Genomic DNA, 56,356 nt, shown 5'->3' with positions numbered 1-56,356 from the left:
CAGCCAGCATTGCGATCAACCGTACTTATAAGCCGATGTTGGACGCGATGGGTATTACCTATCCGCAGTATCTGGTGCTGACCGTGTTGGGTGAGGAAGACGGCATGACGATCGGGGCGATCGCCGACCGACTGTGCCTGGAGTCGAGCACCGTAACCCCGCCCGTAAAGCGTCTGGAGCAGGCGGGCCTTGTTGAGCGCCGGCGCAGCAAGCTCGACGAACGTCAGGTCCACGCCTGGCTGACCGATGCCGGCCGAGCACTGCTTGTCGAGAGCAATTGCCTGGGCGAGACACTGATGCAGCGCTCTCGCATGACACTGGAGCAATTCCAGGGACTGAACCAGCAGATCAACACTTTGCGAAGCGCACTGGACGACAGTCTCGATGATCGGAAGGCTGCCCGTCCGCACGTCGGCTGAATCTGCCCGGCGGTCCTGCCGCGCGCCGCGGCGTACCGGTTAAAGGACATCGACAGGCCGGGATTCTCGCGCAGCGTCTTGCCTTGGTATTCTTCGCGAAAGCGGTCTCGCCGCCGCAGCTCCGGCAAGACCAGTTCGACGAAGTCATTCAGGCTCGCGGGCAATCGGCAACCCATTCGGCATGAGGCTGTCACCCATGTCTTGGGGACAAACTGTTTCATATGTCTCGGGAATGGTCAGCGCGAAATCACCCTGTCGACCGCGGCCACCCCATCGTCGCCATCCCTTGCCCGACCCGAATTAGGGCGACGCTACCGTCATGAAGTCCCTTTTCAGCCGTCTTGTCATGGTTGTGTTGCTATACAGCATTTACTATCGGCTACATAAAAGAAGCGACACACATGGCGTAGAATATTCGCATTCCAGAGGCAGACAGTCTTGCTCGCAGGCTGGCCGAGATCGACGGCGTCAGCATGACGGATGCCGTCATTGGCGCGTTTAGGGAAATTCTGCGCGCCCGCACCCAGCGCGAGACGCCGACCGAGACGGCCCGCCGCATCCTCGAAAAGCGCGGCCTGTCCTTTGCCGGCAACCGCAAGCCCGTCCCGCCCGACGCCTATCATGATCTTGACCACGATCTAATGGGCCGAGAACGCGGATGTTCGTTGATGCCCGCGCTATCGTTTCGATGATGTCTGGAGAAGACAGCGCGGCGGCTTATGAAGCAGCCCTGTCCGGCGCCGACAAGCCGATCACCTCGACGCTTGCCGCCTGGGAAGCGATCATCGTACTTTCCCCTCCGGACCAGCTCAATTGCAGCTACAGTGATGCAGAGGGCGCCGTGGTCGGATTGCTGCAAGTCCGCAACATCGCGTTGCGCGATCCGCCTATTCCTCGTCGCGTGCTCGGCTACGCCGTCGCCGTCGCTGAGAAGCATGGCATCGGCAAGCGCTATCTCAGCAATTTCGATTGCTTCCACTACGCCTACGCCAAGGCGATGCGCCAACCCTTGCTGACGCTCGATCAACTGCTGCGGGATACCGACATCGAGGTTCTGCCGTGACCTCCGCTCTGCCGCGCAGTCGGATCAGAAGTGAGGCGCCGTCGAACTCCCGCTGATCGAGGTTCATCGGGTCTCGGTTCGCCTTGCTATCCTGCAGTTTCTCAAATGACAGATGGACGCCCAGGCCGAGCTTGCTGAGCTTAAACAGTGTAAGGACCTGTCATCGATGATGATGTGGAGCGCTGTATCGGCGTTCCGAGTGACTGCTGAAGCTCTAATCGCAGCGGCATGAAAGTTCAGTTGCCGGTGAGCGGCAAGGTGCCCCCGTTGACATCTTAGTCACGTCGTCAGCCATCACGCATAGACATTGTCGACTGGCTATCGCCCGATGTCATAACGACGTTTGAACTTTTTCCACTCTTCGATGCAGAGACAAAATTTCGGCTATACAGCTAACATGTTAGTCTGTATACACTGACAACATATCTGGGAGGAATGGAACTTGCCGCAGAAATTTGGCCTATCGGTCGCGCTCACGACGCCCTTCGACAGCAACGGCGATATCGCCATTGGTCCGATGATCAAGCAGGCCAAACTGAGCCTTGCCTGCGGATGTTCGAGCGTTACGCTATTCGGCACCACCGGCGAGGGATCCTCGATCGGCACGCAGGAGCGCGAGCAAGTGCTCGATCGCTTCCTGGATTTGGGGATTGCAGCAAACCGCATCATCGTGGGCATCATGGCGGATTCTGTCGAAGACGCCGCCGCCCAAGCCGGATTGGCGCTTTCCAAGGGCGTGCGCAATGTCCTGCTGGCACCGCCCTTCTACTTCAAGAACGTCAGCGACGAGGGCCTGTTTCGCTGGTTTTCGGCTGTGCTTATGCGCTTGGCGGAAAAGGCGCGCGACATCATCGTCTACAATATTCCCTCCGTCACAATGGTGCCGCTCTCTGTGGCGCTGATCGGCAGGCTACGCATTGCGTTCCCCGGCATCGTCACCGGGGTCAAAGATTCTTCCGGCGATTGGCCCTTCACGGAGGCATTGTTGAAGGCCCATAGCGATCTCATCATCCTGATCGGCGATGAACGCCATTTGGCCAAGGGCGTTCGATTGGGCGGCCAGGGCGCGATCTCCGGGATGGCGAATTTCGTACCCCATGAAGTCCGGCTCATGGCTGAAGAAGGAAAGGATGATCCGCGCGTCGAGGATTTTGTCCTGGAATTGTTGAAGTTTCCCGTGACGGCGGCGGTTAAGGTCATGGTGGCGGAACTCTCCGAAGATGAAATCTGGCTTGCAGTTCGCCCGCCGCTGGTTTCGATATCCGGCGAAGGACGAAATCATCTTGCCGGCGCATTCAATGCGCTTTTCAGAACCAAGGCAGCTTAGGCGAACCGGACAGGGAGAGAGGCGAATGGACGGCGTGAACGGGCAGCCGACGTTGCGGGAAAAGGCCTATGCAAGCTTTACCCACCATCTGCTTGCTCGCGATGTACGGCCCGGAGAATTCGTCTCGCAGCGCAGGCTTGTAGAGCTGACTGGCTTGCCGCTCGGCGCCATCCGCGAGCTGATCCCGCGGCTGGAGGCCGAGGGCCTGATCAAGACCGTGCCGCAGCGCGGTCTGCAGATTGCCCATATCGATCTCAATTTGATCCGCGAAGCGTTTCAGCTCCGCATCTTTTTCGAGAAGGAAGCCGTCGCGCTCTTCACACATTCGGCTTCGGACGAAACGATTGCCGGGCTCTTGAAACAACACCGCGATATCGCCGACGCTATCGGGGCCGGCGATACGTCGCCGGAACTTGAAGTCCATGCACAATCGGTCGATTGGGGCATGCACGATGCCTTCATCGACGCGCTCGGCAATACCATTATTTCGAACGCCTACCGCGTCAATTCGATCAAGATGCGGCTGATCAGCCAGGATAGATTCCGGATCAACGGACATGTCGGGCCAGTAATGAACGAGCACCTGCAGGTGCTTGAGGCAATCCAAAGACGTTCCGCGGAAGATGCTGTCGCATCTCTGGTTTCGCACATCAACGGGGCAAGAGACCGCGCATTGAAAATTTGAATGAAGCAGGCCGCAAATGAGGAGATTTTCGGCCAAAGGAGGAGGAACAACATGTCATCGTCATTCATCAATCCAACACGCCGCCATTTCATGGCGGGCACTTCAGCCTTGGGGGCGGCAGGCCTGCTCGGCGTACGCACGGCTTCGGCGGCGGTCGACTGGAAGCGTTTTTCAGGGACGACGCTAGAAGTCAACCTGATCAAGAGCCCGCGTAGCGAAACGATCCTCAAGAACCTTGCAGAATTCGAGGCGCTGACCGGCATCAAGGTGAATGCCGAAGCGACGCCGGAACAGCAGCAGCGCCAGAAGACAACGATCGAGCTCAGCTCGGGAAAACCGAGCTTCGATGTGGTGCATCTGAGCTATCACGTCCAGAAGCGTCAGTTCGAAAAGGGCGGCTGGCTTGCCGACATTAGCGGCTTCCTGAAAGATCCTTCCCTGACTGACCCATCGCTGACGGAGAGCGATTTTGCGGAAGCGGGATTGACGTTCGCCAAGGATTCAAACGGCGTTCTGCGCTCCCTGCCCTTCTCAGTCGATTACTGGATCGTCTACTGGAACAAGACGCTCTTCGAAAAGAAGGGGCTGTCCTACCCGGCCGACTTCGACGACATGGCACAGGCCGCGGAGGCCCTGACCGATCCGTCGGCCAAGACCTACGGGTTCGTCGCTCGCGGCCTGAAGAATGCAAATACGCCGGTATGGACGACGCTGATGCTCGGGCACGGCACGACGCCGCTTGGGCCTGACGGGAAATTGCGCACGACGTCCGACGAAGCGATTGCGGCGGCCAAACTCTACCAGCGGCTGATGACCAAGTCAGCACCTCCCGGCGTTTCTGGTTTCAACTGGGCCGAATCCCAGTCGGCCTTCCTTCAAGGCAAGATCGGCATGTGGCTCGATGGTGTTGGCTTTGCTCCGCCCATTGAAAACCCCGAAAAATCCCGCGTCGTCGGCCAGGTCGGCTATGGCATCATGCCGAAAGGCCCAAAAGCGCAAGCCGCGGCAACCACCGGCGACGGTATCGGCGTCGTGGCCGCCAGCACCAAGAAGGAAGCGGCATACCTCTTCTGCCAATGGGTCATATCGCACGAAATGGGTGCTCGGCTGTTGCAGGCGGGCGCAGGCGTGCCGTTCCGCCAATCCATCCTTGAAGATCAGAAGGTTCGGGCGGGCGTTACCATGCCGAGCGCGTGGCTTGATGCCGTGGTAGGCTCAGGCAAGGTGTCGCAGCTGGCGTTGCCTGTCATCATCCCGGTCACCGAGTTCCGCGACATTTATGGCGTCGGTCTCACCAATATGATCGGTGGCGCGGACCCTGCAAGCGAACTGAAGAACGCAACCGCGCAGTTTGAGCCAGTGCTTGCACGAAGCGAGGGGTAATGGCGTCCGTGAGCATCGAGAATACCACGGTAACCGCCGCCAAGAAGAGGAGCAGGCCCAGAGGGCTTGCTCCCAACTATTGGCCCTTCGTCATCCCGGCCCTGGTGGTGATCGCCGCGGTCATCGTTTTTCCGTGGGTCTTTACCCTATGGATGAGCGTGAACAGCTGGACGCTCGGACAATCCCAGAGTTTCGCAGGCCTTGCGAACTATGCCCGGCTGGCCACGGACGTGCGGTTCTGGGAAGCGCTATGGCATACGGTGCTCTATACGGGGCTATCGGTCATCGCGCCGGTTTTTCTGGGGATGCTCGCCGCCCTGATATTCGATGCGCAGTTCCCATTGCGTGGTTTGCTCCGCGGTATTTTTGTCATGCCAATGATGGCAACGCCCGTGGCGATCGCGCTCGTCTGGACCATGATGTTTCATCCGCAGCTCGGAGTGCTGAACTATCTCCTATCCTTCGTCGGCATCGGCCCGCAGGAGTGGATCTACAATCAGTTCAGTGTGATCCCGTCGCTCGTCCTGGTCGAGACCTGGCAATGGACGCCGCTTGTCATGCTGATCGTGCTCGGCGGGCTGGCCGCCGTCCCGCGCGAACCTTATGAAAGCGCCGAGATCGACGGTGCCAATGCCTGGCAAAAGTTCCGTTATCTCACCCTACCGATGATCGCACCGTTCCTGATGATCGCGGTCATCATTCGCAGCATCGATGCAGTCAAGAGCTTCGATATCATCTATGCGATGACGCAGGGCGGACCGGGAACGGCCTCAGAGACGATCAACATCTATCTCTATAACACCGCCTTTTCCTACTACGACATCGGCTACGGCTCGGCCATGGCAGTCATCTTTTTCGTCCTCATCGTCGCGCTCTCCTTCGTCCTCCTGATGGCGAGACAGCGCGCGAACTGGTCGGACATGGAGACACGATGATGAAACGCAAGACGCTCGACAAGATCGGTCTTTTCTTCGTGGCGCTGGTGATGATTTCGCCGGTGGTCCTGTTCTTCCTGTGGATGATCTCGCTCTCGCTGAAATACGAGATCGACAACGGCGCCTACCCGCCGATCTTTATTCCCGAGCGTTTCGCCTGGTCGAACTACGTCAAGGTTTTCGAAGAAAACAACTTTTTCCTCTATTTCTGGAATTCCATTCTGGTGACCGGAACCGCGACATTGCTTGCCCTGTTGATCGGCGTTCCGGCAGGCTATGGCATCGCGCGGCTGAAGGCGGAAAAGTCGGCCGTCGTCATCATGATCGCCCGCATGACACCCGGCCTCTCCTTCCTCATTCCTCTGTTCCTGCTCTTCCAATGGCTGAATCTTTTGGGAACCCTCTGGCCGCAGATCATCATCCATCTCGTCGTGACGGTCCCGATCGTCGTCTGGATCATGATCGGCTATTTCGAGACGACGCCGATGGAACTGGAGGAAGCAGCAAGCATTGACGGCGCGACGCCCTGGCAGGTCTTCCGGCTGGTGGCGCTGCCAATCGCCAAGCCGGGGATCGTCGTCGCCTTCATCCTCTCGGTCATCTTCTCGTGGAACAATTTCGTCTTCGGCATCGTGCTTGCCAGCCGCGAGACGCGTACCTTGCCGGTTGCCGTCTACAACATGTTATCCTTCGAGCAGGTGAGCTGGGGGCCGCTGGCGGCCGCCGCGCTGATCGTGACACTGCCGGTGCTCGTGCTCACAATATTTGCCCAGAAGCAGATCGTTGCCGGCCTGACCGCCGGCGCCGTCAAAGGCGGCTGAATTCCCTTTCGAACAGGATCCAACCATGGCACCCGTGAACATACAAAACATCCAGAAGCGCTTCGGCCAGGTAAAGGTCATCCATGATATCAGCGTCGATATCGCCGATGGCGAATTCGTGGTCCTCGTCGGCCCGTCGGGCTGCGGCAAATCCACGTTGCTGCGCATGATCGCCGGCCTGGAGGAGGTTAGCGATGGCGAGATCCGTATCGGCGCACGCGAGGTCAGCAACCTGCCGGCACGTGATCGCGATATCGCCATGGTGTTTCAGAACTATGCCCTCTACCCGCATATGACCGTTGCCCAAAACCTGGGCTTTGCGCTGAAGCTGAAGAAAGCTAGCCCCTCGGAAATCTCAGCCAAAGTGGAGAAGGCGGCCGGCATTCTCGGTCTCGAAACGCTGCTCGAGCGCTTTCCGCGCCAGCTCTCCGGCGGACAGCGCCAGCGCGTGGCGATGGGCCGTGCGCTGGTGCGCGATCCGCAGGTCTTCCTCTTCGACGAGCCGCTCTCCAACCTTGATGCCAAGCTTCGCGTGCAAATGCGCGCCGAGATCAAATCCATGCATCAGCGCGTCGGCACGACGACGATCTATGTGACGCATGACCAGGTCGAGGCAATGACGATGGCCGACAAGATCGTCGTCCTTCACGGCGGCCTGATCGAGCAAATCGGCGCGCCGCTCGACCTTTATGATCACCCGGCCAATCTCTTCGTTGCCGGCTTCATCGGCTCGCCGGCGATGAATTTCATCGACGGGAAGATCGAAGAAGGCGCATTCCGCAGCGACCAGGGCCTTATCCTGCCTCTTCCAGAAGGGCTGCCGATCTCGCAATATGGTGGCCAGCCGCTGGTCTACGGTATCAGGCCCGAACATATTCGCGTGGCGACCGGCGGCATTTCGGGACGGGTCGAGATTGTCGAGGGCACCGGATCGGAGATTTATGCCAAGCTCGATTGTGGCGGCCAGGAAATATCCTGCCTCTTTCGCGAACGGCTAGACATCCGCTTCGACGATACGGTCGGCATTGCCATCGACGCGGCCAACGTGCATCTGTTCGACAAGACAAATGGCAAGCGGCTTTGATGGTATCTCCAGCATTCGATCCGCCGGCAGGCGCACCAAGACACATCCTCTGCGTCGGGGCGGCCGTTCTCGACACGCTGTTTCGCGTCCATCGGCTGCCGTCGGGCCAGGGAAAGGTGCTGCCCTACGAGATGTTGCAGATCGCCGAGGGGATGGCGTCAAGTGCTGCCTACGCGATCGTGCGCCTTGGCGGCAAGGCAAGCCTGTGGGGCTCTGTGGGCTGCGACGCGACCGGGGAGCGGATTGTTCACGATCTTAGTGCCGACGGGATCATCACCGATGGCATGCTGCGCGTTCAGGGAGCGCGCTCGGCGCTTTCGACGATCCTGGTCGATGACGACGGCGAACGGCTGATCGTACCGTTTTACGATCCCAAACTGCATGAAACGGTGAAAACAGTCACACCGGAAGATATCGCGACTGTTGACGCCGTCCTGGTAGACGTTCGTTGGCCAGCGCTTGCGCTGAAGGTCCTGCACGCAGCAAAAGATGCCGGCAAGCCCGCCATTCTCGACGCCGATGTCGCTCCCGACGGCGTTATCGAGCGACTGGCACCGGCGGCAAGCCATATTGTGTTTTCCGAGCCGGCAGCACAGCGGCTCACCGGTGCCAACGATGTCGCGGAGATGGTCCGGCGTCTGAACCAGAGGTTCAACCATTCGTTCATAAGCGTGACCGCCGGCGGCGCCGGTAGCTACTGGTTTGACGACGACAGCGGCAAGGTCGAGCATTGGCCTGCACTAGCCATCGAGGCCGTCGACACGCTTGCCGCAGGCGATATTTTCCATGGCGCATTCGCTCTTGCCATCGCGGAGGGCAAGACGCCCAAACATGCCATCTACCTTTCCTCCATTGCCGCCGCTCTCAAATGCGAAGTGTTCGGCGGCCGCTCAGGCGCGCCGACACGATCGCAAGTCATCGCTCGAGCAGTAAGGTGGTGCGATCCATCGCCACCCCCAGTGTTGCTTGGCATTTAAACCGGGTCTTCCTCATATGTGGAACGGTCCGGTTAGCAAGGGATCAATTACGCAACTCCCCGTCAGACGGTGCAGTCGAATGTCCGGCCTATTTGGCGCGGTCTGTGACCGCTGGCCATGATTGGCTTGAATAGCCCAAAAGCCTACTCCGAGCCCAGGGGCTCTAGTTAGTTCACGCGCGATGCGCCTGGGCTTTATGTCGGTTTGCTGGCCTCGATGAAACGGCGGAGCGCTGTGGCCGCGTTCAACATATGGGCTCGCATACGCCGAGATGCCATCTCGCCGTCACCCTCCGCCATCGCCTGCATGATGGCATCGTGCTCATCCCTGGATCGGCGCATGCGTTCGCCTTGGCGAAGTTGCGTGCGTCTGAAGGCGTTGAGCCTGCTGCGCACTGCAATGGCTTGTTCCGCAAGGAAGCCGTTGTGGGTGGCGCGATAGATCCTATCATGGAATTCGAGGTTGAATGCGTCGTACGCGTCATAATCGCCCAGCTCGACGATCGCCTCCGACGAGTCATGCATCTCGATCAGGTGGCTGCGCTCGATCGGCGTCATGCGGTAGGTGGCGAGCCTCACGCAGATGGCCTCGATCTCGGCGACCGTCTCGAACATCTCCATGATGCGTTCGGGAGTCATGCGGGCAACAATGACGCCGCGCCGCGCGCGGACCTCGACAAGGCCGCTGACCGCCAATTGACGCAGCGCTTCACGAACCGGGGTGCGAGAGGCGCCGAAGCGGTCGGCAAGATGTTGTTCGTCCAGAGCCGCGCCGGCTTTTAGAAGCCCCTCTGTTATCTCGTCGGTGAGCGCATTGCGAATACGATCGGACAACAGCCCTCGATCACCAGCGTCATCATCACTTTCCAATTCATACGTCATCCCGCAATCTCCTGAAGTCTTTCCGGCGCATGAAGCGACGGTCCCGTGTATGCATATCCGGATGTAGATCTACCAGACGCATACAAAACAGTTATCACGAACCTGTTACGTATTCAATTATTGACTGCTTTGCATTTCGAGAATACACATTGCGCATATCAGCAACGCCTTGCACACACGAGGTCGGCAAAGAGCCAAGCTGGAATAGGCGGAAGGAAGCTTCGCAATGTGGTGCAGCGCTGAACAGCGTTCGCATCGGCCATACCCTGCCTCGGCAATATCTTGTGTACCAACAAATTCCTGCCGGCTCTGGGTTCCCGTCCTCAGCGAGGCGGACTTGTATCCATCCCGTAACTGCCCCATGCAGAAGGAAACCAAATCATGATGATGAACAGACGCACGTTCTCAGCCGCCCTTGTTGCCGGTGCCGCCGCCTCCCTTTTCTCGACCCGCGGCATGGCAGCCAAGCCCACCTCGTTGAAGGCCCGCAACGTCGTCCTCGCGCATGGGCTGTTTGCCGACGGATCGTGCTGGTCCGAAGTGATCGCCCGGTTGCAAAAGGCAGGACTCAATGCCACGGCCGTTCAAAACCCTCTGACGACCCTGCCTGAAGCAGTGGCCTCGGTGCAGCGGGTGCTTGCACGGCAGGACGGCCCAACGGTTCTCGTCGGGCATTCCTTTTCTGGGATGATCGTCACTGAGGCCGGTGTGCATCCGAATGTCTCGGCGCTGGTTTATGTCGCAGCACGCGCGCCGGATGCGGGTGAGGACTATACGGCATTGGCAAAGACGTTTCCAACGCCGCCTGCATCTGCCGGCATCGTTTTCGACGGTGATGAAGGTCGCCTCAGCGAGGCCGCGTTTCTATCCGATTTTGCAGGCGACCTGCCCGAAGCAAAGGCAAAGGTGCTCTTTGCCGTCCAGCAGCCGTTCAACAAGGCTCTGCTCACTGGCAAGACCACCCAGGCGGCCTGGCGTTCAAAGCCAAGCTGGTATGCCGTTTCGACGGAAGACCGCACAATCAATCCAGACCTTGAGCGTTTCATGGCAAAACGCATGCGTGCCAAGACCATCGAAGTGAAGTCTAGCCATCTCTCGCTGATCTCCCATCCCGACGAGATCGCCCAATTAATCCTCGAGGCGGCAGGGCAGCCAACGGAGTGAATTCAGCGCAGTAAGAACGGGAATGCTGGCGGCCAGTAGTGGCTGGGAGATTCCCCCCAGTCGAATGGCATAGACCAACGACTGTTTGGCCTTAGCTTCTCCCCCCGTGCCAACGCGAAAACGCTGACACGGACGGCGAGGTCGTTCGCCCGCTATTCCATCTGAATGCAAATGTTTAGGGCAGCTAAACTAATCGGCGGATTTTATTTCGATTGAAATCAACGCCCTGTTCCAAGACCTCAGTCGTCCTGGTAACCCGGCAGCGACCACCGACATCAAGACACCGGATTGGCCGGAGCCAAGCCGCAAGCTTAGCGAGGATGACATGATAGGCCGCGCCTAAATCTTGGGCAAAGTGCATGCACATTATGCGACATTGAATTTGCCCTCCAAAAGGAGTTAGCAAAATCAATGGTTTAGAAATTGGCACGTGGCTTGCTCTTACAACAGTAGAGTTGGTGGCTAGGGTTCCGGCGCTTCTATAAGCGTGCTGGTCCGAGAGCTGCCACCGGTCGGGGAGACATCCCACCGGGTGCACGGCGGGAGAAAAGCCCGGGAGACCTCGTTAGCCAAGGGATTGGCAGCGCGATGGTCTATGCCAATCCCTTTTTTGAAGAAAAGCAAAAAGGGGAATTTCTATGCAGACTTTTTCGAAGATCTTTTCGATCACCGCACTGGCAGCCTCGCTGGCATTTGGAGCGAGCTCCACGGCGAGCGCTGCACCGAAGACGGATTTCAAGGTTGCGTGGTCGATCTATGTCGGCTGGATGCCTTGGGGCTATGCTGCAGACCATGGCATCGTCAAGAAATGGGCAGACAAGTACGGCATCAAAATCGACGTCACGCAGTTCAACGACTATGTGGAATCGATGAATCAGTACACGGCCGGTGCGTTCGACGCAGTAACGCTGACCAACATGGATGGGCTGTCCATTCCAGCCGCCGGCGGCGTCGATACGACTGCTGTGATCGTCGGCGATTTCTCCAATGGCAACGATGCCGTCATCCTCAAGGACAAGGCCAGTCTGGCCGACGTCAAGGGCCAGAACGTCAATCTTGTTCAATATTCCGTTTCGCACTATCTGCTTGCGCGTGCTCTCGAAAGCATCAACCTATCTGAACGCGACGTCAAAGTGGTCAACACCTCGGACGCCGATATGGTGGCCGCCTACAAGACAGCCGAGGTGAGCGCGGTCGTGACATGGAACCCGCTTGTCTCGACGATACTTGAAGAGCCAAGCGCCAAGAAGGTGTTCGACAGTTCGCAGGTTCCCGGCGAAATCATCGATCTGATGGCTGGCAATTCCGCCGTCTTGAAGGACAACCCGAATTTCGGCAAGGCACTTGCGGGTATCTGGTACGAGACCGCAGCGCTGATGACAGCCGACAGCAATGAAGGCAAGGCAGCTCGAGAAGCGATGGGCTCGGCCTCCGGCACCGACCTCAAAGGCTTCGAATCGCAGATGGCCGCCACGAAGCTTTTCGCCAAGCCGGCTGACGCCGTTTCCTTCACCGCATCTCCAAGCCTGCCGAAGACGATGAACCTCGTGCGCAATTTCCTTTTTGAAAAGGGTCTGCTCGGCAACGGCGCTGCATCGGCGGATGTGATCGGCATCGAGATGCCGGACGGCAAAATCCTTGGCGACGCAAACAACGTCAAGCTGCGCTTTACCGAGACATACATGAAGGCTGCAGCCGACGGCGCGCTCTGAGCGATCCACGACGACGGCGCTCATGGGCGCCGTCTGCCTGTCCATTCATCAGCGGAGCCATGTCCATGCGTTGGATCAACACCAGGCCCGGCCGAGGTGCCCAGCTCGCCTTGACGCTTATGCCCTTCGTATTGCTGATTGTCGCCTATTCGGCGGGATCGGTCGTGCGCCTGTCGCAAAACACCAATGACAAGCTGCTGCCCGGACTTGCAGGATTTACCGATGCCATCAACCGGATGGCCTTCCTGCCGGACACGCGCACGGGCGAATATCTCTTGTGGTCCGATACCCTTGCGAGCCTGATACGCCTTTTTGCTGGTCTTGGAATTTCGACCGTGACGGCACTGTTGATCGGTATGGCGATCGGGATGCTGCCGTACCTGCGCGCCCTGCTTGCGCCCTTCGTTGCCGTCATATCGATGGTGCCGCCGCTCGCACTACTACCAATCCTTTTCATCGTCATGGGGCTCGGTGAGACCTCGAAAATCGCACTAATCGTCATCGGCGTGGCGCCGACGATGATCCGCGATCTTGCGCTCAAGGCGCTCGAGTTGCCCCGCGAGCAGATCGTCAAGGCGGAAACGTTGGGCGGTTCATCCTGGCAGATCGCCCTTCGCGTGGTTCTGCCGCAGATTCTACCCCGGCTTATCACCTGCGTCAGATTGCAGCTTGGTCCCGCGTGGCTCTTCCTGATCGCGGCTGAGGCGATCTCCTCTGACTCCGGGCTCGGATACCGGATATTTCTCGTCCGCCGCTACCTTTCGATGGATATCATCTTTCCTTACGTCGTCTGGATCACTTTGCTCGCGGTCGTGACCAACTACGCCCTTGATCGCATCCGCATTGCCGTCTTCCCCTGGTCCGAACTGGAGAAACAGGCATGAGTGAACTCGTGATCGAGAACGTCTGGAAGGAATATGGCGACCAGATCGTGCTCGAGAACATCTCATTGACGGTCGCCTCCCGCGCCTTCGTCGCCCTGGTTGGTCCGTCCGGCTGCGGCAAGACGACATTCCTGCGAATGCTGCTCGGACAGGAACATCAAACGCGAGGCAAGATATTGTTGGACGGCGAACCGCTCCCACAGGAGCCAGGCCGTGATCGCGGTGTCGTGTTCCAGCGCTATTCGGTGTTTCCGCATCTGACGGTGCTCGCAAATGTCCTGCTCGGCAAGGAATTCATCGCCTCGCGCTTGAAGGCGAAGCTCTTCGGCGCGACGCGGCAGCGTGCCGTCGAAGAGGCGCGCAGTCTGATCGCGGAAGTCGGCCTTTCCGGCGCCGAGGGCAAGTATCCCGCCCAGCTTTCCGGCGGCATGCAGCAACGTTTGGCATTGGCGCAGGCGCTGATCATGAAGCCGAAGGTGCTGCTTCTGGACGAGCCTTTCGGCGCCCTCGACCCCGGTATCCGTGCCGAAATCCACACCCTGATGAGACGATTGTGGAACGAAACGCAGATGACTGTCGTCATGGTCACCCACGACATACGCGAAGCCTTCACGCTCGCCACGCGCGTGGTCGCATTCGAGAGGCCGCGCGACCGCCCGGAGGAAAAGCTGCGCTACGGCGCGACGATCACCAAGGATATCTCCATCTGGCCACCGCGCAGCGCAGGCACGCCCTCACCCTTCAGCCCTGACCGGGACGGCCCGGTCACTTCTCTAGGCCCCCGCCGGGACGGCCCGGCTTTCAGTCCGACAGAGGTAAAATAGCCATGCATATCAGTCGTTCGCCTGAGGAAATCGCCGCCAACAGGTCGCGTTATGAAGAACATCAAAAGAAGGGATTGGAGTTCGCGCCCAAGGCACTTCCATCGCCAAGCGCGCTTCCTGCCTCCGTCATCGCCGCCGCCGCGATCGTCCATCAGGAGACAATCCCGGGCGGATGGTATTGGTCGACGGTATTAAGGCGCGGAGAGGCCATTCGCGTCGATCAGCAGGAAGGTACGTCGACTGTCGCGCTGGTCGCCTGGAACGCGGCCGACGCCAGCGAGAGGTTGAACCTTGTCGATACAGCAAAGGTCCAGTGGACAACCGCGCTCGGCAAAGGGCGCGTCATCTTCTCGGATATGGGGCGGGTCATGTTTTCAATGATCGAGGATAGCTCCGGTACCCACGACTGCTTGATGGGAGGATCAAACGCAGCGTCGAATGCTGCCAAATATCCAGGCATCAAGACCCGCAACACGCGTGACAACCTCGTGTTGCTGGCGAGCAAGCTCGGTCTCGATCGTCGAGACATTCCGGGCGTTCTCAACCTTTTCGCGCCCGTCCGTCTCGACGGCGACGGTTCCTTTCATTGGCGCAGCAAAAAGTCCAACAGCGGCGACTACGTCGAAATGCGCGCCGAGATGGATATGATTGTCGGGCTGTCCAATTGCCCTCATCCGCTCGACCCCAATCCCGTCTATGCGCCAAGCCCGGTCTCAGTCACCCGCTTCCGTGCGCCAGGGCCTGCGCCGGACGATCTGCCGCGCACAGCAACGGCCGAGGCGGTACGCGGCTTCGAGAACAACGCAATGATGTTGGCTTGAGAGGACTGGACCGATGACGAATTTCATACAGACCGCCGTATCGCGCACGATCGAAAACGCCGTGAAGGATCACTCCATTCCGGCAGAAGCTCCATGGTCCGGTCTCGTGCGCAAGGGCCAGACGATCCGCATAGAGGACAGTTACGGCCGACAGGCGATCGACACTCTGTTTTATCGCGCCGATAATTTCGCAGAGCGCTACTCCAATCAGGACACGATGCGCATGCAGAGTGGCGCATATGTGGGTATCGGCACCCGGATCATGTCGAACGAGGGCAACGTCATGCTGACGATGACGGGCGACAGTTGTGGCCGTCATGACACCTCGGCTGGCGCCTGCTCATGCGAAAGCAACACGGTGCGCTTCGGCCAGGCCACGAAATACCTCCACGCCTGCCGCGACAATTTTCTTGTCGAAGTGACGACACACGGGATGAGCAAACGCGACATTGTTCCCAACATCAACTTTTTCATGAATGTGCCGATCAAGCCGAACGGCGAAATGACGATCGTCGACGGCATTTCCTTGCCGGGCGACTACGTCGAACTCGTTGCCGAGATGGATGTGCTCTGCGTCATCTCCAACTGCCCACAAATCAACAATCCATGCAACGGGTTCGATCCGACGCCGATTCGCGTCCTCATCTGGGATGCCGAGGTCTGAGGCATGTTTAAGAAGATCCTGATCGCCAATCGAGGCGAAATCGCCGTCCGGATCATCCGGACACTAAAGACCATGGGCATCGCATCTGTCGCCGTCTACTCCGACGCCGACCGGTTCGCCATGCCAGCGCTTCTTGCTAACGAAGCAATCCGTCTTGGCCCCTCCTCCGCCACGGAAAGTTATCTGAACGTCGACGCGGTCATCGCCGCCTGCAAGGCAACGGGAGCAGAGGCCGTACATCCCGGCTACGGCTTCCTGTCGGAGAATATCGACTTTGCCAAACGCTTGGCCGCCGAGGGTATCGCCTTTATAGGGCCTCGACCGGAACATCTGTCGGCATTCGGACTGAAGCACACCGCAAGAGAACTGGCAACGGCCAGCGGCGTTCCCCTGCTTGCCGGCAGCGGCTTGCTCGAGAGTGTCGACGAGGCTTGCGCCACGGCCGAACACATTGGCTATCCTGTCATGCTGAAGAGCACGGCAGGCGGCGGCGGCATCGGCATGCAGCTATGCGCCAATCCAGATGCACTTGTCGCATCCTTCGAAAGCGTACAACGCACCGCGCGCGCCAGCTTCGGCGATGCTCGCGTCTATATCGAACGGTTCGTGGCCGACGCCCGACATGTCGAGGTCCAGATTTTCGGCGACGGCAAGGGAAAGGCCGTGGCACTGGGCGAACGGGACTGCTCGTTGCAACGGCGCAACCAGAAGGTCGTCGAGGAAACGCCCGCACCCGGATTGTCGGAAAAGACAAGATCGAGGCTCCACAAGGCAGCAGTCGATCTGGTGTCTTCGATTTCCTATGCATCGGCGGGCACCGTCGAGTTCATCTATGATCCCGATCGCGAGGAATTCTATTTCCTTGAGGTCAACACAAGGCTTCAGGTCGAGCATCCGGTCACCGAGGCGGTCTTCGGCATCGATCTCGTCGAATGGATGATCCGGCAGGCGGCAGGTGAGGATGTGCTTTCGAGAGCGCAAACGCTGCAGCCTCATGGGGCAGCCATCGAAGTCCGCATCTATGCCGAGATGCCACACGCCGATTTCCGGCCAAGCGCGGGATTGCTGACGGAAGTCGCCTTTCCTGACAATGTCCGGGTCGACGGCTGGATCGAGACCGGTTCCGAGGTGACCCCCTTCTATGATCCCATGCTTGCCAAGCTGATCGTTCAGGCGGCCGACAGAACCGCTGCCATAGAGAAACTGAAGGCAGCGCTATCGCAAACTTCTATCGCCGGAATCGAGACCAACCTCGATTATCTGAGACAGATCGCGGCTTCCGAGCTTCTGACAAGCGGCAAGGTCGCAACAACAGCGTTGCGCGACTTCATTTTCGTGCCGGACGTCGTGGAGGTCCTGTCGCCGGGCGCGCAGTCCAGCATCCAGGAGCTGCCGGGCCGTCTCGGCCTTTGGCATGTCGGTGTGCCGCCAAGCGGGCCGATGGACGAGCGCTCCTTCCGTCATGCCAACCGGTTGGTCGGCAATGACGACAATACGGCTGCGCTCGAGCTTACGGTTTCCGGGCCGACGCTGCGCTTTTGCAGGGAGACGACGTTCGCGCTCACCGGCGCCGAGATGCCTATGACCTGCGGTGGCGAAAGACTATCGCATGGCCAGCGGCTCACTGTGCCTGCCGGTGCAGTGCTCTCGGTCGGCGCGATCGAGGGACCCGGGCAGCGAAGCTATCTCGCGGTTGAAGGCGGGTTCGCCGCCCCTGTCGTACTTGGCTCGCGTGCAACCTTCGGTCTTGGCCAATTCGGGGGAAATGCGACGGGACCTCTGAAGACAGGACATGTGCTGCATCTGGCACGGCACCTGCCCTGCAATCCGCCAAGGCTTGCAAACGAACCCGCCGCTCTCACCGGGCAATGGCAGGTCGGCGTCGTCTATGGGCCGCACGGAGCGCCGGATTTCTTCCAGCAGGAAGATATCGACGCGCTGTTTTCGACGGACTATGAGGTGCACTACAACAGCGCGCGAACGGGCGTCCGTCTTATCGGTCCCGCACCGAAATGGGCTCGCAGCGACGGCGGCGAAGCGGGGCTCCATCCTTCCAACCTGCACGACAATGCCTATGCGGTCGGAGCGATCGACTTTACCGGCGACATGCCGATCATCCTCGGCCCGGACGGTCCAAGCCTCGGCGGATTCGTCTGCCCGGCGGTCATTGCCCGCGACGAGCAATGGAAGATGGGCCAGTTCAAACCGGGAGACAAAATTCGGTTTCATCCTCTGGCCCGGCCCGACGATCCTCTTGCAGGCCCCGCGGTTCACATGCGAACCTCCGGTCGAGGCTCGGCCATTGTCGGGATGCGGGAGGATGGGCCGGTCACCGTCGTCTATCGCCGTCAGGGTGATGACAACCTCCTTGTCGAATACGGGCCCATGGCGCTCGACATCGCCTTGCGCCTGCGCGTGCATCTGCTGATGCAGGCCGTCATCGAGGCACGCCTTCCCGGGGTGATCGACCTGACACCGGGGATCCGCTCGCTGCAGATCCACTATGACGGCACGACGCTGACACGAAAGCGCCTGCTGGGCCTTCTAGCGGAACTCGAGACGAGCCTTCCTCCAGCGCAGGCGGTGACGGTGCCGAGCCGCATCGTGCACCTGCCGTTGTCATGGAGCGATCCCGAAGCCGAGCTTGCCATGCGGAAATATCAGGAGCTGGTGAGGCCGGACGCCCCGTGGTGCCCGTCCAATATCGAGTTCATTCGCCGCATCAACGGACTTGCCGACGAACAGGCAGTCAAGGACATTGTCTTTGACGCCAGTTATCTGGTCCTCGGGCTTGGCGATGTCTACCTCGGCGCACCGGTTGCAACACCCGTCGATCCACGGCACCGGCTCGTCACGACCAAGTACAATCCGGCCAGGACCTGGACGCCCGAGAACGCGGTCGGCATAGGCGGCGCCTATATGTGTATCTACGGCATGGAAGGACCGGGGGGCTATCAGCTTTTCGGCCGCACCATCCAGGTCTGGAACACGTGGCGCCAGACGCCTGCCTTTTCCAAGGGAAAGCCATGGCTGCTCAACTTCTTCGACCAAATACGCTTCTTCCCGGTCGGCCATGACGAACTGGCCGAGGCGCGCGCGGCCTTCCCGCATGGCGGCTATCCCCTGCGGATAGAGGAAACCGAATTCTCCTACGCAGCCTATGAGAAAGAACTCAAAGCCAACGCCCAGTCGATCGACCTCTTCAAGACCAGGCAGCAGACCGCCTTCGACCTCGAGCGGCAACGGTGGAAGGAGGGCGGGCTGGACAGCTTCGTCAGCGACGAAGGCGGCGGTGAGCGTCCCGACGGCGACATCCCGTCGGGCTGCTTCAGCGTCGCCAGTCATGTTCCGGGCAATATCTGGAAACTGCAGGTCGAGCCGGGGGCATTCGTCGCCGCTGGCGATACACTCGCCATCATCGAATCCATGAAGATGGAAATCAATGTGATCTCTCATGCAGCCGGGCGCGTGCGCGAGCTGCGGGCCGGCCCGGGACGAAACGTCAAGGCCGGCGATATCATCGTCATTGTGGAGGAATGCTGAAATGCTGCCGACGATACTCGATCTGACAAGCCTGCGTGCCGCCTACCGGCAGGGCATGACCCCGCTGGACCTCGTCGAAGCGGTGATTGAGCGCCGCGCGGCATCGAAGGACCCGGCGATCTTCATCACCTCGACACCGGACGAGCAGCTTCGCGCTGCGGCCGGCGACCTGATGGCGCGCGCTCCGACGGCAAACAGTCTTCCCCTTTGGGGCGTACCGTTTGCGGTGAAAGACAATATTGACGTCGCCGGCTTGCCGACAACGGCCGCCTGCCCGGCCTTCGCCTACAAGCCGACCGCCGACGCAACTGTTGTCGCTCGCCTCAAGGCAGCGGGCGCGATCGTCATTGGCAAGACCAACCTCGATCAATTCGCAACCGGATTGAATGGCACGCGTTCTCCACACGGCGCACCGCGTTCCGTCTTCGACGCAAGCTATATCTCAGGCGGGTCGAGCTCGGGTTCATCGGTCGCCGTGGCGTCCGGCCTTGCCACCTTTGCACTCGGGACAGACACAGCGGGGTCTGGACGCGTTCCTGCTGCCCTTAACAATCTCGTCGGGATCAAGCCGACCCCGGGGCTGCTTTCCAATAGCGGCGTCGTTCCTGCCTGCAGGAGCGTCGACTGCGTCACGATCTTCGCCGGCACGGTCGGAGACGGCGTCGCCATCCGCAAGGTCGCCGAGGGTTTCGATCCAACCGATCCATTCTCGCGCGCGCCTGAGTGGGCTTCATTGCCCGTGAACGGACTTCGCGTCGGGATCCTTGAGGGCGTCGAGCGCGAATTCTTCGGCGATGGGGAAGTCGAACGGCTCTACGACCTGGCAATCGAACGGGCGAGAGCGCTTGGCGTGACGATCGTGCCGTTCGACTACGCACCCTTCCGCGAGGCCGCCGCCCTCCTCTATGAAGGGCCATGGGTGGCAGAGCGCCTGGCCGCTGTCGAGGACTTCCTCGCGACCAATGCCGACGACTTCGATCCCACAGTTCGAAAGATCATCGAAGGTGCCAAGGGGAAAACAGCTGTGGATGCGTTCAATGGCCGCTATAGGCTTGAAGAATTGCGCCGCAGGACGCAGGCCGAGTGGAAAGAGGTCGACGTCCTGTTGCTGCCGACTGCGCCGACCACCTATACGGTCGCAGACATGATTGCTGACCCGATCATATTGAACGGGCGCTTGGGCCGCTACACGAACTTCGTAAATCTGCTCGACTGCGCGGCGATCGCCATCCCGGCAGGCTTCGGAAACAACGGCCTTCCCGCCGGTGTCACGCTCGTGGCGCCCGCTTTTACCGATGACGCGCTTGCTCCACTTGCCGATGCGCTTCATCGCGCGGCCGCCTCTGGCATGGGTGTTGACCGCCACGCCTCGATTTCCGAGGCGAGCCGCGTAGGCCCCGTCGAGGATGGTTTTGTTCCGATCGTCGTTGTCGGCGCACATCTGACCGGGATGCCGCTCAACCATCAGCTCACTGGACCGGGCGGGCGCCTCTTGAAGTCGTGCCGGACGGCGGGAGACTATCGACTATTCGCGCTTCCCGGCACCGTGCCGCCGAAACCCGGTCTCATCCGCGAACCTGGCTTCGACGGCCCCGGCCTCGAGGTTGAAGTCTGGATGATGCCGCCTGACGCATTTGGCCATTTCGTCCAAAATATTCCAGGGCCGCTTGGCGTCGGCAAGGTTTTGCTCGACGACGGCTCAACAGTATCCGGCTTTCTTTGCGAGATGTATGCAGTCGAGTTCGCACGAGACATCACTCACCTCGGTGGATGGCGGGCCTATGCAAATACGCTTGCGTGACATTCAACGAAGCCGAAGGAACTTCCGATGTTTGCAGGCAAGATCGCGAGGCTGCTTGTCGACGGGATCAAAGCTCGGGCGAGGCAATTGGTCAAAGTCAAAGCACGTCCCCGTCCCGACAACCAGACCTTCGGATCGGAGCGATTTCGACAAAGTCGCGAAGAAACGGTTGAGTTAAGGTCTTCGCTGCGGCCCAAATCACGAAGATGGAAGACAGACGGACTGTTCGGAGCGATTAGCCAAGAGCGGCTGCGTGAACGCTATGGCCTTTCGGCCAATCTTGCCTAAGTTTTGCGGGGCTCGATTGAACGTGCGCCCTATCACGTCGGGCTCGAGGCGAACTTGTCCCAGCCTTCCTTGACGGTTTCCATCGCGACGTTGGTGGACGTGCTTGCAACGTAAGGCAGCGTCGAAATCCGTTCTCCCAGGACAAGGCGGTACCGTCCGATATCGCCCGTTCTGACCTTCAGCAGGTAGTCGAAGCGCCCTGCTATCATGTGGCATTCCTCGACTTCCCTAATCTTCTTGACAGCGTCGTTGAAGCTTCTGAGGGCGTCCTCCCGAGTGTTGGAGAGCTTCACCTCGACGAAGGCGATGTGATCGAGCTGCATCTTCGATGGATTGAGAACCGCCTTGAACCCTTCGATGTACCCGTCGTTGACGAGTCTCTTGAAGCGAAGCTGGCACGGCGTCTTCGACAGACCCACACGGGCCGCCAGATCGGTTATCGACAACCGACCGTCTTGCGCCAGGGCGTCGAGAATCTTCCTGTCGAATTGGTCAAGTTCACTAAAAACACCGACTTCTGTAGCCATTATGGCCTCCTCTTTGCCTAATTAAAAGTTCATATTACCTATTTTCAGTTAAAATCAAGTGAGATCGACATGAGCTGATATGATAGAAGGATGGCACCAACAAATAGGCGATGCCTGCAAGGCCATAGGCATGTGAGTTTCGGCAGCGAATAGCACCGCCAAATTGAGCTTCGCGATGAAATATGAGACAAGCTACCTGGGATCCGACACGCACTTGTCGGCAAGATATCGACCCATTGCTCTTGCTGCAGTCAAAGCCGCCGTCAGCGTAGTGTCAGTGAATAAACAGGGTGAACGCAAGAAAGAACTGCGAGATCACTTTCTCCTTCCGGAAGACCTGCCGGACATATGAGCGCCGGCAGCCTTCGACCACATCACCGTCACCAATAGGTTCTGAAATGCTCAAAGTCGTCGCCGATGTTGCCAACTCCGATAGCAATTCCCCGCAGCTGTTTGGACAATTCGCGCCGCCGATCCGCGAGCAGAGCGAGTTGCGAAAGGCGATCACGGCGGCCTATCGCCGCCCGGAGACCGAGTGCCTGCCCTACTTGGTAGAGGCTGCGCGAGTACCTGCGGACCTCAAGGGACAGGCGCGCACGACGGCCCGCACGTTGATCGAAGCGCTGCGTGCGAAGCACAAGGGTACTGGTGTCGAGGGGCTGGTTCACGAATATTCGCTTTCCAGTCAGGAGGGCGTGGCGCTGATGTGTCTGGCCGAGGCGCTTCTGCGCATTCCCGACACGGCGACGCGCGATGCCTTGATCCGTGACAAAATCTCGGAGGGAGACTGGAAGTCCCATGTGGGGGGCGGCCGTTCGCTGTTCGTCAATGCCGCGACCTGGGGATTGGTCGTGACCGGGAGGCTGACATCGACCGTCAATGACCGCAGCCTTGCATCCGCCTTAACTCGGCTTATCGCCCGCTGTGGTGAACCGGTCATCCGGCGCGGCGTCGATATGGCGATGCGTATGATGGGCGAACAGTTCGTCACTGGCGAGACGATCGAGGAAGCATTGAAGCGGGCACGTCCCCTGGAAGCGCGAGGCTTCCGTTACTCCTACGACATGCTGGGCGAGGCGGCGACAACCGCTGCCGATGCTCGCCGCTACTTTCGCGACTACGAGAATGCCATTCACGCGATCGGCAGGGCTTCCGGCGATCGCGGCATCTATGAAGGCCCCGGCATCTCGATCAAGCTTTCGGCCCTCGACCCGCGCTATGTCCGCGCCCAGTCGAAGCGCGTGATGGACGAATTGCTCCCGCGGGTTCGCGAACTTGCGCTGCTTGCGCGCAAGTATGATATCGGCCTCAACATCGATGCTGAAGAGGCCGATCGGCTCGAACTGTCTCTGGACCTTCTGGAAGAGCTCAGCATGGACCAGGAGCTAAGCGGCTGGAACGGCCTTGGCTTCGTGGTTCAGGCCTACGGCAAGCGCTGCCCGTTCGTCCTCGACTACATTATCGATCTCGCACGCCGGTCCGGACGGCGCATAATGGTGCGGCTCGTGAAGGGCGCCTATTGGGACGCCGAAATCAAGCGCGCTCAGCTCGACGGACTTTCCGACTTCCCGGTCTACACGCGAAAGATACACACCGATGTCGCCTATATCGCATGCGCCCGAAAGCTTCTTGACGCGACCGATGTCATCTTTCCGCAGTTCGCAACGCACAATGCCCAGACGCTGGCAACCATCTACCATCTGGCCGGCCCGGACTTCCAAGTAGGCAAGTATGAATTCCAATGTCTCCACGGCATGGGCGAACCACTTTATGATGAAGTTGTCGGCAAGCAAAAGCTCGACCGCCCGTGTCGCATCTACGCGCCGGTCGGCACGCACGAAACGCTCCTCGCCTACCTCGTTCGGCGTCTCCTTGAGAACGGCGCCAATTCGTCCTTCGTCAACCGGATCTCGGATGCGAACGTCTCGGTCGACGAATTGATCGCAGATCCGGTCGATCTGGTCGAAGCGAACCTGCCAATCGGCAAACCGCACGATCTCATTGCTCTACCTTGCAATCTCTACGGAAGCGAACGGCAGAACTCCTCCGGTATCGATCTTTCGAACGAAACCGAACTTGCCGCACTTGCGGCTAGCCTTGTCGCTACGACGCAAGAGCGCTGGCACGCCTTGCCGCTGATTGCGGACGGTTCCATCGACGGGGAGACGCGGCCGATCCTCAATCCTGCCGACCATAGCGACATCGTTGGTCAGGTTACTGAAGTCGGGATCGATGCGGCCCCGAAGATCGCCCACCTGGCGGCCGAAGGTGCCCGGCAATGGGCGGCCGTTGCGCCGGCCGATCGCTCAGCCTGCCTTGATCGGGCGGCAGACATCATGCAGTCCCGTATCCAGACGCTGATGGGCATCATCATGCGCGAGGCCGGCAAATCGGCCGCGAACGCGATCGGTGAAGTGCGCGAGGCAGTCGACTTTCTCCGTTACTACGCCGAGCAGGCCCGCCGAACGCTCGGGCCCTCGCATGCGCCCCTCGGTCCGATCGTCTGCATCAGCCCGTGGAACTTCCCACTCGCCATCTTCACCGGCCAGGTCGCGGCTGCACTTGTCGCCGGCAACTCGGTCATGGCAAAGCCCGCCGGCGTCACGCCGTTAATCGCTTTCGAGAGCGTCAAGATCCTGCACGAAGCTGGCGTTCCGAGAGGCGCGCTTCAGTTCGTGCCGGGTAGCGGCCGTGTTGGTGCCGCGTTAATCGACGCGCCGGAAACTGCTGGCGTCATGTTCACTGGTTCCACCGGGGTCGCCAGGCTCATACAGGCACAGCTCGTGCAGCGGCTGTCCCGGTCCGGAAAACCGATCCCGCTCATTGCAGAAACCGGCGGCCAGAATGGCATGATCGTCGACTCTTCGGCACTTGCCGAGCAGGTCGTCGCAGACGTCATCGCATCGGCCTTCGACAGCGCCGGTCAGCGCTGCTCGGCGCTGCGCGTGTTGTGCCTCCAGGAAGACATCGCCGATCGGACACTGAACATGCTGAAGGGTGCGCTTCAGGAATTGACGATCGGGCGCACCGATAGGCTGAGTATCGACGTCGGACCCGTCATCACGGATCAAGCCCAGGGCGAAATTATCGAGCACATCGAGCGCATGCGCGGCCTCGGCTGCAACGTCGACGAATTGCCGCTTCCAGCAACGGCGCGGCTCGGGACCTTTGTTCCGCCAACGATTATCGAGCTGAAGAAGCTGTCGGATCTGACGAAAGAAATCTTCGGGCCGGTTCTGCACGTGATCCGTTACCGCCGCCAGGACCTGGACAGGCTGATCGATGACATTAACGGCTCCGGATACGGCCTGACCTTCGGCCTGCATACACGGCTAGACGAGACGATCGCGCACGTCACCGCCCGAGTGAAGGCCGGTAATCTTTACGTCAACCGGAACATCATCGGTGCTGTCGTCGGCGTCCAGCCGTTCGGTGGGCGAGGACTTTCCGGAACCGGTCCGAAGGCCGGCGGACCGCTTTATATCGGCCGGTTGGTTCAAAAGGCACCCGTTCCTCCACAGCACAGTTCGATCCACATCGACCCCGCCCTATCGGATTTTGCCGTGTGGCTGTCTGCAAAGGGGTGCAACGACGATGCCGAGGCCGCGCGCGAACTCGGAAGCCTGTCTGCAGTGGGGCTAGAGAAAGAACTGGTCGGGCCGGTCGGCGAACGCAATCTTTACGGTCTGCATCCGCGCGGACGCGTACTTCTCGTTCCTGCGACAGAGCGTGGTCTATATCGCCAGATCGCCGCCGCCCTGGCTACCGGAAACCACCCTGTCATCGATGAAGGCTCGGCACTGCGTCCGTCGATGAAGGATCTTCCGGCGAGTGTGGTTGCGCGTCTCGCCTGGACGTCGGACTGGAATACTGACGGCCCATTCGCCGCGGCCCTGATCGAAGGCGACCCGGATCGGGTTATCAAGGTCAATCAATTGATTGCCAAGTTGGACGGACCGCTTGTCCTTGTACAGTCGGCAACGACTGACGAGATAGAAGCTGACGTGGAAGCATACTGCCTGAACTGGCTTCTGGAGGAGGTCTCGACCTCTATCAACACCGCAGCCGCAGGCGGAAATGCCAGCTTGATGACGATCGGATGACATCTGCGCGATAGAACTCGAGACGCAGCCTGCGTAGCGCACCTGTGGGCAGACAACAGTCTAAGTGGCTCGTCGGCGGCGAACCACTGGTTGGAAGGAATTTCGACCTTAGTTATCGGCGTTGGTTATCCATTGGCCAGGTATCGGAGAGGCGGTACCCAGCCTGGAAGGGGTCGGCGGGATCGACCATCAGTTGCTTTGTTCCAATGATCCAGGCACGGCCAGAGATTATGGGACTTATTCCCGACGTGCCGTTGATGTCCATTTCCTGATCGATGCTGCAATGGAACTCGGTGTCCAGCAGCGATGTGCCTACAAACCTGTCGCCGACTTTCATCTGTCCTTTCGCATGGAGAACAGCCATGCGCGCTGAGCAGCCAGTACCGCAAGGCGAACGATCAACCTTGCCCGGCCGGATCGCGACGGCATTCTTGCCGTGCAGAACACCGTCCTTCACGACCACCGGATCTGTCATCTGGCAGAAGGAAATGTGACCCCAGTCGTTCGCCGGATGCTTGAATCCAAGCTGTTCATTGGCAGCATCCGTGATCTTCACGCCCATGCGCGCAATGTCACGCGCTTGGTCTGGAGCCAGGCTGAGGCCGAGCGAGGCGGCATCGACCATGACGAAGCTGTCGCCACCATAGGCGGTGTCGACGATTACCGTGCCAATGCCCTCAACTTCGATGTTGACGTCGAGCTTGTCGGCAAAAGACGGAACATTGCGGACGCGGATACGTTCGGCTTTGCCGTTGCGGCATTCAGCTTCGACTTCGATCAGACCGCCCGGTGCCTCCAGGACCATGCAAGTGATCGGTTCCTGCATCGGGATGATCCCGGTGTCGAGCAGAACCGTCGCCACGCACATCGAGTTCGATCCCGACATCGGCGGAGTATCGGCCGGCTCCATGATAATCCAGCCCATTTGGGCCTTCGGGTTCTTCGGCGGAACCAGCAGATTGACGTGCCGGAAGACACCACCGCGTGGTTCGTTGAGCACGAAGTTGCGAAGGGTCTCGTCCTCGGCGATCCAACGAGACTGCTCCCAAACGGTTGCCCCTGGAGGAGGAGCGACGCCGCCGACAATGACGTCGCCCACTTCGCCCTCGGCATGGCAGCTGACGACGTGGATGATCCTGGATGAACGCAATATCTACACTCCTTTATTGCCTATGGGGCTAGACGCGATTGCGGTGTTCAAATGGACTTCAAGAAGGCCGCTGTTTCCGGCTTCTCGGCGTTTTCGAATATTTGCTCCGGTGAGCCGATCTCATGAATACGGCCTTCGCGAAAGAAAGCAACGCGATCCGACACATCCCGTGCGAAACGCATTTCGTGCGTGACGACGATCATTGTCATGCCTTCTTTCGACAGCATGCGCATCGTATAGATCACTTCGCCGACGAGCTGCGGATCGAGAGCCGGGGTAACCTCGCCGAACAGCCGACAGGAGTAGATGATCGCGAGCGTCGGCAGATACTTGCCGGCTGTCGCGATCGAAATGTCGCGCCAGCGGCGCAACTACTCGTTTCCCACATCACTAGGGCCTGCGTGTCCCTCATGAGCAATCTCCCAAAAGTAACAGGTCGAAAATAGTTAGGACGCCTTTGGCCGTTGAAATGGGCCACACAGGTGCTTGGACGCGTTGAAGGGATTGGAATGAACAACGGCGAGTGGTATCGCTCAGCGCGGCGTGATTACTTGCTCACGCTGCGCTGGTTTTCTACCCAAAAAAGTCAAAAGACTGTCTCGCCCCCATCCACAACGAGGATCTGGCCGGTCATATAGGACGATCGATCTGAAACCAGGAAGAGGATTGGTTCGGCGATTTCCGAGACATTTGCCCAACGCCCCAGTGGAACCTTGCCGGCAACATAGGACTCGATTGCATCGCGACCGCCCATCTGAGCGATGAAGGGTCCGTTGAACGGGGTATCGACCCAGCCCGGGCATAGAGCGTTAACACGAATGCCAAATTTCGCGTAGTCGCCGGCCATCTGCCGGGTCATAGCGATTACGGCATGCTTTGTCGTTGTATAGGCAATCATTTCACGATCATAAAGCACCCCCGATGATGACGAGGTATTGACGATCACCCCCCTGCCCGCTTGTTTCATGAACGGCACTGCGAAACGCGCGGCCAGGAAATGCGCTCGGACATTGAGGTTCCAGGACCTGTCGAAGCCGCCGATCGCAACATGCTCAAGATCTCCGGCAACCTGGGCACCGGCATGATTGTGTAGTATGTCGATGCGTCCGAGACGATGACCAACGCCGCAGATGCCGTCCTCAAGTGCCTTGTCGTCGGTCACATCCAACGCAAGGCTTTCAACACTGCCGCCGGCTTCGCCGATGAGGCGCACGGTTTCCGCCGCATTGGTAGGATCGATGTCGAGCACGACGACATGTGCACCCTCCTTCGCCATGATCTGTGCCCCGGCCCGGCCGATGCCCGATCCAGCCCCGGTGACTATGGCAACGCGATGTTCAAGGATCATTGGTGTTTCCCGTTTTAGCTTGTTTTTGTCTTGTCGCGCATCAGGAAGCGCGCGATGAGGATCATCGTTATCGATGCGATCAAGACCATCGTAGCGATCGCGTTGATCTCAGGCGTGACGCCGCGGCGGATGGAGGCGAAGACGTAGATCGGCAGCGTCGTGTCCGAACCCGCAACGAAAAAGGCAATGATGAAGTCATCGAAGGAGAACGTGAAGGCTAGCAGAAAGCCCGCCAGGATCGAGGGCAGGATCTGCGGCAGCACAATTTGCCAAAATGTAGTGAGCGGTGCCGCATAGAGGTCGCTCGATGCCTCGATGATATCCCGCCCGAGAGTGGCTATGCGGGCTTTGACAATCATTGTCACCAGCGCCATGGTGAAAAGCCCATGCGCAGCGATGATCGATCCGAAACCGAGGCTGAACTTAGGCGCTTGATCGCCCAGCCAGATCGACGCGATGATGGGATTAATGAAGCCGAACACTGCAACCATCGCTACAAGCGTGGCGATGCCGATCACGACCCCGGGTACGACAATAGCAGCGGCAAACAAGCCATCAAAGATTGCACGGGTCTTCGGTCCCAGCCTCTCCATGCCGATGGCCGCCATTGTTCCAAAGACAGCCGCAAGTCCGGCACTGGTAAAAGCAATGATCAGACTGTTTTCGAGAGCTTCGATCAGAAACGTGTTCGACAAGGCCTTGCCGTACCACTGGGTTGAGAAACCGACCAGTTCGCTGGCGTTGCGCCCGGAATTGAACGAGAACAGAACGACCAGTGCGATCGGCGTGTAGAGAAACAAATAGACAGCTGCGACTATGCCACGCATCAGACGAGATCCACTTGACGGGTGCCGGCAAAACGCCAGGCGATCCGCATCGCAACCAAAAGCACCAGCACGACCACCACCACGAGGCTGACGGCAATCGCCGAGCCGAACGGCCAGTTGCGCGACTGCAGGAAAAGATCGACCAGCGCATTACCGATAAAGAACACCTTACCGCCGCCCAGCAGCTGCGGGATCAGATATTCGCCGAGCAAGAGGATGGTGACGAGCGCGATCCCCGTCATCACGCCGGGTAGCGACAGCGGCAGCGTGATGCCAAAAAAGGTTGCGAACGGTTTTGCGCCAAGATCTGCCGAAGCTTCGAGAAGCCGCCGGTCGAGCTTCTCCAAACTGACATAGATCGGCATGATCATCAGCGGCAGATAGCCATAAACGACGCCCAGTAGCACCGCACCAGGCGTATTAAGGAGCCGCACGTTTTCGATGCCGGCAAGCTCGAGGAGATGTGGAATGCCGCGGGCGCCGAGAATGTACATCCATGCATAGGTTCGAACCAGAAGGCTGGTCCAAAAGGGTACAACGATGAGCGACACCAGCAGCAATCGATATTTCGCACTCGCCTTGACGGCGAGATAGTAGGCGACTGGATAGGCAACCAGTAAACAGGTCAGGGCGCCAATCGGCGCGAGCACCATAGTGTTCTTGAAGGCCGCCGCCCGAGAGCCGAGATTGGCAAACTGCGCAAACGTGAAGGCGGCTTGATAACCACCCTCAGGCGCCCGCTCCCCGAAAGCGAAGACGATGATCGCGATGAAGGGCAACACCAAAAACACGAACAGCCATGCACTCGCGGGCGCAATCAATGCGGCGGTGACAAGACGTTTCCTGACGTTGATCGAAAGCGGCATGTTGGTCCAATGAGTTGGAAAATCAATCTTGTTGGCAACGGATGGCCGCCTCTCGCCCTGAGGAAGAGCCAGACCCGAGGATCGCAGGAGAGACGTTTACCCCAACCTGACCTCGAACCTGCTCTTCCTGCGCACGCGCCTTAGGCCGATTTGAACCTGGCCATCAGCTCGGCTCGGCCAGGATCTGTCAGCGTAACCGCAGCTCCGAACTCAAGCGGTGTCAGCGAAGCTTCATCGGGATAGACAGTCTTGTTCGACGTGACATCCTTCGGCAGCAGTGAGATGACGCGGCTGTCCGTCGTCGGCGCACCGTTGGCAATATGCTCCTTAACGGCGTTCGCCGGGTCCATGAGATAGTTGAGCAGCGCGTAGCCAGCGGCCTTGTTTGGCGCCTCCTTCGGTATCGCATAGTAGTCCGTCCAAATCTCGCCGCCGTCCTTCCCGAGGACATAGGCGATCTCCGGGACATCGCGATTGAGCTGGGCGCCGTCGTTGGTCCAGCACATTGTCATCCAGGCATCGGTCGCGCGCATTGCGGGCTGATAGTCGCTGTTGATTGCGAACAGATGTGGCTTGACCTTGATAAGCAGCTCTTCTGCCTTGGCAAGCTCATCGGCCTTGATGGAATTGAAGTCATAACCAAGCGAAACAAGCGCACTTCCGATTGTCGTCAGCTGGTAGTCATGCACCATGCCTCGGCCATCCGCTTCAGTCTGAATGACATCAAAAAAGTCTTTCCAGCTCGAAAGCTTCGTTTTCACTTTGGAGGTATTGACCGAAAACCCTGTCGTTCCCCAGTTCTTCGGCACGGCGTAGGTCTTGCCGTCGATCTGGCCCTCCTTGGTGAACCGCGGATTTTCCGTCGTTTGGCTGAAGTTCGGAATCTTCGAAAGGTCAAGCTCGTCGATCAAACCAAGCTTGTGGTGCGTGGAGATCGTGTAGTTCGTCGGCACGAACAGCGACCAACCGGAGGCCCCCGCTTGCAGTTTGGCAAGCATTTCCTCGTTTGAGCCAAACACATTGACCTCGACGGCGACGCCGGTGGCAGCTTTGAAGTTTTCGAAGGTTGCGGGATCATGGTAGTTGGGCCAGGTGGCAATCGACATCTGGGTTCCGAACTCGCCGGCAGCATAGGCAGGCGTCGAGAGGGCGCCAGGAAAGCGTGAAAGAACGGCGGTGGCCAGCCCGAGGCCTGTTACGCCAAGAAAATGCCGGCGGCTTACGGAGCCCCGCTTCAGCCGCATGAACTCTTCCATGAAGCCTTCAGCGGAAATGGGGAGATTATCCTTGTAGTCTTTGCTCATGATGCTGTTCCCTTGTTTCTTGTTCTACGCTGCACTCGATGCTGAAAAGACATGTGCTGTCGCCGGATCGAAGGCGAGGAAGACCTTCTCACCCGGTTCGATCAGATCGTTCTCGTTGAGGGTCCGGCGGTCGGCCGTGACCAGAAAGTCGCCAAGCTCGGGAACGGTGACCGCGTATTCCGCTGAGGATCCGAGAAAGATCCTGTGCGTGACGGTCCCGCTGAAAACCGAATCTTTTGGAGATGCCGTCCTCGTCAGGCGGATGGCCTCGGGGCGGATTGCAACGATTGCTTCGCCCGATGCCACACGTTGGCGTTCCAGGGCAGGAATTGCCGAGCCATCCGAGAGCCGCAGCGTTGCGCCATCCGCCTCCATCACCGCGCTGACGCGGTTGGTTTTGCCAACGAAATCTGCCACGAACAAGTCGGCCGGGTGATCATAAATTTCCTGTGGCTTGCCTAGCTGGCGAATTCGTCCGGCGCTCATCACGCAGACGACATCTGCCATCGACAAAGCCTCTTCCTGATCGTGGGTGACGAGCACAAACGTAATGCCCAGATCTCGTTGCAGTGTCTGGAGCTCAATCTGCATGGCAGAACGAAGCTTCTTGTCGAGCGCGGCGAGTGGCTCGTCCAGAAGAAGCACCGAGGGTCGGTTAACGAGCGCTCTTGCAAGCGCCACACGTTGTTGTTGGCCGCCGGACATTTCGTGAACGCGACGTTTGGAAAACCCGTCGAGCCTCACCATCTCAAGCGCTTCTGCGACGCGTCTGGTAATGTCGCCAGAGGCCATTCTTGGCCGCATCTGCTTCAAGCCGTAGGCAATATTCTGCTCGACATTGAAATGCGGAAACAGCGCATAGTGCTGAAATACCATGTTGACCGGGCGACGGTAGGCCGGAACGCCATTCATCTCGCGGCCGTCGATTAAGACCGCACCCTCGCTTGGCTGCTCGAAACCACCGATCATGCGAAGGCAGGTCGTCTTGCCGCAGCCCGACGGCCCAAGCAGCGCCAAAAACGCGCCTTTCGGCACTTCTAGGTTTATGTCCGTTACTGCGATCACGGAGCCATAGGTCTTCGTGACAGCACGGAATTCGATATCATTCAAAGAAGCGGATGCCACGTCTGTTCCCCGAAGTTGGTTTGGAGCGGCAGTCTTTGCTGCCTTTTGCCACCGTCGTTAGCAATAGACTATGCCTGTGGTGCATTGACGGTATATACCCCGAGAGAGGTATCTACGGCTGAAATCGCATTATCGAGGTGTATAAGGAAATCAGGGATCATTCCGCGTAAGAGGGACGAAGGGACAGGCAATGAATACTGATCTGGAGGCGCTGTTTCGAGCTTTCGCCGGCACGATAGGCAGGCCAGCGATGGCAGACGCAGAGTTCGGCGAGACCTTCCGCCAGATGATGGCGGCGCTTGTTGGCTTCGATTATGTCGTGGTGTTTGCCTATCGGGGCAAGGAGCGACCAATTGCGCTTTACAGCACCTTTGGTTCAGAAGAGCACGTTATCTTTGTCTCGCTTTATCAAGCGGGCCCCTATCTCCTCGACCCATTTTATCATACCGCACGTGAGCGCCGAACTGGCGCATTCCGGATGCGCGAGCTGGCACCGGATCGCTTCTTTTCCAGCGAATATTACCGAACCTATTACGTCCAGACGGGTCTGGCGGAGGAAATTGGCTTCTTCGTCACAGTTGACCAAGACATCACCATTGTCCTTTCCCTGATGCGTAGGCAGGAGACGGGCCCGTTTTCAACCACCGAATTCGAATTGCTCAAGAGAGCCGAGCCACTGGTGGCGAGCATGGTACGGCATTATTGGTCCGGCCTTGCAATTCGCTTCGACGCTCAACTACACAACCGACCTCGCCGTAGCCGGAAGAGTCGTGCTACAAGTACGGTTGGCTCGCAGGCCGACACGGTCTGGAGAGACCTCAATTTGACGGCACGAGAAGCTTCGATCATCGACTTGGTGCTGCAAGGCCACTCCTCCGAGTCGGTTGGCCTGAAGCTCGCCATAACTACCGGGACCGTCAAGGTTCATCGACGCAACGTCTATCGCAAGCTCGGTATATCTTCACAGACACAGCTGCTTGCCATGTATTTGAAGAACCTGAGTTGATCACCAACGGCCTTCCCTTGGCCGTGACAACGCTGAGGTGGTGTCGCCCCACCTGCCTCATCGACGGGTCGGCAGCCGAGAGGATTTCGATGACCTTGGCAAACGTAGAGTAGAGAGATCGGGGCCACCAAATGTCTTCCGAACGTTGATCGACCATAATCCGCTTTGCGAAAAGACGCCCATATGTAAATCAGCAGCGAACATTGACCCCGGATTTGGCACCAAACGCGCGATAACACTGATCAGTTGATACTGCCCCTGGGGTCATCATTGACATTGTTGCGCCCTGACCGACCTTCTAAACTGTTGCGAAAATCAGCTCCTTGCGCTCGTGTAGCAAGGGATCAGTGTTCGCAGCAGATTCACAGGAGCGTCCGGATTCCAGCGGACCACTTCGACGGACCAGGAACGGCGCGCTGCGCGCGCCGCCATGGCCACTTGAGTCGATGGGATCTTAAAGCCGGATATCCCAAAGAGAAAACCTGACTTCCATGAGCACATCCTCTCTCTCTGGAAGGCCGATATCGCGAAGCATGCGATTTGACAGTTCCGTGATCTGGTTCTTCGTTTGACGGTGCCGACAGGCCGCCAGAAGCAGCGCACGCGCAGTCTTCCAGACGCCGTATTTGAGGCACAGTTCATCCAGCGTTGCCGCAGGCGTATCAACAGCTATAGATTGTACATTACGCATGATTTCCTGTCCCGGCGCAATCAAGCAACCAGGTCCTCTCGAAGGTCAAAACGACGGGCGGATGCGGACGCAGAAATACGAACAGTCGCTCCGTCAGCCGGTCACCTCAGGTCAAGTGGGAAAATGCCGAATGGCAAAAATCCGGGACTTAGAAGCCTCGGTAGCAAATTTGGCTTGGGGTAGATGCGCGTCGCATCGAAGCCACAACAGCCGTTCCGCCAGAGAGGCGCATAAACACTTGAATGGAATCCATGTCACGCCTCCTCTGTTTTGAATTGCGAGCAAAGCCAAGATACACGAGGCTGATTGATCGGCAAGTACACAATTTCGGCTTGCAGAAATCCAACGGGATTCGTTGCAACAGAGCAACAGTCTATTGCTCAACTCTCGACGTCACGTTGACGAGGCACCAGTTAAGCGAGGGCATGCACGGCATCGGTAAAGGCCGAAGGCAATTCTTGCGGCAAAGTGTGCCCCGCACCGGCAATAATCCTTCGTTCGTAAGCGCCTGTGAAGTGTTGGGCGTCAATGTCGCCTGGCTTCGGGGGTTCAACGCACCGTGTGCCGGACCGACCTCACGATAGGCGACGTCCAACACTCCGGCAGACGATATTCACGCCGTCTCTCCTTCAGCCGTACCGCTCGGTGTCAGCTGGTCCGTTGAGAACCAGATATGCCTGTACACAGCAACGGCAGTTTCATCAGGAAGCTGGTCACCGACCAATCGTACCGATCGCACCGACCACGCCTCGTGCCCAAAGGGCACCTTCGTGCAATCATCGACATTCGACGCTCCGACACAGGGAATGAACCAGGCCGGCATTAGCGGCTGCGCCTGAAATCCAAGCTTGGAGCGGGTGACAAGCATGGCGATGCCGACTTTTTCGGTGGGGCGCCACGGAAAGATCATCCGCCCGTTCAAACGTAGAGCCTGAAGCCAGGAGATCGGCGGCGCGACAACGCCTGCATTGACATAGATGAGATCGGATGGCGGCAAAGGAAGTTGGGTGGCATCGCCATGGGTGACGGAAACGATCTCGAACGGCTCCAGATGCAGGCGCGCCCTACCGGCGAGATCTTCCTCAATCTCGAAGGCATGGACGGTCCCACCCGGCAATGCCAGCATCGACAGGAGAGCGGTATAGTAGCCAGTACCGGCGCCGATGTGGCAGATCGTTTCGCCGGCTTGCGGCGCTACCGCGCCGATCCACGCGGCATGGAGGAAAGGTTCGCCATTGTTGATCCCCTTGGCCGCGTCGAGCGCCACAAGCGAGTTCTGATATAGATAAATTGGATCCGCACTCGGTGTCTGCAGGTACCGGTGGTTGACGTTGATCTGCCATGGGCCGGGCGGCAAAAATGCTTCCCTTGGCACGAGCTCGAATATCCGTTCAAGCCGTGGGTCAGCCGATCGGCTTGCCGCCGCCATCAGCTCCGCATAGAATTTCCTGACCTCGCCAAGGCTTGCACGGCGGCTGACGGACATGCTGACGCCCTCCATCTATTGTCTAAGTCTTCAGACTTTGCAGCACTTCCGCGACAGTTAAAAGTGCCGCGCATTGAATTCAAACTGTGACGACGCACTGGGGAGGGTCGTGTTCGGGGTCTCGGCGATCTATTTCTATCTGGCGCTATATCCTCCATCGGCCATCAGGATGTGCCCTGTCACGAAGGATGCCTTGCCACTGGCGAGATAGAGAATTGCGTCGGCAATCTCCTCCCGCTCTGCCCAACGGCCGAGCGGATGGGCACTCTTGATTGCGGCCTCGCCGGCTGCCGGGTCTTCGAGGCCCTCGAGATATCGGGTAAGAAACGGCGTATTGATCGATCCCACCCCGACAGCGTTGACGCGAATTCCCTTCGGCGAATAATCGACGGCCTTCTGTCTGACGAGCTGAAGCAGTGCGCCCTTGGCCGCGCAGTAGGCAGCCTGTTCGGGCAGGCCGGCGACGCTGGAAATCGAACCAGTAGCCACGATGGAGCCCTCACCGCGTACCATCATCGCCGGCAGTGCGCGCTTCGACATCATGAAGAAGGACTTGGCGTTGGCGTTCATGACGCTGTCCCACTCGTCCTCGCTTGTCTCGTGGGCGGATTTCGACACGATGAAACCGGCATTGTTGACAAGGATATCGACAGGCCCGAACGCCTCCTCGGCGACCCGGAAAATCCCGGTCAACGTCAGCCGATCGAGTGACATCGGCAATGACCGAGACGTCGCGGCCAGGTGCGCCCTGTTCCAATTGCGACACCGCCGCGGTGATGTCTATCGCGCCGATCCGTGCGCATTCCAGCAGTAGCTTCTCAACCACGGAACGGCCCACGCCGCCGGCAGCGCCCGAGACGACAACGGTCTTTCCGGCAAATGTAGAAGCCATGATGTTTCCTTCCCAGTTCAATTGCCGGAAAAGTCGGTTTCAATCGAGGCGAGACAGTGCCTCGGCGAAGAAATCGATGCCGCCGAAATTTCCGGATTTCAGCGCCATCATCAGTTCGCCCTCGGCTCGGCCGATGGTGCGCAGCTTAGGGACGCCCGCGGCAAGCTCCTCGCCGACCTCGAAACTTGAAATGCCCAGCCGGTCGACGACCGCGCCCGAGGTTTCCCCCCCGGCGACGACAAGGCGCTTCACACCGAGAGCGACGAGCTCCGCTGCAATAGCGGCAAGCGCTGTCTCAATGGCGAGACCAGCGGCCTTGTTGCCATATGTATTCTGGATAGAGCGCACGGTCTCCGGCGTGCCGGACGCGCTGACGACGAACGGGCCCTTGCCAAGATGTTGACGCGCGAAGCCCATGGCCGGCACGATGTCGCCGCCGCCGGAGGCAACCAGCCGGTACGGATCGAGGCGAAGAACCGGCATCACCTTTTCCGCCGCAGCCGTCTGTTCGAGGGTGCGCGCCGAGCAACTGCCGACAAGGACTGCAGAAAAGCCGCCGACGGAGGCCAGTGATTGCGGCGCTCTCGTTTGCCGGCCGGACGCGCGCAGGAGCGAGCGGGCAAGCCCCGCACCCAAACCGGAGGCGCCGATGGAGACGGGGCTTTCCAACGCGAGATCGCCGAGACGTTCGAGATCGCCGTCGCCGATGGCGTCTGCAATGATCGCGCATGGCCCTTGCAACGCCTGCTGCGCGATGCGAGCCCGGCTCGCCTCGACGCCGTTTGCCAACGTTTGGAGATCGAGCTTGCCGACCGGGTAGGTCGTCTGCTTCGACAGCACGCGCACCAGGTTGGCGTCGCGCATCGGGTTGAGCGGATGGTCCTTGAGCGGGCTCTCGTTTAGCGGCACGTCGCCGACGAAGAGATGACTTTTATACACGGTCCGGCCGGTTTCCGGGAAGGCCGGGGTGACAAGCGTCCAACGGGCGCTCGCCCGTTTGCACAGGGCATCCATCACCGGCCCGATATTTCCCTCATCGGTGGAATCGAATGTCGAGCAGATCTTGTAGAGGACATGTCGGGCGCCGAGGTCACGCAGCAAGGCTTCGGCAATGAGCGCATGGGCGACCGCGTCCGCTGCCGGCGAGGAGCGGATCTTCAGGGAGACCACGACGGCATCCATGTCGGAAAAATTGGAGGTGCCGGAAGGAATGCCGATCGTCTGCACCGTTCGAAGTCCGTTCTTGCGCCAGGTGTTGGCCAGATCCGAGGCACCGGTATAGTCATCGGCGATGGCCGCGATCTTGATAGGCATGCTAGCGCTCCCGATAGGCATTGAACCAGGCGAGACCATCGAGGGTGTGGGCTGCTGGATTGTATTCGCAGCCGACGAAGCCCGAATAGGTGGACGCTTCCAGTAGTTTGAAGAAGAACGGGAAATTGACCTCCCCATCATCGGGTTCATGACGCGCCGGCACGCTTGCGATTTGTATATGGCCGATGAGGGGCAGCAGGCGGCGGAAGCTTTCCGTGATGTCCCCATGCAGAATCTGGCGATGGAACACGTCGAACTGGAGCTTGATGTTGTTTGCGTCCAGCTTGGCGATCAGGTGTTCGGCGCGGGAAAAATCGTTGAGGAAGTAGCCCGGCATGCTGCGAGCGTTGATCGGCTCGAGCAGCAGGTCCAGTCCCTGTTCGGCGAGCTTCTCAGAAGCGAAGACAACGGCCCGCCGATAGCTCTTGCTGGCCTGCGCATCACCGGCATCGGCAAGTCCGGCCATGAGGTGAAGACGTTTCGCCCCCGTCGCACTGGCATAGTCGATCGCTTTTTCAACGCCCGCCTTCAACTCGGCGAAACGCTCCGGGAAAACCGCAATGCCGCGCTCGCCGGCCGCCCAGTCCCCCGGCGGCAGATTGAAGAGCGCCTGAGTAAGGCCGAATTCCTGTAGGCGAGCGGCGATCGCGTCAGCGGGGAATTCGTAAGGGAAAAGATATTCCACGGCCTTAAAGCCAGCTGCAGCGGCGGCCTCGAAGCGGTCGAGAAACGGCCACTCGGTAAACATCATGCTCAGGTTTGCGGCAAAGCGGATCATGGCATCAACCGGCCTTCGTGCTGTTCGGCGCAGTGACCGAGGGCAGAACCGCTCCGGAGAGCGCCGCGTAGGTGCGCGCGACGGACGCATCGTCGTCGCGGCCCATGCCAGCTCCGGACGTGGCCAGATACATCTGAAGGGCTGCCGCCGCGATCGGCGTGGGATAACGCTCTACCCTGGCCATATCCTGGAGAATGCCGAGGTCCTTGACGAAGATTTCGACAGAACTCAACGGGGTGTAGTCCCCCTGGAGAATGTGCGGAACGCGGTTTTCAAACATCCAGGAATTGCCGGCCGAGGCGGTGATCACCTCGTAGACGGTCGGCAGGTCGAGGCCAAGCTTGCAGGCAAGCGTGACGGCTTCGCAAGCGGCGGCGATGTGAATACCTGCCAGATGCTGGTTGATCATCTTGACCGAGGCGCCGACGCCCACGGCGTCACCCAGCCTGTAGACCTTGCCGGCAATCGCTTCGAGCAGAGCCCCGGCTCTTTCGAACGCCGGCGGCGCGCCGGATGCCATCACAGTCAGGTTGCCGTCCGCAGCCTTTGCCGCACCGCCCGAGATCGGCGCATCCAGATAGAAGACGTCTTTCTCCCCCAGCCGCGCCGCAAGGCGCTTCGCGTCGATCGGCGCCATGGTGGCGCAGGACACAAAAACGGACCGCGGCGCCATCGTTTCGAACGCGCCGCCGTCACCAAACAGAACCGCTTCGGTCTGCGCGGCGTTCACGACCACGCAGAGAACAACATCTGCGCCTTTCGAGGCTTCCGCGGGTGTCCGTACCGGCCGGCCACCGGCCTCTGCGAGCCGTGCGACGGCGTCGGCCGATACATCGCAGCCCGCAATATCCCAGCCGCGACGCAGCAGGGAGATCGCCATGCCCATGCCCATGGAACCCAGTCCGACTACCGCAGCAACGGGCTTTGCGGATTGATATTCTCCAGTCAATTCTTCCTCCAGCCGGCTCCGGCATTGGTTCGCATACCTGTTCAATATGCTGATGATCTACAATGATCAAGAATTTTTGGCAGCGCTGCCAAAAAAATCTTGCCGCACTTCGAGCCTTGTGTCAAACCGGGTTTCGATAGAAGGGCAACTCCTCCATGACCAACGAGAAGATATCCGGCATGACGATTTCGGCGGTGGCGGCGGCGGCGGGTGTCGGCGAAAGCACCGTCTCGCGCGTGCTGCGCAACGAAGGATCCTTCTCGCACCGCAGCCGCGACAAGGTTCTGAAGGCTGCCGCAGAACTCGGCTACGTGCCGAACCGGATCGCGGGTTCGCTGGCATCGTCCGGATCCCGGCTGGTTGCTATCGTCGTCCCGTCCCTGACGAACATTGTGTTCGCCGATCTCCTGCGCGGCGCAGGGGAGGTGCTCGATGCGGCGAAATATCAGGGCGTGTTCGGCGTCTCGGACTACGACCCCTTGAAGGAACAGGCACTGATCGCTTCGTTTCTGGAATATCGACCGGCCGCTGTCCTGCTTTCGGGGCTCGAACATTCCGACGAAAGTCGCAAGATGCTGAAGTCGTCCGGTTGCCGGGTTGTCGAAATGCTGGATGTCGGGTCGGATCCCATCGGCACTGTTGTCGGCTTTTCAAACAGGGAGGCAGGCGTTGCCGCCGCCGACTATCTGCAGGGCTGCGGCTACAGGACGATCGGTTATGTCGGCCATGACCTTGCGGCTGACAAACGCGCAGGCAAACGTCTCGAAGGCTTCTACGCTCACCTTCAGGCCTGCGGTCTACAACTGGCGGACCGGGAGATGACCGGTGGCCGGTCTTCGGTGGAGAATGGCCGAAACGGCCTTGCCGCGCTGCTTGGCCGCAGACCCGATCTGGATGCCGTCTATTTCTCCAACGACGACATGGCGATTGGCGGATATTTTCACTGCCTGAGCCAGGGTATCCGGATTCCGGAACAGTTGGGCATCTTCGGTCACAACGGTCTCGACATCGGCGCACACCTCCCAACGCGGCTGTCGACCATCCAGACACCGCGCGTTGAGATCGGCAGACTGGCCGCGCAACTGGCAATCGAGGCAGGTGAAGAGAAAATCGTCGATTTGGGTTTCCAGATCGTGACCGGTCAAACCACCAAAAGGAGTTCAAGCCCATGACCGAAACAAAGCTGCGCGAACAAATCTGCCTTTACGGAAAGTCCCTTTTCGACCGCGGCCTGACACCGGGCTCGTCGGGCAATATCTCCGTGCGGATGCCCGACGGCGGCTGGCTGGTAACGCCGACCAATGCATCTTTAGGGTTTCTTGATCCCGCCAGGATTTCCCGGCTGGATGCGCGCGGCAGCCTGGTATCGGGCGATAAGCCCACCAAGGAAATCCCGCTGCATTCGGCGCTTTACGACACTGTTCCGGAATCCCAGGCTGTCGTCCATCTGCATTCGACCCATTCCGTGGCGCTCACCATGCTACCGGAAATCGATCCGCGCGCCGCCCTGCCGGCAATGACGCCCTATTACCTCATGCGCGCCGGACAGACGGCGTTGGTGCCCTACTATCGTCCCGGAGACCCTGCTGTCGCCGACGCGATCAGAGGACTGGCGGGGCGCTACACATCCGTTCTCCTTGCCAATCATGGTCCCGTCGTAACAGGGAGAGATCTTGAGGGAGCCGTCTTCGCGACCGAGGAGCTTGAGGAAACAGCAAAGCTGTACCTCCTCCTTAGAGGGACAAACCCGAGATATCTTTCGCCGGCCCAGGTTGAGGAGCTCAAACAGCATTTTCCGATCAATTTCGAACCTGATCACAATCATTGATCGAGCCCTGCCTCGCCGTGGTTGCCACCTCCCGATCTAGTTCACCATTCTCCGTTTCCTGCATGTTTTCGCCAGCCAAGTGGTTGAAAGGCGCAATTTGCCTCACCCAGAATACGCAGCAGCCGAGGATATCCTCAAACGAGGATTTCACATGTGATTTATGACGAATTAGCATAGATCACATGTAGATGGCTCGTCGTATCGATCGGTGGAGCTGTCGGTGTGTCCGTCTCCACGATCCTGGCGTGGTGCTACAGGAAACGACAGCGCTGGCGGATTTCGGATATGCAGGGATATCGGCTAGCGCAGACGGTGTGTTCCAGGCTTTGCGAGGAAGCAATCCGAATTGTCGAGCTTGTACTGTAGTCGGAAGCCGTCAGTGGAAATCGATGTTTCAGCTTTTTGAAGAAGGCGGTTGCCTTTTCGTTCAAAGGAAACTTGCTGACTGAATCTATCGCTACCTCCCGCCCAACGGATTCAAGAAGCCTCTCCTTTAACTCCCCGCTTTCAATAATGCGCAGATATGCATTCAATTTGTCCTGTAAATGTACAAGATGCTCTCGCTCGACCGTGGGCAATCCGCCGGCTCTGGGAATGGAAATGATGCGGTCGTCATAACCTCTTGGTGTTATATTCGATCCCCCTCCACTGCGTCATGGTTTTGTCATCAAGAAAAATGCAAGCGGGGACCTTGCGTGGTACGGCCTGAATTGGTGCTGCGGAAGCCTCTCCGGACATAAGCGTTTCAAATAAAACCTTCCTGGAGCGGAAAAATGAACCAGCACATCAAACTTGACCGTACGCTCGGACTTTGGTCCGTCGTGCTCTTCGGCCTCGCTTATATGACCCCGATGATCGTCTTTGGTACCTTCGGCGCACTTGCTGCAGCAAGCCAGGGCACGACCGCAATGGCTTATCTCGTCGCAGCAGGGGCCATCCTTCTCACCGCCATCAGCTACGGCGTCATGGCACGGGTCTATCCGGTCGCAGGCTCCGCCTATACCTACGCCCGCCGCTCGATCAACCCTAGCATCGGCTTCCTCGTCGGTTGGGCGGTGCTGCTCGATTACTTCTTCCTGCCGATGGTCATCTGGCTGATTGGCGCTGCCTATCTTCAATCGGCCTTCCCCGCGATCCCAGGCTGGGTTTGGATCGTCGGCTTCATCGGGCTCACGACCATCGTCAACGTCGTCGGCATCGCCTTTGCCAATCGCGTCAACTTCATCCTGATGCTGGTGCAGCTCGCGGTCCTCGTCGCCTTCGTCTTTTTGGCAGCCCGCTATGTCATGGCTTCGAACGGTCCGGGCGGTCTCATCTCCGCAACACCATTCTTCAAGACAGGCGTGCCTTTCTCGGCCTCCGTCGCCGGAGCCGCGATCGCCGCTTATTCCTTCCTCGGTTTCGATGCCGTCTCGACGCTGACGGAAGAGACGAAAGACGCTAAACGGACCATGCCGCGCGCCATCCTCATCACCGCGCTTGCCGGTGGCTTGATCTTTATTGTGTCGGCCTATGTCACGCAGCTCGCACATCCCGGTGCCGACTTTGTTTCGGTCGACGCGGCCGCCAATGAAATCGCCAAGTCCATCGGCGGGGATCTCTTCGTTACGATCTTCCTTGCCACCCTGGTCGTTGCACAGTTCACCTCGGGCCTTGCAGCGCAGGCAAGCGTCGGTCGCTTGCTCTACGCCATGGGTCGCGACGGAGTGCTGTCGACGTCCTTCTTCGGAAGTCTGCATCCGAAGTGGCATACTCCGGTGCTGAACCTCGCCCTCGTCGGGATTGTTGGCCTTCTCGCCTTGTTCATGGACGTCACGACATCGACTTCCTTCATCAACTTCGGTGCCTTCCTCGCCTTCACTGCAGTCAACGTCTCCGTCATTGCCCTTTACCTGAAGCGCGATCCGGCTGTACGTCCGCTCGGTATCATCATAGGCATCATCGTGCCGGTACTAGCAGCGCTTTGCGACCTCATGCTGCTTGCCAATCTAGACAACAACGCCAAGATCCTCGGCGTCGTGTGGCTCGCAGTCGGCATCGTCTATCTCGGCTATCTGACGCGGTTTTTCCAGACAGCGCCGCCTGAGATGGACTTCGCCGAGTAGATTGCGAATGCGATCCCCGGCCCGCTGAAATGCGGGCCGAATTATCTGTATGATCAGCAAGGAGGCCTTGGATGTCAGGCCATGAAAATGCGGAAAAGCTCCGCCTGGCTGGAGATGACGAGCTTGGCGTAGATTTGACGGCGATGAACCTTCACCGTGTTCGGCGACAGGGTCAGAACCGCCGCAACCGACAGGTTCGAATGTCCCTTCAGAATCAAGGTCACGATCTCCAGTTCCCTCTTGGTCAACAATGGATGCTCGATCGTCGCCGGGGCGGTCTTGTTGTGAAGAGACAGTCTTGGGGCGCTGCCCCAATGGCGCTCACCGAGGGCGCAGACGACAGGGGCTGCAGCCTTGAGGCCAGCAAGTTCCTCAACCGAGAACAACGTCGTTCCGACCCGAGACAACGACAAGACGCCGACGCTGCCGCCTTCAAGCCTCAGCACGAAGCCGATCTCGTCGAGAATTTGCGTCGAGGCATAGTGGAGCCGATAATATTCACTTTGCATGAAATCGTCGGGCGCAAGCTGACGCATGACGATCAGCCGATCGCAGCCGCCATTGCGAACGGCATCGTAGAATGGGTCAAGCAGATAAGCTCCTGCAAGGTAGTGATCGACGATCACACCGCGCTCAGCGACAATCTTCTCGTTGTAGAGATCGAAAGCCCGTCCATCTGTCGAATAGTGAAAGCCGTTCATCATCTGGAACGGCGCAAGCAAGTGCAACACCGTCGCCAACGCGTCGGAAAAGGACCGCGAACCCACCACGCCGGCTGCCTGTCCGAGGGCTGCATTCCAGGCTTCGAAGGCGGGAAAGCCTGCGTTTCCCTTGCCGGCGGATTTCATCGAAAATCAGACCTTCCAAACGGTGTGAGCATTCCCGCAACAGAGGCAGAGTTTCACAATCCGGACGGTCTTTCCATCCCCAAGCCCACCATCCTCACCCCAACAGAGGCCTGAGCACATCAATATGCCATACATGACCGAAGCCTTCATCAAGCATCCGCTCGACCTGCCTGCCACCGATATTGCCGGTGGCATACGCTCAGGCGCATTTCGGTGCGAGGATGTGGTCGCCGAGTCGATCCGCCGCGCGAGGGTCGTCCAAGCGACGCTGAACCCGTTCACGATCATCCGCGAAGAAGAAGCGCTCGAAGCTGCTCGCAAAGCAGATGCGACCGTGCAGAGGGGAGAGGGAACCGGCCCTTTGCATGGCGTGCCGTTCGCAGCCAAGGATTTGACCCCCACCAGCGGAGACGTCACCACAATGGGCTCGTGGACAAAGGCGGACTGGGTACCGTTTGAAACCGCGCTATGCGTTCGGCGACTACAAGATGCTGGCGCGATCTTAGTGGGCAAGACGACGACGCCGGAATTCGCCTATTCGAGCTTCACCAACAGTCCGCGCTGGGGTATCACCCGCAATCCCTGGAATTCGGAACGAACAGCGGGTGGTTCGTCTGGGGGGTCGGCTGTTGCGGTTGCCACTGGCGTCGTACCCTTTGCGGAAGGCTCTGACATGGGAGGCTCCGTACGCATCCCCGCCGCCTTTTGCGGCATTGTCGGGCTGAAGCCCAGTCTCGGCCGCATTCCCATGACGATCCTGCCGAGTGTCTTTGACAACATCTCGCATTTTGGTCCGTTGGCACGCACCGTCGGCGACGCGACTTCATTTATGGCGGCCACGGCCGGGCCCAGCGACGAGGACATCTCATCTTTGCCCATTGGGTTTGATGGGCAAAGGGCTAGCAGGAACGGTCTGGCAGGGCTTCGTTTCGCCTTCTCCCTGGATCTTGGCTACTATCAGGTACAGCCGCAGGTGGAGGCTGTTATCCGACAAGCCGTCGCGGTGCTCCGGGAGGCGGGGGCCATCGTCGATGAAGTGCCAATGAATTGGACCCGTGCGGTAAACGACGAATGGTTTGATCTCTGGTGCGTCTTCATGTCAGCGTTTTTCGGCAACCTGCTTCCAGAGAGCCGCCATCACATGGATCATTCCGTGGTTTCGATGATCGAGCGGGGCCTGGCGATGAACGCGACCACTTACAAACGGGTGGAGCTACTTCGCACCGACATGTGGCGCGATATGGCGTCGCTGTTCAGGCGCTACGACGCTTTCCTTTGCCCGACCAACGCAATCACCGCGCCGCCTGTCCACGAGACGGACGACGACTACGTGGAGACACTGCCGGATGGCCTTTTCAAGGGATTGGATATGACCTGTCCTTTCAACATGCTGCCACAATGCCCAGCCTTGTCTTTACCGGTCGGACTTTCGGACGAAGGTTTGCCGGTCGGATTGCAGATCGTCGGCAAGCGTTATGCCGACGAAGATGTTCTGGCCATCGCCGCTGCGTTGGAGGCGCTAATCTGAACCATAGGCATGCTGCGGCGTTTCCTCCCAAAGGAGGAAACGCTGATGGAACATGCCAATAACAGACAGGTCCGCGAGCCAGGTTCCCGAAACCTTGATGTCGCGGATCATTGCAAGAAGATGGGTCTCGATGCGCACGAAGAACGGAAGTTGGTCAGGCTCCTTGGCAAACACGCTCCTTTGCATGAGATCAGTGCCAACGCACCGCACAAGCCACCGCGGTTCCGTTGATCTACGCGAATGATCGTCGCTCGACGTTTTGCCCAAAACGCCACAGAGAATTCTGCCGGCGCGCTCTTGTGTATGGCGCTGCGCATCCATAAGTGGCGAGGCAGCGGAGTCTACAGGGATCAATTCATGAATATCGATACGATCTTTCAGTCAATGGTGGCAGTGCGGTCTTCCATTCCCGAAGACGCCTTCACGGCAACGGCGCTGGGCATCCGGAGGGAAGGCAGCGGCGTGGTCATAAGGACCAACGGACTGGTGCTGACAATCGGTTACCTGATTACGGAGGCAGAGGAAGTCTGGCTGACCAGCAGTGACGGAAAAGTGGTCCCTGGTCACGCGCTTGCCTACGACCAGGAAACAGGCTTCGGACTTGTGCAGGCACTTGGTCAGCTTGGATGTCCAGCCGTGGATTTGGGCAATGCGGACGAGGCGAAGGTCGGCGATCCGGTCGTGCTTGCTGATGGAATGGGTCAGTACGTCGAAGCGAATATCGTCGCCAAGCAGCAATTCGCCGGCTATTGGGAGTACTTGCTGGACGAGGCGATTTTCATCTCGCCTGCCCACCCGTCCTGGGGAGGCGCCGCCCTCATCAGCCCGGATGGCAAGCTTCTCGGCATCGGCTCGCTTCGCATGGAATTGAGCCAAGGCGGGGCGAGAACCGACATCAATATGATCGTGCCAATCAACCTGTTGCGGCCGATTCTTGATGATCTGCTGAATCGCGGCCAGATCAGCCATCCGCCCCGACCCTGGCTTGGCGTTTTCTCCGCGGAAAGCAATGGCCAGGTCGTGGTGATGAACGTGGCCGAAGGAAGCCCCGGAGCTCTGGCCGGCCTACGCCAAGGCGACGTCATTTCCGAGATAGGAGATGGGCAGATCGCGGGTCTCGCCGACTTTTATCGCAAGCTCTGGGGAAGTGGGCCCGCCGGCACCGAGTTCCCGATGAGAATTCTGCGCAACGGACGTGAGGCCTGGCTGCGTGTCAAGTCAGCCGACCGGGGAAGCTACCTCAAGAAGCCTCGTATGCAGTGACGAGAAGGGGCGATGACTGGGCGCGTGCACGTCTCGCTGCTTTCCCCAAGCATGTCTGGACGCGCAAGCGCCTCAACCAGCATTTGTGACCTGTATTTCAATCTTAGTCCGGTAGCGTTTTCAGGCAGCAGCGATATCCAGATGAAACCGACGTGAAGAAGATCGTGACGACGAAACTTGACGATGAAGAAAAGAGGCTGCGCCTTTTGGCGTTACCTCATGATCCGGACCTTCAGCTACTCCTCACAACGGGTTGACTTACGTAACGGTATGTATACTTATAGGGGCGGTTGACCGCTTTGTGCAACCATTGGCCAGGCGCGTGTGCCCCCAATCACCGCGCGCCTGGCCGCCTTTATGCCAGATATTGCAGGTGGGCCTCGTCCGCAGCGACCAGGAAAGCGCTGCGCACCTCTTCCGGCTCCGCAGCATCGTTGAAGGCGTCGAGGACCGCCATTTCCGCTCGCCACCACGCGCGCCTATGATCCGGCCACTCGTCCAGCAGCAGTAACTTGCCGACATCCATGACCGTTGTGACGATCCTGTAGCGCCCGCCAACCTCGACGCTGACTGGGCGAAAGGTTCTCCGGTTTTCCATGACACGAAACCTCGCAGAAGCCATCTCGCTCAACGATTCTGCGCGCGAACCGTTCCGGTTGTTCGAAGCCGCAAAGCATTGTCACCGGGCGATCACCTCTCCTTCCGCCAATAGGCCTAGTTGGCGCATTCCTCCGGGATATCCCATCGGCATGCGCCTCAGCCCAATGGGACGCCGGAGTCATCGTCGCGTCGGCAATGGCCATGATGGTTGCGACCGAGAAACGAGCGGAGTTTGGTTGGGGGCGTCCGATGAGGCGACGCGGCACGATCACGCGAGGCCCTCTTGGGCAACAAGCCTGTCAGGCGGGCTACGATCCTACTCATCGCGTGGGTACGGGGCTCTTCGGCCAGCGATGTAAAAGCTGATATAGGTTGAAACCCATGATTGCGTTGCTCTGCAGGGAGTTGGCCGCCCTCCAGTGCGGAATTGGCCTTTGCGCGGGGGCGGTTCAAAATGACCTCATGGGCGTATTCAGGGTTTCACAACCTCGGCAAGTTCTGTCTGTGTAAGTCTCACCTCGGTCTCTCCCGGCTTCTCATCCGGATGTGAAAACTCTATACCCTCGGTTTCAGGCATATCGAGTGCTTGCGTTGTGTTCATTATTCCGACCGCTACGCGCCTATCGCGCTTCTTAACGGTCGCTTCGACCATTTTCTTAGACATCGGCTTATAGCTCCATTGGTTAAATCACAGAGATGCGCGATTTTGCCGATTCCTTACTCGCGCTCTGCGCACTCGCCCGAAGAGATATCTGACAAAGATGCCGTTTTGGCGTGCTGCTTCAATCAGGAGCTAGCACCACCTTCATTGTCCCATCGTGCCAGCGAACCGGCGCTGGGTGACCTGCCGCCATGAGGGCGGGCATCAAAATCTGCCCTTAAGGCCTCGCTAGCAATCACCCCGGGATCAGAGATCTCCATCACTCCGCGGTCTAAATCACGCCGATCTCTATCGATTTCTATGACGGTATAGAGTTTCTCGTTTCGGAATGCACTTGCCCCCATCGTCGCAACACTCTCGCCTGGCGTGGACGGGACTTTCATGAAGTTGCCTTCAAAGGCGGCTGCCACCACACGCGCATCGCCTGTTGTCCGTGCCGCGACCAGCACTTTGCCGCGCGAGGGTGCGATATCCCAATTGGGATCATTGAAGGCTGCGATAGGCACCAACTCGTAAACGCTGAGCGTCTCGCCACGTCCCACAAACGTCGATGACTCTTTAGCAGCATCGCGCGATTGAGCCTCAGCTTCCACAGAATGCCCGACAGCGATGCTACTGGTTCCTCTGAACGGTTCGTTTCCGTTCGTCTTGACGTCATTTGACATTCGCATGCTCCTTATGCAGCTTCGCCAATAATTGCGATATCCAAGGAAACGAGTGGGCGGAGCGGATAGTTCCGGCCAGATCAGAAGGACGATCTAGGACGGGCTAAAGTTCACAAAATTAAAGATGGGGTCCTTTCCGCGAACCAGTCGGCCTCCTTCTGGAACGCGACCCAAGTACGAATTCGAACACGGGCTGAGGCTCTCCTGGCGCTATCGCCTGCAAGGTGGCGGGAAGCCTTGCAGCGGCTTCAGCGCAATCAGCAAGCGCCGCAGGTGACATGCCAAGCGCGCGCTCGAAGACGCGATGCGGCCCTTGCATGAGTTGACGAAGCAGCACAGCGGCGCGGCCAGCATGGCGCATAGCTGCGACATGCTTGCCTTCGCGGATCTTCACCCCGGCTGCCGACAACAGGATCAAACCCTTAAACAGCATCCGCAATGGACCGCCTCTCTCGGCTACCTGCCAGAGACCCTCCCAAGCCTCATGCGCCTCCCAATAGTAGCCGTGATTGAAGAGGTCGAGACCCCAGAAGAATATGTCTGAGCCAAGCGACGCTGCAGCCGCGACCGGCAAAGGATCGACATGATGGTAGCTATGTCCGGCGGGGTCGCGCACAGGATGCGGCTGCCTACCCGGCAGATACGCGTAGGCCGGAAAGATCTTTTCCGGCCGCCAACGGGGACGCGACATCAAACCAATTGCCATCAGGAAGTATATCATGCCAACGACTGTGGTCTGATGTGAAACTTCTAAATAGCTGTCTGCTCAACTGAAAAAGCGGCCATTCTTCAGATCACTGGCGGCGCAAACGAGCAGCAAAACGTGGCGGCTCGCCGGTCTAACATCGAAGCACATGCTGATGAGGGCGGGGACCGGATGGGGCTATATGCCAGAGCCCATGATCCGTGACGACATCGACAACGGTCGGCTGGTCCGCGCTGGACAAGGCGGACGCGCCGCCCGCACTGGCGGCATCATGGTGACCGAGCGCTTGCTGACTCAGGTCTAACGCCGGTGGCGGTCTGAGGCGTTGACGTCCCAAACCGCGATAATCAGTTTCGTTTCGTCACAAACGGAATTCGTCGATCTCTAAGTTGACTCGGTTCAACTGCTTTCCCTAACGACCAGCTCGAAGCCGAGATCCAGAGCCGGGGTCTCCGGCGTTCTCCCATTGAGGAGGCTGAGAAGGCTTGAGGCGGCGTGCTGTCCGATGGTAGCGCGCGGCGTGCGAACTGAGGTCAGGCGCGGAACCATCTGCCCCGCTCCTGGTAGATCGTTAAATCCGACCATCGAAATCTGCTCGGGGATTGCCACGCCCCTGCGCAGCGCTTCAAAGGATGCCCCGAAAGCAAGATCGTCGTTGCAAAAGAAGACCCCGTCTGTGTCGGGATGCTCCATCAAGAGCCGGTTGAAGAGATCGCCGCCAAGTTCCACGGAAGACGGTTCCGGCGTCATGATTTCGAGCGCCGGCGGAAGACCAGCCCTGACGATCGCTTGCTGGTAGCCGTCGCGACGCTGGAGAACGCGGGCATCGAGCTGGGCCCCCACGAAGGCCAGCTTTCGCCGTCCCCGCGAAAGAAGATGCTCGGCAACCTTGGCCCCAGCCGCTTCTTGTGAAAAGCCGACACAGACGATGCCCTCCTCCTGCCGCAGTTCCATCATGTAGACGCAAGGCACCCCGGCATTTGCCAGAAGCCGTGCGGCAGTCTCGCTTCGATTGAAGCCGGTAAGCAGAATGCCGCATGGCTGGAACGAGAGATAGTTGCGAATAAGTTCTTCTTCCTCATCCTGGCGGTAGTGGTAGTTGCCGATCAAGACCTCAAACCCACGCGGGCGCAGCACATCTTGGATGGCCTCCAGGGTCTCGATAAACAGATGGTTCGACAAGGCGGGAATAAGCACAAGGATCGATTGGCTGCGCGCCGAGGCAAGCGTCCGCGCTGCCGGGTTGGTCACATATGCCAGTGCCTTGGCGGCGTCATGCACCCTGGTTGCAAGTTGCGGGTCGACCGTTGCGATTGAGCGCAGTGCGCGTGAGGCGGTAATCTGCGACACGCCGGCGCGGGCTGCGACCTGCGCAAGCGTCGGCCGGCCGGTGGCGCGCGACGGTCTGTCCTTCATTAAGAATCTCCTCCGACTTGCAAAATCCTACAATGATTAATAAGATAGCGCTATCTCAAAGTCGTCTTGGCGTCTTTGCGGGAGGAAACAGCGTCGATTTTCGCGTCTTGGATCGGCCAGGCTTCTGCCGGCGGTTTGTTTCAAGAGAACGAGATAGCGCTATCTCGGAGGAGGATATTGTGGGTAGGATGCCGGCCCTTGTGGTGATGGGCGTATCAGGCTGTGGCAAAAGCAGCGTCGGCCAAGCGATTTCGGATGCCGTCAACGGCACGATGATCGAAGGCGATGCCTTTCACCCGGAAGAAAATATCAAAAAGATGAGCGCGGGCCACCCACTCACCGATGAGGATCGGGCGGGCTGGCTAGCTCGCCTTGCGACAATTTTGCAGGACGCCGTCAGGAACGGCGAGCGGCCGGTGCTTGCGTGCTCGGCGCTGAAGAAAAGCTACCGCGACATTCTGCGCAGCAAGACGCCCGACCTTGCCTTCGTCTTTCTGGAAATGACGAGACAAGTGGCGGACGAGCGCGTTAGCCACCGGCCCGGTCATTTCATGCCTGCAAGCCTTGTCGATAGCCAGTTTGCGACCCTCGAGCCACCGCACGGCGAGGAGAACGTCTATCCCGTCGACGCCACCTTACCCATCGCGGAGATCGCCCGGGGCGCGGTCGCATGGTGGGAGCAGACACCAGTTGCTGACGGCAGAAAGCCAATGCCGCCGACAAAGGCCCAAACCGGCGCGCTCAAAGCATAAACCAGACAGGGACCCGCAGGGGCCCGTCCCACTCAGAACTTTTCGCGGAGGAATTTCAATGCTCGGACTGACTCGGGAGACCTATCTTCTGGTTGATGCTGGTGTGACCATCATCGGCCTCATACTTCTCATCACGCGCTTCAAGATACACCCATTTATCGCGCTGACCATCGCCGCCGGATTCTTAGGGCTCACCTCCGGTATGGCGACAGAACTAGTGATGAAGTCCTTTCAGGACGGTTTCGGTGGGGTCCTTGGCTTTGTCGGCATCGTGCTCGGGCTTGGCACCATGCTCGGCAAACTCATGGCGGAATCGGGCGGCGCAGACCAGATTGCCCAGACATTGATCCGCACCTTCGGCAAGGAACGGGTGCATTGGGCGATGATGCTCGCAGCCTTCCTCGTCGGGCTACCGCTCTTCTTCGAAATCGGCTTCGTGCTCCTCGTGCCGCTGGTCTACATCGTCGCGCGCCGGTCGGGAGTGTCGATCGTCAAGGTCGGAATTCCCCTTCTCGCCGGTCTCTCGGTCGTTCATGGTTTGGTGCCGCCCCACCCTGGCCCGCTTCTGGCCATTAGCGTCTTCGGCGCGGATATCGGCAAGACGATCTTCTACGGCCTCATCGTCGGCCTGCCGACGGCTGTGATCGCCGGGCCAATCTACGGCTCATTCATCGCTAAAAGAATTCCGGGCGAAGCATCGCCGGAATTGATGGAACAATTCGTGCGCGATGATGTGGACACAGCCACAATGCCAAGCTTCACCGTGACGCTCGTCACGATCCTGATGCCGGTGTTCCTGATGCTTCTCAAGGCGCTCGCCGATATCGCCCTTGCCGAGCACAACGCCGTACGCGTCTGGATGGACCTGATTGGCCACCCGATTGCCGCCCTGCTCGTGGCACTCCTCATCAGCTTCTACACCTTCGGCTCCAATTGCGGCTTCTCACGCGACAAGATCATCAAATTGCTGAACGACAGCCTTGCGCCGGTTGCCTCCATTGTGCTCATCGTCGGTGCTGGTGGCGGCTTCAAACAGATGCTTGTTGCCAGCGGCGTCGGCGACGTCATTGGCCATATGGCCGTTCAGGCATCCGTGTCGCCGATCCTGCTTGCCTGGCTGGTGGCAGCCGTCATCCGCGTCGCCACGGGCTCGGCAACGGTTGCGACAATCACCGGCGCAGGAATTGTCATGCCGGTCATATCCCTCGTCCCCGGCGTCAACCGCGAACTGCTTGTGCTGGCAACAGGCGCTGGATCGGTGATCTTCTCCCACGTCAACGATGCTGGTTTCTGGTTGGTAAAGCAGTATTTCAACATGACGGTCGCCGAAACCTTCAAGACCTGGAGTATTATGGAAACAATTATCTCGGTGGTCGGCCTCGGCTTCATCTTGCTGCTGTCGCTCGTTGTTTAGATCGGTATGGCTCTACGTGCGTTGATTCCCCGCGTCGGTGCGCGAGCAACGGATGATAGAGGCTGGTCCTTCCCACTAGACATCGCTGGCTGTGCGCACCCGTGGTAGCGGCCGCGGTCGGCTTGTTTGCAACCCCAGCGAGTTGGCCGGCTTGTGCCTATCACGGTTCGCGGAAGTTGATCGAAGGTTGGATCCCGATGCTGGAGACAATCATGGGCATGGAACAGACGCTGCTCGAAAACAGAACCGATCATGTTATAGGAATCGGCAGCGACGGGATCCGACCCGGCCGCTTGCGATGCCTTTCTTCCGTCCTCCGAAAGCCTGTGAGCCGCGCATGTCTTCATCACCCGACCAACGCCGTGCAGCCGCCGAAACCGTCCTTGCCAGAATGCGATCGGCAGGCATTGTCTTTGATGACGACCCAATGGTGAAGGGTTTGATTGAGGAGTGGATCAATGGATGGCTCGACATGCCGGACGTGCTCGACCGATATCAACAGCTTCTGAAAGACCGCTATGCCGGCCGCCGTGCCGTCGCTGCTTCCTGTGCTTCCCGTCCGTTAGGAGAGCGTGGTCAGATGTCGACTGGCGATCTCCTCAAGCAAGTAGAAAAGTTGATCGGCGGGACGTGACGCTCCCCCAATCTGCCAATTCTTGTGCCAGGGGCTCCTTCGCGCATGGCCGCGCGGCGACAGAGGAACTTGCATCAATGGCGAAGCCGTCCTAGCCGACTTATGGAGACGCAATGGCGCATTTGCCGCAGGTGCATTCGACCGCGAGCGCCTTGCAGCGGGTTTTCAACCGTCGCCTCGCGCACATTGCATGGCCTCCTGTGTGCCGTTTCTCATGCCCGCAACTTAAAATGCACGACGCACGATGCTGCTAGCACTCTAGGCTGTAGAGTGCTATTGATGGCATATGAGGGCAGCCTGTCGGCTACGATCTCATCAAAGGATCCCAAAATGACAAAGACCAATTTCCGTCCGCTCCACGACCGCGTCGTCGTCCGTCGTATTGAGGCTGAAGCAAAGACCAAGGGTGGCATCATCATTCCTGATACTGCCAAGGAAAAGCCGCAGGAAGGCGAAATCGTCGGTGTCGGTACCGGCGTTCGCGACGACAGCGGCAAGGTTATCCCGCTGGATGTCAAGGCTGGCGACCGCATTCTGTTCGGCAAGTGGTCGGGCACTGAAGTCAAACTCGACGGCGAAGACCTTCTCATCATGAAAGAAGCCGACATCATGGGCGTTATCGGCTGATCCAGCCGGACACCTCATCCAATTCATGACTACCAATGGGCAATGAGCCCGGGAGTTCTTCCTATGACTGCCAAACAAATAAAATTCGGCCGCGACGCGCGCGAAAAGATGCTGCACGGCGTCGACATCCTCGCCGATGCCGTCAAGGTAACGCTGGGCCCCAAGGGCCGCAACGTCATCATCGACAAGTCCTACGGCGCTCCGCGCATCACCAAGGACGGCGTCACAGTCGCCAAGGAAATCGAACTTGAAGACAAGTTCGAAAACATGGGCGCGCAGATGGTCCGCGAAGTTGCTTCGAAGACCAACGACATTGCCGGCGACGGCACCACGACTGCAACGATTCTTGCCCAGGCGATCGTTCGCGAAGGTGGCAAGGCAGTTGCCGCCGGCATGAACCCGATGGACCTGAAGCGCGGCATCGACCTCGCCGTCGCAGCGGTTGTCAAGGACATCGTCGGCAAGGCCAAGAAGATCAGCACGTCTGAAGAAGTTGCCCAGGTCGGCACGATCTCTGCAAACGGCGAAAAAGAAATCGGCGCTTATATCGCCGAAGCCATGCAGAAAGTCGGCAACGAAGGCGTCATCACCGTCGAAGAAGCCAAGACCGCTGAAACCGAACTCGAAGTCGTCGAAGGCATGCAGTTCGACCGCGGTTACCTCAGCCCATACTTCGTGACCAACCCGGAAAAGATGGTCGCAGAACTGGAAGACGCTTACATCCTTCTCCATGAGAAGAAGCTCTCCAACCTGCAGGCGATGCTCCCGGTTCTCGAAGCCGTCGTTCAGACCGGCAAGCCGCTCCTCATCATCTCGGAAGACGTCGAAGGCGAAGCTCTTGCAACGCTGGTCGTCAACAAGCTGCGTGGCGGCCTGAAGATCGCTGCCGTCAAGGCTCCTGGCTTCGGCGACCGCCGCAAGGCCATGCTTGAAGACATCGCCGTGCTGACTGGAGGGACTGTGATTTCCGAGGATGTTGGAATCAAGCTCGAAAACGTCACGGTTGAAATGCTTGGCCGCGTCAAGAAAGTGACGATTTCGAAAGAGAACACCATTCTCGTCGACGGTTCGGGCCAGAAGTCCGACATCGAAGGCCGCGTTGCCCAGATCAAGGCTCAGATCGAAGAAACCACGTCCGACTACGACAAGGAAAAGCTGCAGGAACGTCTTGCCAAGCTGGCTGGCGGCGTTGCCGTCATCCGCGTCGGCGGTGCGACTGAGATCGAAGTCAAGGAAAAGAAGGACCGTATCGACGACGCGCTGAACGCAACGCGCGCCGCCGTTCAGGAAGGTATCGTACCTGGTGGTGGTACGGCTCTGCTGCGCGCTTCCGTCGTCCTCAACATCAAGGGCGCCAACGAAGACCAGACGGCCGGCATCAACATCGTCCGCAAGGCGCTGCAGTCGCTGGTTCGCCAGATCGCTGAAAATGCCGGTGACGAAGGTTCGATCATCGTCGGCAAGATCCTTGAAAGCAACACCGACAACTACGGCTACAACGCCCAGACCGGCGAATTTGGCGACATGATCGCCATGGGTATCGTCGATCCGGTCAAGGTTGTTCGCACGGCTCTGCAGAATGCGGCCTCGGTTGCCGGCCTGCTCGTCACCACCGAAGCCATGATCGCAGAAGTTCCCAAGAAGGACGCTGCTGGCGGCGGCATGCC

General features: G+C 59.0%; 53 protein-coding genes, 3 pseudogenes and 1 riboswitch (1 of these 57 cut by a window edge). Of the genes and pseudogenes, 31 read left to right on the top strand and 25 right to left on the bottom strand.

The window, feature by feature from the left end:
- Positions 1-419: the 3' portion of a MarR family winged helix-turn-helix transcriptional regulator gene (locus AB4Z52_RS24370; RefSeq protein WP_442220476.1), read on the top strand. Its footprint begins 55 nt before the window's first position; 419 of the gene's 474 nt are visible here — the last part of the coding sequence; the start codon falls outside the window, past its left edge; its stop codon occupies positions 417-419.
- Positions 420-439: 20 nt separating this feature from the next.
- Here AB4Z52_RS24370 and AB4Z52_RS24365 read toward each other — a convergent pair.
- Positions 440-583 (bottom strand): annotated as a pseudogene (locus AB4Z52_RS24365) (nitrilotriacetate monooxygenase); the annotation flags it as partial.
- Between the two features lie 249 nt (positions 584-832).
- On the opposite strand from AB4Z52_RS24365, the gene AB4Z52_RS24360 reads away from it, so the two are divergent.
- The 9 genes from AB4Z52_RS24360 (at position 833) to AB4Z52_RS24320 (ending at position 8,694) form a co-directional block, all read left to right on the top strand.
- Positions 833-1,111, top strand: a complete 279-nt coding sequence (locus AB4Z52_RS24360) for a type II toxin-antitoxin system VapB family antitoxin (protein WP_442220506.1) — start codon at positions 833-835, stop codon at positions 1,109-1,111.
- Positions 1,078-1,482, top strand: a complete 405-nt coding sequence (locus tag AB4Z52_RS24355) for a type II toxin-antitoxin system VapC family toxin (protein WP_442220475.1) — start codon at positions 1,078-1,080, stop codon at positions 1,480-1,482. The genes AB4Z52_RS24360 and AB4Z52_RS24355 overlap by 34 nt, the downstream gene beginning before the upstream one ends.
- A 442-nt stretch (positions 1,483-1,924) precedes the next feature.
- Complete coding sequence (locus tag AB4Z52_RS24350) at positions 1,925-2,809, top strand: dihydrodipicolinate synthase family protein (RefSeq protein WP_442220474.1); 885 nt, start codon at positions 1,925-1,927, stop codon at positions 2,807-2,809.
- Between the two features lie 25 nt (positions 2,810-2,834).
- On the top strand, positions 2,835-3,494 hold the full coding sequence (locus tag AB4Z52_RS24345) for a GntR family transcriptional regulator (protein ID WP_442220473.1): 660 nt from the start codon (positions 2,835-2,837) through the stop codon (positions 3,492-3,494).
- Positions 3,495-3,545: 51 nt separating this feature from the next.
- Positions 3,546-4,877 carry an ABC transporter substrate-binding protein gene (locus AB4Z52_RS24340; protein WP_442220472.1) on the top strand — a complete coding sequence of 444 codons (1,332 nt, stop codon included), beginning with the start codon at positions 3,546-3,548 and terminating at the stop codon, positions 4,875-4,877.
- Positions 4,877-5,812, top strand: a complete 936-nt coding sequence (locus AB4Z52_RS24335; RefSeq protein ID WP_442220471.1) for a carbohydrate ABC transporter permease — start codon at positions 4,877-4,879, stop codon at positions 5,810-5,812. The genes AB4Z52_RS24340 and AB4Z52_RS24335 overlap by 1 nt, the downstream gene beginning before the upstream one ends.
- Positions 5,812-6,633, top strand: coding sequence for a carbohydrate ABC transporter permease (locus tag AB4Z52_RS24330; RefSeq protein ID WP_442220505.1), 822 nt, complete (start codon positions 5,812-5,814; stop codon positions 6,631-6,633). Before AB4Z52_RS24335 ends, AB4Z52_RS24330 begins: the two co-directional genes overlap by 1 nt.
- Positions 6,634-6,658: 25 nt before the next feature.
- The gene (locus tag AB4Z52_RS24325) at positions 6,659-7,717 is read left to right on the top strand and encodes an ABC transporter ATP-binding protein (protein ID WP_442220470.1); all 1,059 of its coding nucleotides are present in this window, start codon (positions 6,659-6,661) and stop codon (positions 7,715-7,717) included.
- Positions 7,717-8,694, top strand: coding sequence for a sugar kinase (locus tag AB4Z52_RS24320; protein ID WP_442220469.1), 978 nt, complete (start codon positions 7,717-7,719; stop codon positions 8,692-8,694). The genes AB4Z52_RS24325 and AB4Z52_RS24320 overlap by 1 nt, the downstream gene beginning before the upstream one ends.
- A 194-nt stretch (positions 8,695-8,888) precedes the next feature.
- Here the strand turns inward: AB4Z52_RS24320 and AB4Z52_RS24315 are convergent, their stop codons facing one another.
- Positions 8,889-9,575 carry a GntR family transcriptional regulator gene (locus AB4Z52_RS24315; RefSeq protein ID WP_442220468.1) on the bottom strand — a complete coding sequence of 229 codons (687 nt, stop codon included), beginning with the start codon at positions 9,573-9,575 and terminating at the stop codon, positions 8,889-8,891.
- A gap of 381 nt (positions 9,576-9,956) precedes the next feature.
- Here AB4Z52_RS24315 and AB4Z52_RS24310 point away from each other — a divergent pair, with 381 nt between their 5' ends.
- The 8 genes from AB4Z52_RS24310 (at position 9,957) to atzF (ending at position 20,988) form a co-directional block, all read left to right on the top strand.
- Positions 9,957-10,739 (top strand): alpha/beta fold hydrolase, encoded by a 783-nt coding sequence (locus AB4Z52_RS24310; protein WP_442220467.1) that lies wholly within the window; start codon positions 9,957-9,959, stop codon positions 10,737-10,739.
- A 451-nt stretch (positions 10,740-11,190) separates the two neighbouring features.
- Positions 11,191-11,300: riboswitch (guanidine-I (ykkC/yxkD leader) on the top strand.
- Between the two features lie 77 nt (positions 11,301-11,377).
- Complete coding sequence (locus AB4Z52_RS24305; RefSeq protein ID WP_442220466.1) at positions 11,378-12,451, top strand: putative urea ABC transporter substrate-binding protein; 1,074 nt, start codon at positions 11,378-11,380, stop codon at positions 12,449-12,451.
- A 65-nt stretch (positions 12,452-12,516) separates the two neighbouring features.
- Complete coding sequence (locus tag AB4Z52_RS24300) at positions 12,517-13,335, top strand: ABC transporter permease (protein WP_442220465.1); 819 nt, start codon at positions 12,517-12,519, stop codon at positions 13,333-13,335.
- On the top strand, positions 13,332-14,159 hold the full coding sequence (locus AB4Z52_RS24295) for an ABC transporter ATP-binding protein (protein ID WP_442220464.1): 828 nt from the start codon (positions 13,332-13,334) through the stop codon (positions 14,157-14,159). Before AB4Z52_RS24300 ends, AB4Z52_RS24295 begins: the two co-directional genes overlap by 4 nt.
- Before the next feature lie 2 nt (positions 14,160-14,161).
- Complete coding sequence (locus AB4Z52_RS24290; protein WP_442220463.1) at positions 14,162-14,980, top strand: urea amidolyase associated protein UAAP1; 819 nt, start codon at positions 14,162-14,164, stop codon at positions 14,978-14,980.
- 13 nt (positions 14,981-14,993) lie between these two features.
- Positions 14,994-15,644, top strand: coding sequence for an urea amidolyase associated protein UAAP2 (locus tag AB4Z52_RS24285; protein WP_442220462.1), 651 nt, complete (start codon positions 14,994-14,996; stop codon positions 15,642-15,644).
- A 3-nt stretch (positions 15,645-15,647) separates the two neighbouring features.
- Positions 15,648-19,187, top strand: coding sequence for an urea carboxylase (gene uca / locus AB4Z52_RS24280; RefSeq protein ID WP_442220461.1), 3,540 nt, complete (start codon positions 15,648-15,650; stop codon positions 19,185-19,187).
- Position 19,188: 1 nt separating this feature from the next.
- Positions 19,189-20,988, top strand: coding sequence for an allophanate hydrolase (atzF, locus tag AB4Z52_RS24275; protein ID WP_442220460.1), 1,800 nt, complete (start codon positions 19,189-19,191; stop codon positions 20,986-20,988).
- 320 nt (positions 20,989-21,308) lie between these two features.
- Here atzF and AB4Z52_RS24270 read toward each other — a convergent pair whose 3' ends face one another.
- Positions 21,309-21,803, bottom strand: a complete 495-nt coding sequence (locus tag AB4Z52_RS24270; RefSeq protein ID WP_442220459.1) for an Lrp/AsnC family transcriptional regulator — start codon at positions 21,801-21,803, stop codon at positions 21,309-21,311.
- 398 nt (positions 21,804-22,201) lie between these two features.
- On the opposite strand from AB4Z52_RS24270, the gene putA reads away from it, so the two are divergent.
- Entirely contained in the window at positions 22,202-25,906 is a 3,705-nt protein-coding gene (gene putA / locus AB4Z52_RS24265) for a trifunctional transcriptional regulator/proline dehydrogenase/L-glutamate gamma-semialdehyde dehydrogenase (protein WP_442220458.1), read from the top strand.
- Positions 25,907-26,018: 112 nt separating this feature from the next.
- Here putA and AB4Z52_RS24260 read toward each other — a convergent pair whose 3' ends face one another.
- The 7 genes and pseudogenes from AB4Z52_RS24260 to AB4Z52_RS24230 all read right to left on the bottom strand — a co-directional run bounded on the left by AB4Z52_RS24260 (position 26,019) and on the right by AB4Z52_RS24230 (position 32,526).
- Positions 26,019-27,056 (bottom strand): trans-3-hydroxy-L-proline dehydratase, encoded by a 1,038-nt coding sequence (locus AB4Z52_RS24260; RefSeq protein WP_442220457.1) that lies wholly within the window; start codon positions 27,054-27,056, stop codon positions 26,019-26,021.
- A 47-nt stretch (positions 27,057-27,103) separates the two neighbouring features.
- Positions 27,104-27,349, bottom strand: a pseudogene (gene glnQ, locus AB4Z52_RS24255) (glutamine ABC transporter ATP-binding protein GlnQ); the annotation flags it as partial.
- A 293-nt stretch (positions 27,350-27,642) separates the two neighbouring features.
- Positions 27,643-28,404, bottom strand: coding sequence for an SDR family NAD(P)-dependent oxidoreductase (locus tag AB4Z52_RS24250; RefSeq protein ID WP_442220456.1), 762 nt, complete (start codon positions 28,402-28,404; stop codon positions 27,643-27,645).
- Between the two features lie 14 nt (positions 28,405-28,418).
- Positions 28,419-29,231: an ABC transporter permease gene (locus AB4Z52_RS24245; RefSeq protein ID WP_442220455.1), complete on the bottom strand. Its 813-nt coding sequence runs from the start codon at positions 29,229-29,231 to the stop codon at positions 28,419-28,421.
- Positions 29,231-30,097, bottom strand: a complete 867-nt coding sequence (locus tag AB4Z52_RS24240; RefSeq protein ID WP_442220454.1) for an ABC transporter permease — start codon at positions 30,095-30,097, stop codon at positions 29,231-29,233. The genes AB4Z52_RS24245 and AB4Z52_RS24240 overlap by 1 nt, the downstream gene beginning before the upstream one ends.
- A 140-nt stretch (positions 30,098-30,237) precedes the next feature.
- A complete protein-coding gene (locus tag AB4Z52_RS24235) occupies positions 30,238-31,401 on the bottom strand; it encodes an ABC transporter substrate-binding protein (RefSeq protein ID WP_442220453.1) in 1,164 nt (387 codons plus the stop codon).
- A 24-nt stretch (positions 31,402-31,425) separates the two neighbouring features.
- Positions 31,426-32,526 (bottom strand): ABC transporter ATP-binding protein, encoded by a 1,101-nt coding sequence (locus AB4Z52_RS24230; protein WP_442220452.1) that lies wholly within the window; start codon positions 32,524-32,526, stop codon positions 31,426-31,428.
- 190 nt (positions 32,527-32,716) lie between these two features.
- On the opposite strand from AB4Z52_RS24230, the gene AB4Z52_RS24225 reads away from it, so the two are divergent.
- On the top strand, positions 32,717-33,532 hold the full coding sequence (locus AB4Z52_RS24225) for a helix-turn-helix transcriptional regulator (RefSeq protein WP_442220451.1): 816 nt from the start codon (positions 32,717-32,719) through the stop codon (positions 33,530-33,532).
- A 19-nt stretch (positions 33,533-33,551) separates the two neighbouring features.
- Here AB4Z52_RS24225 and AB4Z52_RS24220 read toward each other — a convergent pair.
- The 7 genes and pseudogenes from AB4Z52_RS24220 to ltnD form a co-directional block, all read right to left on the bottom strand.
- Positions 33,552-33,715, bottom strand: a pseudogene (locus AB4Z52_RS24220) (SfnB family sulfur acquisition oxidoreductase); the annotation flags it as partial.
- A 271-nt stretch (positions 33,716-33,986) separates the two neighbouring features.
- On the bottom strand, positions 33,987-34,223 hold the full coding sequence (locus tag AB4Z52_RS24215) for a DUF1127 domain-containing protein (protein WP_442220450.1): 237 nt from the start codon (positions 34,221-34,223) through the stop codon (positions 33,987-33,989).
- A 613-nt stretch (positions 34,224-34,836) separates the two neighbouring features.
- Positions 34,837-35,709 carry a protein-L-isoaspartate O-methyltransferase family protein gene (locus AB4Z52_RS24210; RefSeq protein WP_442220449.1) on the bottom strand — a complete coding sequence of 291 codons (873 nt, stop codon included), beginning with the start codon at positions 35,707-35,709 and terminating at the stop codon, positions 34,837-34,839.
- 135 nt (positions 35,710-35,844) lie between these two features.
- Positions 35,845-36,423, bottom strand: coding sequence for an SDR family NAD(P)-dependent oxidoreductase (locus tag AB4Z52_RS24205; RefSeq protein WP_442220448.1), 579 nt, complete (start codon positions 36,421-36,423; stop codon positions 35,845-35,847).
- Between the two features lie 217 nt (positions 36,424-36,640).
- Positions 36,641-37,915 (bottom strand): 3-oxo-tetronate kinase, encoded by a 1,275-nt coding sequence (gene otnK, locus AB4Z52_RS24200; RefSeq protein WP_442220447.1) that lies wholly within the window; start codon positions 37,913-37,915, stop codon positions 36,641-36,643.
- 1 nt (position 37,916) lies between these two features.
- Positions 37,917-38,693 (bottom strand): 2-oxo-tetronate isomerase, encoded by a 777-nt coding sequence (gene otnI / locus AB4Z52_RS24195; protein WP_442220446.1) that lies wholly within the window; start codon positions 38,691-38,693, stop codon positions 37,917-37,919.
- 4 nt (positions 38,694-38,697) lie between these two features.
- Positions 38,698-39,642 (bottom strand): L-threonate dehydrogenase, encoded by a 945-nt coding sequence (gene ltnD / locus AB4Z52_RS24190; RefSeq protein WP_442220445.1) that lies wholly within the window; start codon positions 39,640-39,642, stop codon positions 38,698-38,700.
- A gap of 155 nt (positions 39,643-39,797) precedes the next feature.
- Between ltnD and AB4Z52_RS24185 the strand changes: the two genes are divergently transcribed.
- Complete coding sequence (locus tag AB4Z52_RS24185; RefSeq protein ID WP_442220444.1) at positions 39,798-40,814, top strand: LacI family DNA-binding transcriptional regulator; 1,017 nt, start codon at positions 39,798-39,800, stop codon at positions 40,812-40,814.
- The gene (otnC, locus tag AB4Z52_RS24180) at positions 40,811-41,470 is read left to right on the top strand and encodes a 3-oxo-tetronate 4-phosphate decarboxylase (RefSeq protein ID WP_442220443.1); all 660 of its coding nucleotides are present in this window, start codon (positions 40,811-40,813) and stop codon (positions 41,468-41,470) included. The genes AB4Z52_RS24185 and otnC overlap by 4 nt, the downstream gene beginning before the upstream one ends.
- A gap of 251 nt (positions 41,471-41,721) precedes the next feature.
- Here the strand turns inward: otnC and AB4Z52_RS24175 are convergent, their stop codons facing one another.
- Positions 41,722-42,048 carry a DUF6572 domain-containing protein gene (locus AB4Z52_RS24175; RefSeq protein ID WP_442220442.1) on the bottom strand — a complete coding sequence of 109 codons (327 nt, stop codon included), beginning with the start codon at positions 42,046-42,048 and terminating at the stop codon, positions 41,722-41,724.
- Positions 42,049-42,243: 195 nt separating this feature from the next.
- Here AB4Z52_RS24175 and AB4Z52_RS24170 point away from each other — a divergent pair, with 195 nt between their 5' ends.
- Entirely contained in the window at positions 42,244-43,575 is a 1,332-nt protein-coding gene (locus AB4Z52_RS24170; RefSeq protein WP_442220441.1) for an APC family permease, read from the top strand.
- Positions 43,576-43,649: 74 nt separating this feature from the next.
- Here AB4Z52_RS24170 and AB4Z52_RS24165 read toward each other — a convergent pair whose 3' ends face one another.
- Positions 43,650-44,423, bottom strand: a complete 774-nt coding sequence (locus AB4Z52_RS24165; protein ID WP_442220440.1) for a LuxR C-terminal-related transcriptional regulator — start codon at positions 44,421-44,423, stop codon at positions 43,650-43,652.
- A gap of 124 nt (positions 44,424-44,547) precedes the next feature.
- Between AB4Z52_RS24165 and AB4Z52_RS24160 the strand changes: the two genes are divergently transcribed.
- Positions 44,548-45,951, top strand: a complete 1,404-nt coding sequence (locus tag AB4Z52_RS24160; protein ID WP_442220439.1) for an amidase — start codon at positions 44,548-44,550, stop codon at positions 45,949-45,951.
- Here the strand turns inward: AB4Z52_RS24160 and AB4Z52_RS24155 are convergent.
- On the bottom strand, positions 45,943-46,137 hold the full coding sequence (locus tag AB4Z52_RS24155) for a hypothetical protein (protein ID WP_442220438.1): 195 nt from the start codon (positions 46,135-46,137) through the stop codon (positions 45,943-45,945). The genes AB4Z52_RS24160 and AB4Z52_RS24155 overlap by 9 nt on opposite strands.
- Positions 46,138-46,308: 171 nt before the next feature.
- On the opposite strand from AB4Z52_RS24155, the gene AB4Z52_RS24150 reads away from it, so the two are divergent.
- Entirely contained in the window at positions 46,309-47,214 is a 906-nt protein-coding gene (locus tag AB4Z52_RS24150; RefSeq protein WP_442220437.1) for a S1C family serine protease, read from the top strand.
- A gap of 355 nt (positions 47,215-47,569) precedes the next feature.
- Here AB4Z52_RS24150 and AB4Z52_RS24145 read toward each other — a convergent pair whose 3' ends face one another.
- The 4 genes from AB4Z52_RS24145 to AB4Z52_RS24130 all read right to left on the bottom strand — a co-directional run bounded on the left by AB4Z52_RS24145 (position 47,570) and on the right by AB4Z52_RS24130 (position 49,831).
- Positions 47,570-47,812, bottom strand: a complete 243-nt coding sequence (locus tag AB4Z52_RS24145; RefSeq protein WP_442220436.1) for a DUF982 domain-containing protein — start codon at positions 47,810-47,812, stop codon at positions 47,570-47,572.
- Between the two features lie 474 nt (positions 47,813-48,286).
- Positions 48,287-48,478 carry a hypothetical protein gene (locus AB4Z52_RS24140; RefSeq protein WP_442220435.1) on the bottom strand — a complete coding sequence of 64 codons (192 nt, stop codon included), beginning with the start codon at positions 48,476-48,478 and terminating at the stop codon, positions 48,287-48,289.
- A gap of 122 nt (positions 48,479-48,600) precedes the next feature.
- Entirely contained in the window at positions 48,601-49,140 is a 540-nt protein-coding gene (locus tag AB4Z52_RS24135; protein WP_442220434.1) for a hypothetical protein, read from the bottom strand.
- A gap of 118 nt (positions 49,141-49,258) precedes the next feature.
- On the bottom strand, positions 49,259-49,831 hold the full coding sequence (locus tag AB4Z52_RS24130; RefSeq protein ID WP_442220433.1) for a DUF309 domain-containing protein: 573 nt from the start codon (positions 49,829-49,831) through the stop codon (positions 49,259-49,261).
- A 196-nt stretch (positions 49,832-50,027) separates the two neighbouring features.
- Between AB4Z52_RS24130 and AB4Z52_RS24125 the strand changes: the two genes are divergently transcribed.
- Entirely contained in the window at positions 50,028-50,150 is a 123-nt protein-coding gene (locus AB4Z52_RS24125; RefSeq protein ID WP_442220432.1) for a hypothetical protein, read from the top strand.
- A 95-nt stretch (positions 50,151-50,245) separates the two neighbouring features.
- Here AB4Z52_RS24125 and AB4Z52_RS24120 read toward each other — a convergent pair whose 3' ends face one another.
- Positions 50,246-51,262, bottom strand: a complete 1,017-nt coding sequence (locus AB4Z52_RS24120; RefSeq protein ID WP_442220431.1) for a substrate-binding domain-containing protein — start codon at positions 51,260-51,262, stop codon at positions 50,246-50,248.
- 188 nt (positions 51,263-51,450) lie between these two features.
- Here AB4Z52_RS24120 and AB4Z52_RS24115 point away from each other — a divergent pair, with 188 nt between their 5' ends.
- The 5 genes from AB4Z52_RS24115 to groL form a co-directional block, all read left to right on the top strand.
- Positions 51,451-52,014 carry a gluconokinase gene (locus AB4Z52_RS24115; protein ID WP_442220504.1) on the top strand — a complete coding sequence of 188 codons (564 nt, stop codon included), beginning with the start codon at positions 51,451-51,453 and terminating at the stop codon, positions 52,012-52,014.
- 58 nt (positions 52,015-52,072) lie between these two features.
- Complete coding sequence (locus AB4Z52_RS24110; RefSeq protein WP_442220430.1) at positions 52,073-53,428, top strand: GntP family permease; 1,356 nt, start codon at positions 52,073-52,075, stop codon at positions 53,426-53,428.
- A 337-nt stretch (positions 53,429-53,765) separates the two neighbouring features.
- Positions 53,766-54,062, top strand: a complete 297-nt coding sequence (locus AB4Z52_RS24105; protein ID WP_442220429.1) for a hypothetical protein — start codon at positions 53,766-53,768, stop codon at positions 54,060-54,062.
- A gap of 330 nt (positions 54,063-54,392) precedes the next feature.
- The gene (gene groES / locus AB4Z52_RS24100; RefSeq protein ID WP_442220428.1) at positions 54,393-54,689 is read left to right on the top strand and encodes a co-chaperone GroES; all 297 of its coding nucleotides are present in this window, start codon (positions 54,393-54,395) and stop codon (positions 54,687-54,689) included.
- A 63-nt stretch (positions 54,690-54,752) separates the two neighbouring features.
- A partial coding sequence (gene groL, locus AB4Z52_RS24095; protein WP_442220427.1) for a chaperonin GroEL occupies positions 54,753-56,356 on the top strand: 1,604 nt, incomplete at its 3' end.

It is taken from the genome of Rhizobium sp. 2YAF20 (assembly GCF_052114685.1).
GTDB lineage: Bacteria > Pseudomonadota > Alphaproteobacteria > Rhizobiales > Rhizobiaceae > Rhizobium.
This window is presented reverse-complemented; position numbering and strand designations above follow the sequence as displayed.

Bases quoted from the DNA above. Each gene is read 5' to 3' on its own strand.
- AB4Z52_RS24355 (WP_442220475.1), top strand. From the start codon at position 1,078: ATGTTCGTTGATGCCCGCGCTATCGTTTCGATGATGTCTGGAGAAGAC.
- AB4Z52_RS24345 (WP_442220473.1), top strand. From the start codon at position 2,835: ATGGACGGCGTGAACGGGCAGCCGACGTTGCGGGAAAAGGCCTATGCA.
- AB4Z52_RS24340 (WP_442220472.1), top strand. From the start codon at position 3,546: ATGTCATCGTCATTCATCAATCCAACACGCCGCCATTTCATGGCGGGC.
- AB4Z52_RS24335 (WP_442220471.1), top strand. From the start codon at position 4,877: ATGGCGTCCGTGAGCATCGAGAATACCACGGTAACCGCCGCCAAGAAG.
- AB4Z52_RS24330 (WP_442220505.1), top strand. From the start codon at position 5,812: ATGAAACGCAAGACGCTCGACAAGATCGGTCTTTTCTTCGTGGCGCTG.
- AB4Z52_RS24325 (WP_442220470.1), top strand. From the start codon at position 6,659: ATGGCACCCGTGAACATACAAAACATCCAGAAGCGCTTCGGCCAGGTA.
- AB4Z52_RS24320 (WP_442220469.1), top strand. From the start codon at position 7,717: ATGGTATCTCCAGCATTCGATCCGCCGGCAGGCGCACCAAGACACATC.
- AB4Z52_RS24315 (WP_442220468.1), bottom strand. From the start codon at position 9,575: ATGACGTATGAATTGGAAAGTGATGATGACGCTGGTGATCGAGGGCTG.
- AB4Z52_RS24310 (WP_442220467.1), top strand. From the start codon at position 9,957: ATGATGATGAACAGACGCACGTTCTCAGCCGCCCTTGTTGCCGGTGCC.
- AB4Z52_RS24305 (WP_442220466.1), top strand. From the start codon at position 11,378: ATGCAGACTTTTTCGAAGATCTTTTCGATCACCGCACTGGCAGCCTCG.
- AB4Z52_RS24300 (WP_442220465.1), top strand. From the start codon at position 12,517: ATGCGTTGGATCAACACCAGGCCCGGCCGAGGTGCCCAGCTCGCCTTG.
- AB4Z52_RS24295 (WP_442220464.1), top strand. From the start codon at position 13,332: ATGAGTGAACTCGTGATCGAGAACGTCTGGAAGGAATATGGCGACCAG.
- AB4Z52_RS24290 (WP_442220463.1), top strand. From the start codon at position 14,162: ATGCATATCAGTCGTTCGCCTGAGGAAATCGCCGCCAACAGGTCGCGT.
- AB4Z52_RS24285 (WP_442220462.1), top strand. From the start codon at position 14,994: ATGACGAATTTCATACAGACCGCCGTATCGCGCACGATCGAAAACGCC.
- uca (WP_442220461.1), top strand. From the start codon at position 15,648: ATGTTTAAGAAGATCCTGATCGCCAATCGAGGCGAAATCGCCGTCCGG.
- atzF (WP_442220460.1), top strand. From the start codon at position 19,189: ATGCTGCCGACGATACTCGATCTGACAAGCCTGCGTGCCGCCTACCGG.
- AB4Z52_RS24270 (WP_442220459.1), bottom strand. From the start codon at position 21,803: ATGGCTACAGAAGTCGGTGTTTTTAGTGAACTTGACCAATTCGACAGG.
- putA (WP_442220458.1), top strand. From the start codon at position 22,202: ATGCTCAAAGTCGTCGCCGATGTTGCCAACTCCGATAGCAATTCCCCG.
- AB4Z52_RS24250 (WP_442220456.1), bottom strand. From the start codon at position 28,404: ATGATCCTTGAACATCGCGTTGCCATAGTCACCGGGGCTGGATCGGGC.
- AB4Z52_RS24245 (WP_442220455.1), bottom strand. From the start codon at position 29,231: ATGCGTGGCATAGTCGCAGCTGTCTATTTGTTTCTCTACACGCCGATC.
- AB4Z52_RS24240 (WP_442220454.1), bottom strand. From the start codon at position 30,097: ATGCCGCTTTCGATCAACGTCAGGAAACGTCTTGTCACCGCCGCATTG.
- AB4Z52_RS24235 (WP_442220453.1), bottom strand. From the start codon at position 31,401: ATGAGCAAAGACTACAAGGATAATCTCCCCATTTCCGCTGAAGGCTTC.
- AB4Z52_RS24225 (WP_442220451.1), top strand. From the start codon at position 32,717: ATGAATACTGATCTGGAGGCGCTGTTTCGAGCTTTCGCCGGCACGATA.
- AB4Z52_RS24215 (WP_442220450.1), bottom strand. From the start codon at position 34,223: ATGCGTAATGTACAATCTATAGCTGTTGATACGCCTGCGGCAACGCTG.
- AB4Z52_RS24210 (WP_442220449.1), bottom strand. From the start codon at position 35,709: ATGTCCGTCAGCCGCCGTGCAAGCCTTGGCGAGGTCAGGAAATTCTAT.
- AB4Z52_RS24205 (WP_442220448.1), bottom strand. From the start codon at position 36,423: ATGTCACTCGATCGGCTGACGTTGACCGGGATTTTCCGGGTCGCCGAG.
- otnK (WP_442220447.1), bottom strand. From the start codon at position 37,915: ATGCCTATCAAGATCGCGGCCATCGCCGATGACTATACCGGTGCCTCG.
- otnI (WP_442220446.1), bottom strand. From the start codon at position 38,693: ATGATCCGCTTTGCCGCAAACCTGAGCATGATGTTTACCGAGTGGCCG.
- AB4Z52_RS24185 (WP_442220444.1), top strand. From the start codon at position 39,798: ATGACCAACGAGAAGATATCCGGCATGACGATTTCGGCGGTGGCGGCG.
- otnC (WP_442220443.1), top strand. From the start codon at position 40,811: ATGACCGAAACAAAGCTGCGCGAACAAATCTGCCTTTACGGAAAGTCC.
- AB4Z52_RS24170 (WP_442220441.1), top strand. From the start codon at position 42,244: ATGAACCAGCACATCAAACTTGACCGTACGCTCGGACTTTGGTCCGTC.
- AB4Z52_RS24165 (WP_442220440.1), bottom strand. From the start codon at position 44,423: ATGAAATCCGCCGGCAAGGGAAACGCAGGCTTTCCCGCCTTCGAAGCC.
- AB4Z52_RS24160 (WP_442220439.1), top strand. From the start codon at position 44,548: ATGCCATACATGACCGAAGCCTTCATCAAGCATCCGCTCGACCTGCCT.
- AB4Z52_RS24155 (WP_442220438.1), bottom strand. From the start codon at position 46,137: ATGCAAAGGAGCGTGTTTGCCAAGGAGCCTGACCAACTTCCGTTCTTC.
- AB4Z52_RS24150 (WP_442220437.1), top strand. From the start codon at position 46,309: ATGAATATCGATACGATCTTTCAGTCAATGGTGGCAGTGCGGTCTTCC.
- AB4Z52_RS24145 (WP_442220436.1), bottom strand. From the start codon at position 47,812: ATGGAAAACCGGAGAACCTTTCGCCCAGTCAGCGTCGAGGTTGGCGGG.
- AB4Z52_RS24140 (WP_442220435.1), bottom strand. From the start codon at position 48,478: ATGTCTAAGAAAATGGTCGAAGCGACCGTTAAGAAGCGCGATAGGCGC.
- AB4Z52_RS24135 (WP_442220434.1), bottom strand. From the start codon at position 49,140: ATGTCAAATGACGTCAAGACGAACGGAAACGAACCGTTCAGAGGAACC.
- AB4Z52_RS24130 (WP_442220433.1), bottom strand. From the start codon at position 49,831: ATGTCGCGTCCCCGTTGGCGGCCGGAAAAGATCTTTCCGGCCTACGCG.
- AB4Z52_RS24125 (WP_442220432.1), top strand. From the start codon at position 50,028: ATGCCAGAGCCCATGATCCGTGACGACATCGACAACGGTCGGCTGGTC.
- AB4Z52_RS24120 (WP_442220431.1), bottom strand. From the start codon at position 51,262: ATGAAGGACAGACCGTCGCGCGCCACCGGCCGGCCGACGCTTGCGCAG.
- AB4Z52_RS24115 (WP_442220504.1), top strand. From the start codon at position 51,451: ATGCCGGCCCTTGTGGTGATGGGCGTATCAGGCTGTGGCAAAAGCAGC.
- AB4Z52_RS24110 (WP_442220430.1), top strand. From the start codon at position 52,073: ATGCTCGGACTGACTCGGGAGACCTATCTTCTGGTTGATGCTGGTGTG.
- AB4Z52_RS24105 (WP_442220429.1), top strand. From the start codon at position 53,766: ATGTCTTCATCACCCGACCAACGCCGTGCAGCCGCCGAAACCGTCCTT.
- groES (WP_442220428.1), top strand. From the start codon at position 54,393: ATGACAAAGACCAATTTCCGTCCGCTCCACGACCGCGTCGTCGTCCGT.